This window comes from Luteimonas mephitis DSM 12574 (assembly GCF_000422305.1).
Taxonomy (GTDB): domain Bacteria; phylum Pseudomonadota; class Gammaproteobacteria; order Xanthomonadales; family Xanthomonadaceae; genus Luteimonas; species Luteimonas mephitis.
In genome coordinates this window covers 683724-741394 of sequence record NZ_KE383816.1, presented here as the reverse complement: position 1 = coordinate 741394, position 57671 = coordinate 683724, and the positions used below count along the sequence as shown (strand labels likewise).

At 69.7% G+C, this 57671-nt stretch carries 42 protein-coding genes and 2 pseudogenes (2 of these 44 cut by a window edge); 22 read left to right on the top strand and 22 right to left on the bottom strand.

Annotation, left to right across the window (positions count from 1 at the left end; all coding sequences use genetic code 11):
- From H570_RS0113365 to H570_RS0113335, 7 genes are all read right to left on the bottom strand, one after another.
- A protein-coding gene (locus tag H570_RS0113365) for a M28 family metallopeptidase (RefSeq protein ID WP_027081181.1) crosses the window boundary here: on the bottom strand, window positions 1-992 show its 5' portion. The gene continues 418 nt to the left of window position 1, outside the view; only the first 992 of its 1410 coding nucleotides appear in the window; it begins with the start codon at window positions 990-992; its stop codon lies beyond the left edge, outside the window.
- Window positions 993-1366: 374 nt separating this feature from the next.
- On the bottom strand, window positions 1367-2824 hold the full coding sequence (locus tag H570_RS0113360) for an efflux transporter outer membrane subunit (protein WP_027081180.1): 1458 nt from the start codon (window positions 2822-2824) through the stop codon (window positions 1367-1369).
- Window positions 2818-3546 (bottom strand): SDR family oxidoreductase, encoded by a 729-nt coding sequence (locus H570_RS0113355; RefSeq protein ID WP_027081179.1) that lies wholly within the window; start codon window positions 3544-3546, stop codon window positions 2818-2820. Before H570_RS0113355 ends, H570_RS0113360 begins: the two co-directional genes overlap by 7 nt.
- 99 nt (window positions 3547-3645) lie before the next feature.
- Window positions 3646-6819 (bottom strand): efflux RND transporter permease subunit, encoded by a 3174-nt coding sequence (locus H570_RS0113350; protein WP_027081178.1) that lies wholly within the window; start codon window positions 6817-6819, stop codon window positions 3646-3648.
- Between the two features lie 239 nt (window positions 6820-7058).
- Entirely contained in the window at window positions 7059-8192 is a 1134-nt protein-coding gene (locus tag H570_RS0113345) for an efflux RND transporter periplasmic adaptor subunit (protein ID WP_245559613.1), read from the bottom strand.
- Between the two features lie 110 nt (window positions 8193-8302).
- Complete coding sequence (locus H570_RS17605; protein ID WP_051176392.1) at window positions 8303-9256, bottom strand: SDR family NAD(P)-dependent oxidoreductase; 954 nt, start codon at window positions 9254-9256, stop codon at window positions 8303-8305.
- Window positions 9253-9510 (bottom strand): hypothetical protein, encoded by a 258-nt coding sequence (locus H570_RS0113335; RefSeq protein WP_027081176.1) that lies wholly within the window; start codon window positions 9508-9510, stop codon window positions 9253-9255. The genes H570_RS17605 and H570_RS0113335 overlap by 4 nt, the downstream gene beginning before the upstream one ends.
- Window positions 9511-9706: 196 nt before the next feature.
- Here H570_RS0113335 and H570_RS0113330 point away from each other — a divergent pair, with 196 nt between their 5' ends.
- Window positions 9707-10765, top strand: coding sequence for a LysR family transcriptional regulator (locus H570_RS0113330; RefSeq protein WP_027081175.1), 1059 nt, complete (start codon window positions 9707-9709; stop codon window positions 10763-10765).
- A gap of 67 nt (window positions 10766-10832) precedes the next feature.
- Here the strand turns inward: H570_RS0113330 and H570_RS0113325 are convergent, their stop codons facing one another.
- Window positions 10833-11798: a LysR family transcriptional regulator gene (locus H570_RS0113325; RefSeq protein ID WP_027081174.1), complete on the bottom strand. Its 966-nt coding sequence runs from the start codon at window positions 11796-11798 to the stop codon at window positions 10833-10835.
- Between the two features lie 109 nt (window positions 11799-11907).
- On the opposite strand from H570_RS0113325, the gene aceB reads away from it, so the two are divergent.
- Together aceB and aceA are read left to right on the top strand one after the other, a co-directional pair.
- Window positions 11908-13515: a malate synthase A gene (gene aceB / locus H570_RS0113320; RefSeq protein WP_027081173.1), complete on the top strand. Its 1608-nt coding sequence runs from the start codon at window positions 11908-11910 to the stop codon at window positions 13513-13515.
- Between the two features lie 113 nt (window positions 13516-13628).
- Window positions 13629-14924 (top strand): isocitrate lyase, encoded by a 1296-nt coding sequence (gene aceA / locus H570_RS0113315; protein WP_027081172.1) that lies wholly within the window; start codon window positions 13629-13631, stop codon window positions 14922-14924.
- Between the two features lie 10 nt (window positions 14925-14934).
- Here the strand turns inward: aceA and H570_RS0113310 are convergent, their stop codons facing one another.
- Both H570_RS0113310 and ubiK read right to left on the bottom strand, forming a co-directional pair.
- Window positions 14935-16449 carry a YifB family Mg chelatase-like AAA ATPase gene (locus tag H570_RS0113310; RefSeq protein WP_027081171.1) on the bottom strand — a complete coding sequence of 505 codons (1515 nt, stop codon included), beginning with the start codon at window positions 16447-16449 and terminating at the stop codon, window positions 14935-14937.
- 9 nt (window positions 16450-16458) lie between these two features.
- Window positions 16459-16731 carry a ubiquinone biosynthesis accessory factor UbiK gene (ubiK, locus tag H570_RS0113305; protein WP_027081170.1) on the bottom strand — a complete coding sequence of 91 codons (273 nt, stop codon included), beginning with the start codon at window positions 16729-16731 and terminating at the stop codon, window positions 16459-16461.
- Window positions 16732-16934: 203 nt separating this feature from the next.
- On the opposite strand from ubiK, the gene glnK reads away from it, so the two are divergent.
- Window positions 16935-17273 carry a P-II family nitrogen regulator gene (gene glnK / locus H570_RS0113300; RefSeq protein ID WP_036136116.1) on the top strand — a complete coding sequence of 113 codons (339 nt, stop codon included), beginning with the start codon at window positions 16935-16937 and terminating at the stop codon, window positions 17271-17273.
- Between the two features lie 22 nt (window positions 17274-17295).
- Here glnK and H570_RS0113295 read toward each other — a convergent pair whose 3' ends face one another.
- Together H570_RS0113295 and speE are read right to left on the bottom strand one after the other, a co-directional pair.
- Window positions 17296-17955 carry an RIO1 family regulatory kinase/ATPase domain-containing protein gene (locus H570_RS0113295; protein ID WP_027081168.1) on the bottom strand — a complete coding sequence of 220 codons (660 nt, stop codon included), beginning with the start codon at window positions 17953-17955 and terminating at the stop codon, window positions 17296-17298.
- Between the two features lie 480 nt (window positions 17956-18435).
- The gene (speE, locus tag H570_RS0113290; RefSeq protein WP_027081167.1) at window positions 18436-19299 is read right to left on the bottom strand and encodes a polyamine aminopropyltransferase; all 864 of its coding nucleotides are present in this window, start codon (window positions 19297-19299) and stop codon (window positions 18436-18438) included.
- Window positions 19300-19413: 114 nt separating this feature from the next.
- On the opposite strand from speE, the gene speA reads away from it, so the two are divergent.
- A complete protein-coding gene (speA, locus tag H570_RS0113285) occupies window positions 19414-21309 on the top strand; it encodes an arginine decarboxylase (RefSeq protein WP_027081166.1) in 1896 nt (631 codons plus the stop codon).
- Between the two features lie 213 nt (window positions 21310-21522).
- Here speA and H570_RS0113280 read toward each other — a convergent pair whose 3' ends face one another.
- From H570_RS0113280 to radC, 5 genes are all read right to left on the bottom strand, one after another.
- Complete coding sequence (locus H570_RS0113280) at window positions 21523-22275, bottom strand: SDR family NAD(P)-dependent oxidoreductase (protein ID WP_027081165.1); 753 nt, start codon at window positions 22273-22275, stop codon at window positions 21523-21525.
- Window positions 22276-22343: 68 nt separating this feature from the next.
- Window positions 22344-22754: a hypothetical protein gene (locus H570_RS18350; protein ID WP_051176391.1), complete on the bottom strand. Its 411-nt coding sequence runs from the start codon at window positions 22752-22754 to the stop codon at window positions 22344-22346.
- A gap of 256 nt (window positions 22755-23010) precedes the next feature.
- Window positions 23011-23751 carry an SPOR domain-containing protein gene (locus tag H570_RS0113270; protein WP_027081164.1) on the bottom strand — a complete coding sequence of 247 codons (741 nt, stop codon included), beginning with the start codon at window positions 23749-23751 and terminating at the stop codon, window positions 23011-23013.
- Between the two features lie 266 nt (window positions 23752-24017).
- A complete protein-coding gene (gene argS, locus H570_RS0113265; protein ID WP_027081163.1) occupies window positions 24018-25706 on the bottom strand; it encodes an arginine--tRNA ligase in 1689 nt (562 codons plus the stop codon).
- 185 nt (window positions 25707-25891) lie between these two features.
- Window positions 25892-26566: a RadC family protein gene (gene radC / locus H570_RS0113260; protein ID WP_027081162.1), complete on the bottom strand. Its 675-nt coding sequence runs from the start codon at window positions 26564-26566 to the stop codon at window positions 25892-25894.
- Between the two features lie 192 nt (window positions 26567-26758).
- Between radC and coaBC the strand changes: the two are divergent.
- From coaBC to uvrD, 7 genes and pseudogenes are all read left to right on the top strand, one after another.
- Window positions 26759-27978 (top strand): annotated as a pseudogene (gene coaBC / locus H570_RS17595) (bifunctional phosphopantothenoylcysteine decarboxylase/phosphopantothenate--cysteine ligase CoaBC).
- Between the two features lie 125 nt (window positions 27979-28103).
- Window positions 28104-28562, top strand: coding sequence for a dUTP diphosphatase (gene dut / locus H570_RS0113250; protein WP_027081161.1), 459 nt, complete (start codon window positions 28104-28106; stop codon window positions 28560-28562).
- Window positions 28563-28585: 23 nt separating this feature from the next.
- Window positions 28586-30901 (top strand): phosphomannomutase/phosphoglucomutase, encoded by a 2316-nt coding sequence (locus H570_RS0113245; protein WP_051176427.1) that lies wholly within the window; start codon window positions 28586-28588, stop codon window positions 30899-30901.
- A 270-nt stretch (window positions 30902-31171) separates the two neighbouring features.
- Entirely contained in the window at window positions 31172-33469 is a 2298-nt protein-coding gene (locus H570_RS0113240; RefSeq protein WP_156899988.1) for a S9 family peptidase, read from the top strand.
- A 10-nt stretch (window positions 33470-33479) separates the two neighbouring features.
- Window positions 33480-34169, top strand: coding sequence for a hypothetical protein (locus H570_RS0113235; protein WP_036136111.1), 690 nt, complete (start codon window positions 33480-33482; stop codon window positions 34167-34169).
- A 118-nt stretch (window positions 34170-34287) separates the two neighbouring features.
- A complete protein-coding gene (locus H570_RS0113230) occupies window positions 34288-34890 on the top strand; it encodes a TIGR00645 family protein (protein ID WP_027081157.1) in 603 nt (200 codons plus the stop codon).
- A 158-nt stretch (window positions 34891-35048) separates the two neighbouring features.
- Complete coding sequence (uvrD, locus tag H570_RS0113225; protein WP_027081156.1) at window positions 35049-37232, top strand: DNA helicase II; 2184 nt, start codon at window positions 35049-35051, stop codon at window positions 37230-37232.
- Between the two features lie 119 nt (window positions 37233-37351).
- On the opposite strand, the gene chaB is transcribed toward uvrD, so the two are convergent.
- A complete protein-coding gene (gene chaB, locus H570_RS0113220) occupies window positions 37352-37579 on the bottom strand; it encodes a putative cation transport regulator ChaB (protein ID WP_027081155.1) in 228 nt (75 codons plus the stop codon).
- 150 nt (window positions 37580-37729) lie between these two features.
- Window positions 37730-37975: a hypothetical protein gene (locus H570_RS0113215; protein WP_027081154.1), complete on the bottom strand. Its 246-nt coding sequence runs from the start codon at window positions 37973-37975 to the stop codon at window positions 37730-37732.
- A gap of 197 nt (window positions 37976-38172) precedes the next feature.
- Here H570_RS0113215 and ku point away from each other — a divergent pair, with 197 nt between their 5' ends.
- Together ku and ligD are read left to right on the top strand one after the other, a co-directional pair.
- Entirely contained in the window at window positions 38173-39111 is a 939-nt protein-coding gene (gene ku, locus H570_RS0113210; protein ID WP_027081153.1) for a non-homologous end joining protein Ku, read from the top strand.
- A 36-nt stretch (window positions 39112-39147) separates the two neighbouring features.
- On the top strand, window positions 39148-41643 hold the full coding sequence (gene ligD / locus H570_RS0113205) for a DNA ligase D (protein ID WP_027081152.1): 2496 nt from the start codon (window positions 39148-39150) through the stop codon (window positions 41641-41643).
- Between the two features lie 114 nt (window positions 41644-41757).
- Here ligD and H570_RS0113200 read toward each other — a convergent pair whose 3' ends face one another.
- Entirely contained in the window at window positions 41758-42069 is a 312-nt protein-coding gene (locus tag H570_RS0113200) for a DUF2782 domain-containing protein (protein ID WP_051176390.1), read from the bottom strand.
- Window positions 42070-42282: 213 nt separating this feature from the next.
- On the opposite strand from H570_RS0113200, the gene polA reads away from it, so the two are divergent.
- The 3 genes and pseudogenes from polA (at window position 42283) to H570_RS0113190 (ending at window position 46723) form a co-directional block, all read left to right on the top strand.
- Window positions 42283-45048, top strand: a complete 2766-nt coding sequence (polA, locus tag H570_RS0113195) for a DNA polymerase I (protein WP_027081150.1) — start codon at window positions 42283-42285, stop codon at window positions 45046-45048.
- A 452-nt stretch (window positions 45049-45500) separates the two neighbouring features.
- Window positions 45501-45742 (top strand): annotated as a pseudogene (locus H570_RS19455) (transposase); the annotation flags it as partial.
- A gap of 504 nt (window positions 45743-46246) precedes the next feature.
- Window positions 46247-46723, top strand: coding sequence for a DUF421 domain-containing protein (locus tag H570_RS0113190; protein WP_027081149.1), 477 nt, complete (start codon window positions 46247-46249; stop codon window positions 46721-46723).
- Between the two features lie 142 nt (window positions 46724-46865).
- Here the strand turns inward: H570_RS0113190 and hemF are convergent, their stop codons facing one another.
- The gene (gene hemF, locus H570_RS0113185; protein ID WP_027081148.1) at window positions 46866-47777 is read right to left on the bottom strand and encodes an oxygen-dependent coproporphyrinogen oxidase; all 912 of its coding nucleotides are present in this window, start codon (window positions 47775-47777) and stop codon (window positions 46866-46868) included.
- A gap of 560 nt (window positions 47778-48337) precedes the next feature.
- On the opposite strand from hemF, the gene H570_RS0113180 reads away from it, so the two are divergent.
- Complete coding sequence (locus H570_RS0113180; protein ID WP_027081147.1) at window positions 48338-48889, top strand: hypothetical protein; 552 nt, start codon at window positions 48338-48340, stop codon at window positions 48887-48889.
- 162 nt (window positions 48890-49051) lie between these two features.
- Here the strand turns inward: H570_RS0113180 and H570_RS0113175 are convergent, their stop codons facing one another.
- Window positions 49052-51406 (bottom strand): S9 family peptidase, encoded by a 2355-nt coding sequence (locus tag H570_RS0113175; RefSeq protein ID WP_051176425.1) that lies wholly within the window; start codon window positions 51404-51406, stop codon window positions 49052-49054.
- A 629-nt stretch (window positions 51407-52035) separates the two neighbouring features.
- Here H570_RS0113175 and H570_RS0113165 point away from each other — a divergent pair.
- From H570_RS0113165 to H570_RS0113150, 4 genes are all read left to right on the top strand, one after another.
- Complete coding sequence (locus tag H570_RS0113165) at window positions 52036-53475, top strand: cytochrome ubiquinol oxidase subunit I (RefSeq protein WP_036136342.1); 1440 nt, start codon at window positions 52036-52038, stop codon at window positions 53473-53475.
- Window positions 53472-54485 carry a cytochrome d ubiquinol oxidase subunit II gene (gene cydB / locus H570_RS0113160; RefSeq protein ID WP_027081144.1) on the top strand — a complete coding sequence of 338 codons (1014 nt, stop codon included), beginning with the start codon at window positions 53472-53474 and terminating at the stop codon, window positions 54483-54485. The genes H570_RS0113165 and cydB overlap by 4 nt, the downstream gene beginning before the upstream one ends.
- Before the next feature lie 167 nt (window positions 54486-54652).
- Entirely contained in the window at window positions 54653-54925 is a 273-nt protein-coding gene (locus H570_RS0113155; RefSeq protein WP_027081143.1) for a YcgL domain-containing protein, read from the top strand.
- Window positions 54918-57671, top strand: partial view of an ankyrin repeat domain-containing protein gene (locus H570_RS0113150; RefSeq protein ID WP_051176389.1) — the 5' portion only. Its footprint extends 522 nt past the window's final position; the window shows 2754 of its 3276 coding nt (coding positions 1-2754); the start codon lies at window positions 54918-54920; the stop codon falls past the right edge of the window. Before H570_RS0113155 ends, H570_RS0113150 begins: the two co-directional genes overlap by 8 nt.

The window sequence follows — 57671 nt, the reverse complement described above, 5'->3', positions numbered from 1 at the left end:
GAGTCTGTTTCGGTGCGCAGGTCCTGGTGCTGGCGATGGTAGTTCTCGTTGGTTTCCATCACCCGCACCGCGGGGTAGCCCAGGTCGTTGAACGGGCGGTGATGGCCGCCGCGGCCGAAGCGGTCGAGGCGGTAGACCATCATCACGTCGAGGTTGGGCACGTACAGGTCGGCCATGCGGTCGATGTAGCGCGCCAGGTTGCGCGACGGCGAGTCGACCTCGCCGCCGGTGAAGCGGCGCTGCCTGGCTTCGTCCGGCGTCTCGGTCACGCGCGTGCCTTCGGCGAACACGCGCGCGGTGGAATTGTCGACCACGCCGTTGAGGCCGGCGATGTTGCCGATCATGTCGTTGTTGAGCACCGCCTCGATGCGCCAGCCGTCGGCCTTTGCCTTCTCCGCGACGATCCTGCCGCCGAACAGGCCCTGCTCCTCGCCCGACAGCGCGGCGTAGACGATGCTGCCGGGGAACTTGTGCTTCGACAGGATGCGCGCGGCTTCCAGCGTGCCGGCCACGCCGGAGGCGTTGTCGTTGGCGCCCGGTGAGTCGGAGGTGGCGTCCATCACGTCCGACACGCGCGAGTCGATGTCGCCGCTCATGATCACGTAGCGGCCGGGATCGGCGGTGCCGCGCTGGATCGCGAGCACGCTCACCACCTCGGTCGGCTCGGGAATGCGCGCCTCGTCGGAGATCGTGCCGCTGACGTCGATCACTTCCAGGCAGCCGCCGCACTGCGCGGAGATGCGCTCGAACTCGGCGTGGATCCAGCGTCGCGCCGCGCCGATGCCGCGGGTGTCGGACTTCGTGTCCGACAGCGTGTGGCGGGTGCCGAACGACACCAGCTTGCGCACGTCGGCCTCGATGCGCGCGGCCGACGGCGCGGTGCCGATCTCGTACAGCAGGGCCTGCGTGGCCGGCGGCGCTGTCGGCGCTTCCGCGGCGAGCGCAGACGGTGCAATGCAGGCGGACAGGACGACGATGAGCAGGCAGCGCATGCGTGGGCTCCGGTTCTCGAGTGAAGGGGCAACCCTACGCCATCGGGAACACGCGCGCGCAGCAGCTGCACGTTGTCGAACCCCTCCCCTCCGGATGGAGGGGAGGGTTGGGGAGGGGTGGCACCGGCACCCGCGGGAGTCCCGCAAGGAATGTCGGATCTGCGCGCGTCCGGACCGTCTCCGTGTAGTTGCATCGGATCCGCCGCCACCCCCTCCCAACCGTCCGGCCAGAGCGCACAGCGCTCTGGCGCTGCGCCACGCGCGAACCAATGGCTCGCAAACGCGTGTGCTCGCCCCCCTGCCTTCGCAGGGGGCGGGGCCCGCCTCCTCGGGCGGATCAAGTTCCGCCGTGCCATCCGGAAGCCGGTGTGGCGTCAGCGCCGCCCGATCGCCTCGCGCACCGGCAGCGTGTCCGGCCAGCCGCCGGCCAGCGCGACGTACAGCGACACCGCGCCGATCGTGCTGCGGCTGCGCGCGGCGGCAAACGCATCCTGCGCCTGCAGCTGCGTGCGCTCGGCGTCGAGCACTTCGAACAGGTCGACCGCGCCGGCGTCGAAACGCACCCGCGCCAGCCGTGCGGCGGTGGCGCTGTCGATCGCGGCGCGTTCCAGGTGTGCGTCCTCGGCGCGCGCGCGGCCGTAGCGCACCAGCGCGTTCTCGGTTTCCTCCAGCGCCAGCAGTACGGTCTGCTCGTAGCGCGCCAGCTCGCCTTCCGCGTCGGCATCGGCGGCGGCGATGCGCGCGCGGACCCGGCCGATGTCGAGGAACGACCAGTCGATGCCCAGCGCGACGAAGCGGGTTTCGCTGCCGCGCTCGAACAGCGCACTGGCGTCGACCGCCTGGCTGCCGATCAGGCCGCCGAGGGTGAAGCGCGGGAACAGGTCGGCGGTGGCCACGCCGATGCGCGCGGTGGCCGCGTGCAGGCGCTGTTCGGCGGCGGCGATGTCGGGGCGCTGGCGCAGCAGCTCGCCCGGCGTGCCGGCATCGAGTTTCGCCGGCAGCGCGGGCAGCGGACGGGCGGGCTGCAGCTGCGCGACCAGTGCGTCGGGCGTCCTGCCGACCAGCACGCCGAGCCGGTGCATGTCGAATGCGAGCTGCGCTTCCAGCGCCGGGATGCGCGCCGATGTCGCTTCGAGCTGGGCGCGGGTGCGTGCGGTATCGAACTCGGTGCCGCGCCCCGCGTCGAAACGCGCGTCCACCAGGCGCAGCGTCTCGCGCTGGTTGTCGGCGTTCTCGCGCGCCACGCGCAGGCGCTCCTGCAGGCCGCGCAGGTCGAAATAGGTGCGCGCGACCTCGCCGACGATCGCCACCTGCGCCGCTGCCAGGTCGGCGGCGCTGGCCGCGGCGCCGGCGCGGCTGGCCTCCACGCTGCGGCGGATGCGGCCGAACAGGTCCAGCTCCCACGCCGCATCGATGCCGGCGCTGTAGCTTTCGCCGTCGCGGTCTTCGCGCGCCACGCCCGGGGCCTGGTCGGCACTGGCGCGGCGGTCGCTGCCTTCGGCGCTGGCGGTGATGGTGGGGAAGTAATCGAACTTCGAGCCGCGCAGCAGCGCGTTGGCGCGATCAAAATTGGCCAGCGCGATGCGCAGGTCGTGGTTGGACGCCAGCGCCTGTTCGACCAGCGCGGTCAGCTGCGGATCGCCGAAGGCCTGCCAGAACGCGGGGTCGACCGCGGTCGCGGCAGGCGCGGTTCCGGTCGCAGGCGCGTCCGTCGCGGTCGACTGGATGAAGGAATCGGGCACGGAAAGCTCCGGGCGCACGAAGTCGGGGCCGACGGTGCAGGCCGACAGTGCGACGGCCAGCAGCGACGGCAGCAGCAGCTTGCTCACCATGGCAGCACCTCGCCCTGGTGGGTGAAGCTGCCGGTCGGGCCGGTGTCGTCGAGCAGCGCCATGCGCACGCTGCCGCGCGCGCCGGTGGCGATGTCGAGTTCACCGTGCTCGTTCATGTCGGTCTTCACCGAGCCGGGGTCGACCGCGTTGACCTTGATCGGCGTGTCGCGCAATTCGTGCGCCAGTTGCACGGTCCAGGCGTTCACCGCGGTCTTGGACGCGTTGTAGGCCGGCATCTTGAAGTCGTAGAACGCGGAACCCGGATCGTTCTGCAGCGTCAGCGACGCCAGTTCGCTGGACAGGTTGACGATCCGTCCCGCCGCGGACTTGCGCAGCAGCGGCAGGAACGCCTGGGTGGTCGCGATCACGCCAAACAGGTTGGTGTCGAAGGTCTCGCGCCAGGCGTCGAGCGCCTGTGCGGACGGGGCCTTGTCGAAGTCGTCGCGGAAGATGCCGGCGTTGTTGACGAGGATGTCGAGCCGGCCGTGGCGCTGCTCGACCTCGCGCGCGGCGGCGGCGATGCCGGCCGCGTCGGTGACGTCGAGCGCAATTGCTTCCACCGGAAGCGCCTGCGCCTGCAGCGCGAGCGCGGCTTCCACCGCGCGGGACCGGTCGCGGCCGGCGAGCAGGGTGTGCACGCCCTGCGCGGCAAGCTGGCGCACGGTTTCCAGGCCGATGCCGCGGGTGGCGCCGGTGACGAGGGCGATTTTCTGGTTGTGCATGGGTTGCTCCGAATGTTCAGGTTGGGGGTGGAGGCGCGGTGCACCGCGGCTGGCGATGCACGCATCTCGTCGTTGAGGAGGGTGGGTGGCTGCCGGGCGCTACGCGTCGAGCACCTGCGGTGCATGCGCTGGCGCGGCGTCGTGCCGGGCGAGCGGCCGCTTCACCAGCTTGCGCAGCGCGACGTAGAACACGGGCGTGAGGAACAGGCCGAACACGGTCACGCCGATCATCCCGGCGAACACCGTGATGCCGGTGGCCGAGCGCACCTCGGCGCCCGCGCCGTGCGAGAGCACCAGCGGCACGGTGCCGGCGATGAACGCGATCGAGGTCATCACGATCGGGCGCAGGCGCAGGCGGCAGGCTTCCAGCGCGGCTTCCACGATTCCCTTGCCTTGCAGTTCAAGCTCGCGCGCGAACTCCACGATCAGGATCGCGTTCTTGCACGCCAGCCCCATCAGCACCACCAGCCCGACCTGCACGAACACGTTGTTGTCGCCGCCGGTCAGCCACACGCCGAGCAGTGCGGACAGCATGCACATCGGCACGATCAGGATTACCGCCAGCGGCAGCGTCCAGCTCTCGTACAGCGCGGCCAGCACCAGGAAGGCGAGCAGGATCGCCAACGGGAAGACCACCAGCGCCGCGTTGCCCTGGGTCGACTGCTGGTAGCTCAGGTCGGTCCACTCGATGGCCATGCCGTTGGGCAGCACCTTCGACGCCAGTCCCTGCAGCGTGTCCATCGCCTGCGCCGACGAAAGCATCCGCGGGTCGGCTTCGCCGGCGAGGTCCGCGGCCGGATAGCCGTTGTAGCGAAGCACCGGGTCGGGGCCGTACGTCTGGTGGATCTTCACCATCGAACCGATCGGCACCATCTCGCCGCGGTCGTTGCGGGTGCGCAGGTTTCCGATGTCCTGCACGTCGTCGCGGAAGCGTGCGTCGGCCTGCGCGATCACCTGCCAGGTGCGGCCGAACTCGTTGAAGTCGTTGACGTACGCCGAACCCAGGTAGGTCTGCAGGGTGTCGAACAGCTCGGTCAGCGGCACGCCCTGCGCCTTGGCCTTGACCCGGTCGACCTCTGCGTCGAGCTGCGGCACGTTGGCCTGGTAGCTGGTGATCGGGAAGCCCATGCCGGGCGTCTGCGCGATCGCGCCCTGCATGCCGGCCACCGCGTTCTGCAGCGCGCCGTAGCCGAGGTTGCCGCGGTCCTCGATGAACATCTGGTAGCCGTTGCCGTTGCCCAGGCCGAGGATTGGCGGCGGCATCATCGAGAACGCGAAGCCCTCCTGCAGCCCGGCGATTTTCTGGTTGATCTCGGCGTTGATCTCGGCCGCGCTGCGGTCGCGCTTGTTGGCCGGCTCAAGCGGCAGGAACACCACGCCGGTGTTGGGCGTGTTGGTGAACTGCAGCGCGTTCAGCCCCGGGAACGCGATCGAATGCGCCACGCCCTCGGTGTGCATCGCGATGTCGGCGACCTTCGAGAGCATGTCGTCGGTGCGTGCGATCGACGCACCTTCGGGCAGCTTCACGCCGGCGATCAGGTACAGCTTGTCCTGGGTCGGGATGAAGCCCGCCGGCACCGCCTTGAACATCAGCCCGGTGGAGGCCAGCAGCACCGCATAGACCACGAACACCGCGCCGCGGCGGCCGAGGGTGCGCGACACCACGCCCTGGTAGCCGTCGGAACTGCGCTTGAAGAACCGGTTGAACGGCCGGAACAGCCAACCGAACAGGCGGTCGATCAGCCGCGTCGGCGCATCCTTGGCCGCGTCGTGCGGCTTGAGCAGGCGCGCGGCCAGCGCCGGCGACAGGGTCAGCGAGTTGATCGCCGAGATCACCGTCGAGATCGCGATGGTCACCGCGAACTGCTTGTAGAACTGGCCGGTCACGCCCGACAGGAACGCCATCGGCACGAACACCGCGCACAGCACCAGCGCGATCGCGATGATCGGACCGGACACCTCGCGCATCGCCTGGTGGGCGGCGGCGAGCGGGGTAAGGCCTTCCTCGATGTTGCGCTCGACGTTCTCCACCACCACGATCGCGTCGTCGACCACGATTCCGATCGCCAGCACGAGGCCGAACAGGCTCAGCGTGTTGATCGAGAAGCCCAGCAGGTAGAGCGCCGCGAACGTGCCGACGATCGACACCGGCACCGCGATCAGCGGGATGATCGACGCGCGCCAGGTCTGCAGGAACAGGATCACCACCAGCACCACCAGCACCACCGCCTCGAGCAGGGTGGTCACCACGGCCTTGATCGAGTCGCGCACGAAGATCGTGGTGTCGTAGACCGCCTCGTACTTGATGCCGTCGGGGAAGCGCGAGGACATGTCGTCCATCGTCGCGATCACCGCGTCGCGGATCTCGAGCGCGTTGGCACCCGGCGCCTGGAAAATGCCGATGCCCACGGCGTTCTTGCCGTCGAGCTTGGAGCGCAGGGTGTAGTCGCCGGCGCCCAGTTCCAGCCGCGCGACGTCGGACAGGCGCACCACCTCGCCATCGCTGCCTGCCTTGAGCACGATGTTGCCGAACTCCTGCTCGGTGTGCAGGCGCCCTTGCGCGTTGATAAGGGTGAGGAAGTCGCTGCTGGGCATCGGCTCGGCGCCGAGCTGGCCGGCCGAGACCTGCACGTTCTGCTCGCGCATCGCGCGCACCACGTCGCCTGCCGTGAGGCCGCGCGAGGCGATCTTGTCCGGGTCGAGCCAGGCGCGCATCGCGTAGTCGCCGCCGCCGAACACCTGCGCGTCGCCGACGCCGGTGATGCGCGACAGCGCGTCCTTGACGTGCAGGCGCGCGTAGTTGCGCAGGTACAGGGTGTCGTACTTGCCGCTGGGCGAGGTCAGGTGCACCACCATCAGGAAGGTGGGCGACTGCTTCTGCGTGGTCACGCCCTGCCGGCGCACGTCCTCGGGCAATCGTGCCAGCGCCTGGCTGACGCGGTTCTGCACGCGCACGGTGGCGTCGTCGGCGTCCGTGCCGGGGCGGAAAGTCACCGTCATCTGCAGCACGCCATCGGAGCCGGCGACGGACTTGGTGTACATCATGTCCTCGACGCCGTTGATCGCTTCCTCCAGCGGCGTGGCCACGGTTTCGGCGATCACCTTCGGGTTGGCGCCCGGGTACACGGTGCGCACCACCACCGACGGCGGCACGACTTCGGGGTACTCGCCGATCGGCAGCAGCGGAATCGAGATCAGGCCGGCGGCGAAGATCACGATCGACAGCACCGCGGCGAAGATCGGCCGGTCGATGAAGAATCTGGAAAAGTCCATGGTCGGTTCCTTGCGCGCGCCGTCCGGCGCGCGGCGATGGGAATGGAGCGCCGTCCCCGCACGTGGCGAGGCAGGCATGAGTTGCATCAACGGCCTTGGCCGATCCTCCCCGGGGAGGGGGAGAGAGACGGGGAGGATCGGCGGCCAGTGCCGCGGCCGGCGTTGCCCGACGAGGGGGAGGGGGCGTCACCGGCGCAGGCGCGCCTTCGCGCCTGCGCGTCCGCGGCGTGAAGTCGCGACTACTTCATTGCGACCTGTTGCTCGGGTGCCGGCGCGTCGGCACCCATGGCGATGGTCTTCGGCGCCACCGGCATGCCCGGCATGAACACCTTCTGCACGCCGTGCACGATCACCTTGTCCTTCGCGCCGAGTCCGGATTCGACCACGCGCAGGCCATCGATCATCCGGCCCAGCTGCACGTCCTTGCGCACCGCCTTGTTGTCCGCGCCGAGCACGTAGACATACTTGCGGTCCTGGTCGGTGAGCACGGCCTTGTCGTCGATCAGCATCGCCTCGAACTCGCCGCTGCCCTGCACCTGCACGCGCGCGAACAGGCCGGGCGTCAGCACGCGGTCGGGGTTGGGCAGCACCGCGCGCGCGCGGATGGTGCCGGTGGCCGGGTCGACCTGGTTGTCGACGAAGTCGACCGTGCCCTCGTGCGGGAAGCCGGGCTCGTCGGCCAGGCCGACGCGCACCGGATTGCTCGAACGCGTGCGCTCGCCCTTGCGCGCCAGGTCGGCGTAGCGCAGATAGGTCTGCTCGTCGCTCTCGAAGTACACGTACATCGGATCCTGCGAGACCAGCGTGGTCAGCAGCGTCGCGTCGGCCTGGGCGAGGTTGCCCTCGGTGACCATGGCCCGGCCAATGCGGCCGCTGATCGGTGCGCGGACCTGGGTGAACTGCAGGTCGAGCGAGGCGGCTGCAACCGCGGCCTCGGCCGCGCGCACGCCTGCATCGCCCTGCGCGGTCGCGGCCTTGCGGGTCTCGAACTCCTCGCGCGAAATCGCCTTGGCTTCGATCAGGGTCTGCGCGCGCCTGTCCTGCGCCTGCGCCAGCTTGGCCTCGGCGCGGGCGCGCTGCAGCTGTGCGCTGGCCTGGTCGAGCGCGGCGCGGTAGGGGCGCGGGTCGATCACGAACAGCAGATCGCCCTTCTCCACTTCCTGGCCTTCCTTGAAGGCGACGCGCTGCACGTAGCCGCTCACGCGCGGGCGCAGTTCAACGCTTTCCACCGCGGTCACGCGGCCGTTGAAGGTGTCCCACTGGTGCACGGGCTTGCTCAGCACGGTGGCGACGCTGACTTCCGGTGGAGGCGGCATGCCGGCACCGGGTGCGGCCTCGCTGCTGCCGCAGGCGGAGACGGCGACGGCGATCATCGAGGCGAGCGCGAGCACCGCCAGCGAAGTGCGCACGGGTGCGCGATGGATGCGTTCGCTCGGGGCACCCGAACGGATCGCGACGGGGAACGAGGGGGAGGGGCGTGCGTTCATCGGGGGGAGGTTTCCTGGTTTGGATTCGGGTGGGGCGTGCCGAGCCGGTCGAGCAGCGTGCGCGCGTCCTGCAGACAGCGTGCTGGCAGCAGGCTGCGCTGGCGTTCCGGTTCTTGCGGTGGCACTGGCGGGGGACGGTCCTGCCGCGCCGTTGCATGCGTGGCTGGCGTGGGTGGTGAGCGATGCGACGCCGCGGGCGCCCGGAGGTCGAGGTCGTCGCTCCACGGATCGAAGCCCAGCGGCTGCGCGGCGGCGTAGTCGACCACCGCACGCGCCGGCTGGCGTTCGCGCGGATCGAGCATCTCCAGCGCGCGCCGCGCGATCGAATCCGCGCTCGGCCAGCGGCTGCAGGCATGGCGGGCGTTGGCGTCGGTGCGTGCCGGCGAGTCGACCGCCAGCAGTTGCACTTGCACCGGGAAGGCGCGCGCCTCGTCGTGCAGCACCCGCGCAAGCATCCGCAGTGCCGCGGCGCCGATCGAACGGTGGCCGTACCCGGCCCACGGCTGCTGCGCTCCCGGACCGCCGATCAGCACGTAGCCGGGCACGTGGCCGTCACCCTGTGCGGCCAGCAGCGGCAGCAGGTGGCGGGCCGCGAACAGGTGCGGCAGCAGGTCCTCGTCCAGGCGCTTGCGCAGGAACTCCGCCGGCTCGTCGAGCACGCGTCCGCGCCCGCAGTCGCCGCAGATCGCGGCGACCACGCCGGACAGCGGGCGGGCCAGAGCGCGCAGCCGCAGCGCCAGCGCCTCGGCCTCGCCATCGCTGCCGACCGACGCGGCGAGGACGGTGAGGTCGGCGGCGGGGTGGCGCTCGCGAAGCGTCGACAGCGCATCGCCGTCACGGGCGATGGCGACCACCGGCTGCCCGCGCTTCAGCGCGGCGTCCACCACCGCGCCACCGATGGCGCCCGTGGCGCCCAGCACGATCAGGCTGTGATGCGGAACAATGTTCATTGTCCCGCCCCCGGGATTTTGTCTCCCGAAAACGCCGTGTTCCTGCCGTCATCCGGGCCTGCGAGCAGGGTGTCAACCAGCGGCAGGAGCAGCATGGCCAGCGGCGTCGCCAGCAGTGCGGCAAGCCCCAGGGCTTGCCAGAACGAGGCATCAAACCATTGATTCAAAACAAAAGAAGCCAGCAACAGCGCGTCGATCAGGGCCAGGCTGATCAGGCTGGACTGCAGCAGGCGGCGGCGAATGGGGGCACGCATGACGGGGCTCGCTTGTCGGGATGCGGCACAAGATATGCCCCGGGCCGGCACTTGATTAGCGGGTGAATCGGGGAATAATTGTCCCTCGCTTGGGCCAATTCCCATCCCATCCCATTCTTGCCCTCCCCGCGGTTCAAGGAGGGAAGTCAGCAGGCACTCGCCCCGTCGAGCGCCGCATCCAGAACGGAGCATCGCCATGGCTCGTGATCTCAACGACACCCTCGTCTTCGTCAAGGTGGTGGAGCAGGGCAGTTTCATCGCCGCCGCCCGCACCCTGCGCCTGCCCAAGACCACGGTCAGCCGCAAGGTGCAGGAACTCGAAACGCGCCTGGGCGCGCAGCTGCTGCACCGGACCACGCGCAAGCTCGGCCTGACCGAAGCGGGCAACGTCTATTACGAGCACAGCCAGCGCATCGCGCGCGAACTCGACGAAGCCGAGAGCGCGGTCAGCCAGCTGCAGGGCGGCCCGCGCGGCTGGCTGCGCATCACCGCGCCGTACTCGCTGGGCATCGAGCGCATCGCCCCGCTGCTGGGCGAGTTCCACGCGCGCCATCCCGAGGTGCGCGTGGAGATGCTGTTGTCCAACGAGTCGCTGGACCTGATCGACAAGGAGCTCGATGTCGCGCTGCGCATCGGCGACCTGCCCGATTCCAACCTGATCGCGCGCAAGCTCACCGTGCTGCGCACCCAGGTCTACGCCAGCCCGGCGTACCTCGAACGCTTCGGCGAACCGCTGCATCCCGACGACCTGCAGCACCACCGCACCCTGGGCATGCAGAAGATGCATCGCAACAACCACTACTTCTGGCCGCTGAGCGACGGCGAGAACACGGTGGAGTACCCGATCGAGCCGATCATGGTCGCCAACGACCCGGCCGCGGTGCGCGGCGCGCTGCTGTGCGGCGAAGGCCTGATGCTGGCCAGCGACATCATGGTCAAGGCCTACGCCGAGCAGGGCTACATCCGCCGCGTGCTGGCCGGCTGGACCGGGCCGGAGTACGAGCTCAACGCGCTGTTCCCGCGTGGCCAGGTGACCTCGCCCAAGATCCGCGCCTTCGTCGATTTCCTGGTCGAGCGGCTGAGCTTCGATTCGGACTACATGCAGGTGCTGTGCCCCGACGCGCGTGCACGCTGCATGGCGGCCAAGCACGCCGCCGACAGCGCGAGCACGGTCAACGCCGAGCTGGCCCGCGCGGCGCAGCGCAGCGCAAAGGCCGAGGAAGCGCGCGACGACGAGGACGTCGAGCTGGCGTGATTCGCCGCAGGCCGGGGCCACGCCCCGGCGAGCGTGGAGGACGAGGCTACCCGCATGATCCGGCGCGCTACCGCGCCGAATGCCCGCTCGCGTCGTGCTCGCGGGTGAACAGGTCCGGCTTGATCAGGTCGACGAACGCGCGCGCCTGGGGTGACAGGTACTTGCCCTTGCGCATCACCACGCCGTAGCTGCGCATCGGGAACCAGCGCGCCAGCGAGCGCGCGGCGAGGCGCTCGCGGTCGGCGTCGGTCAGGCAGATCGCGGTGACGATGCTGATCCCCAGCCCCATCGCCACGTACTGCTTGATCACCTCCCAGCCGCCCACTTCCAGCGCCACCGTGTACGGCACCCGGTTGCGCTGGAACACCAGGTCGACCAGGCGATAGGTGGTCAGGCGCCGCGGCGGCAGGATCAGGCCGTAGGGCGAGAGGTCCTCCAGCGCCAGTTCGCGCCGCTTCGCCAGCGGATGGTCGGGCGGGGCGATCAGCATCGGGTCGAAGCGGTAGACCGGCGCGTAGTCGAGGTCGGCCGGCACGTCGAGCATCGAGCCCACGGCCAGGTCCACTTCATCGGAGCGCAGCAGGTCCAGACCGCCGGCGCCGGTGACGTTGTGCAGGATCAGGCGCACCTCGGGCTGCGCGGCGCGGAAGGCTTCGACGATCTTCGGCAGCAGGTACAGGATCGTGGAGCTGCCGGCGGCGACGTGCAGCTCGCCGGCGTCGAGGCCGCGCAGCTGCTCGCGGAACGCACCGCCGAGGCCATCGATGCCCTCCACCAGCGGCCGCGCCAGCTCGTACAGGGTCTCGCCCTCGCGGGTCGGCACCAGGCGCCGGCCGCTGCGCTCGAACAGGCGCACCCCCAGTTCGCGTTCCAGCGCCTGCAGCTGCTGGGTCACCGCCGGCTGGCTGACGAACAGCGCCTCGGCCGCGCGTGAAACCGAGCCCAGCCGGGCGGTCTGGCAGAAGGCGCGCAGCGGTTTGAGGCGGTCGCCCTTGTAGGCAAAACGCGGTGCCGGCGCGCGTGGTTCCGCCATTTCCACACCAAGTATCAGCAAAACTAATAGTTAGCATTGAAAAAACTGTGTTGTCAAATACAGTACCCAAGCGGATGGTCGGGTTCCCCACGATTCCCAGGAACCCGCCATGTCCGCAGTCCTCAGCCAATCCCAGCCCGACGCCGGCATCGAGGTCAGCGCCCGCGCCGAAGGCCAGGACGCGCTGCTGACCCCGCCCGCGCTGGCGTTCCTCGCCGACCTCCACGCCCGCTTCGACGCCCGCCGCCGCCGGCTGCTGGCCGCGCGCGTTGAACGCCAGGCGGTGTTCGACGGCGGCGGCCTGCCCGACTTCCGCGCCGACACCCGCGCCATCCGCGACGGTGACTGGCGCGTGGCGCCGATCCCGCGCGCCCTGCTCGACCGCCGCGTCGAGATCACCGGGCCGGTCGACCCGAAGATGGTGATCAACGCGCTCAACTCCGGCGCCAATTGCTACATGGCCGACTTCGAGGACTCGACCGCGCCGACCTGGCCCAACCTGGTCGAAGGCCAGCGCGCGCTGCGCGCGGCGGTCGCCGGCACGCTCGCGTTCAACGCCGGCAACGGCAAGGCCTACGCGCTCAAGCCGTTCGAGCAGCAGGCGGTGCTGATCGTGCGCCCGCGCGGCTGGCACCTGGACGAGAAGCACGTGCTGGTGGACGGCGAGCGCATGTCGGCGAGCCTGTTCGACCTCGGCCTGTTCGCGTTCCACAGCGCCGCCGCGCTGGCGCGCAAGCATCGCGGCCCGTACTTCTACCTGCCCAAGCTGCAGTCGATGGAAGAGGCCGCGCTCTGGGACGACGTGCTCGCCCACGTCGAGCGGCAACTCGGCCTGCCGCGCGGGCAGATGAAGGTGACGGTGCTGATCGAGACGCTGCCGGCGGCGTTCGAGATGGACGAGATCCTGCACGCGCTGCGCGGGCGCATCGCCGGCCTCAACTGCGGCCGCTGGGACTACATCTTTTCCTACATCAAGACCCTGCGCGCGCATCGCGACCGGGTGCTGCCCGAACGCGCGCAGGTGACGATGGCGCAGCCGTTCCTGAAGGCGTATTCGGAACTGCTGATCCGGACCTGCCACCGCCGCGGCGCACACGCGATGGGCGGCATGGCGGCGCAGATCCCGATCACGGGAGACAGCGCCGCCAACGACGCCGCGATGGCGAAGGTGCGCGCCGACAAGCTGCGCGAGGCACAGGCCGGCCACGACGGCACCTGGGTCGCGCATCCGGCGCTGATCCCGATCGCGCGCGAGGTGTTCGACGCGCACATGCCGGAGGCGCACCAGCACGACGTCGCCCGCGACGACGTGCAGGTGACGGCCACCGAACTGCTCGCGCCGCCGCGCGGCACGATCAGCCGCGCCGGATTCGACGGCAACGTCGAGGTCTGCGTGCGTTACCTGGCCGCCTGGCTCGACGGCAACGGCTGCGTGCCGATCCACCACCTGATGGAGGACGCGGCCACCGCCGAGATCGCGCGCACCCAGCTGTGGCAATGGCTGCACAGCGATGGCCTGCACCTGGACGACGGCACCGCCGTGGACTTCTCGCTGCTCGAGCGCGCGCTGCTCAACCTGCCGGCGCGGCTCGGCGACCTCGCCAGGCTTCCCGGCGGCAGCCGGGTCAGCGAGGCAATCGGCGTGCTCGACCGCCTGACCCATGCCGAGGCGCTGCAGGAGTTCCTGACGCTGCCTGCCTACGAGCGCCTGGCCTGACCCGTAGGAGCGCCCCATGGGCGCGATTGGCCTTGTCGGGACGGCCTTATCGCGCCCATGGGGCGCTCCTACAGAACCTGATCAACATCGCGACCACACCCGAGGAAACTGCCATGAAATCCACCCTGCAAACCGCCGAACAGCTCAACCTCGACTGGAGCAACAACCCGCGCTGGAACGGCATCACCCGCAGCTACTCCGCGCAGGACGTGGCGCGCCTGCGTGGCACCGTGCACATCGAGCATTCGCTGGCCAAGCTCGGTGCCGAGAAGCTGTGGAAGTCGCTGCACACCGAGGATTTCGTCAATGCGCTGGGCGCGCTCACCGGCAACCAGGCGATGCAGCAGGTGAAGGCCGGGCTGAAGGCGATCTACCTGTCCGGCTGGCAGGTGGCCGCCGACGCCAACCTCGCCGGGCAGATGTATCCCGACCAGTCGCTGTACCCGGCCGACTCGGTGCCGGCGGTGGTCAAGCGCATCAACAACACCCTGCTGCGCGCCGACCAGCTGCAGCATGCGGAGGGCAAGGACAATGGCATCGATTTCCTGCAGCCGATCGTCGCCGACGCCGAGGCCGGATTCGGCGGCGTGCTCAATGCGTTCGAGCTGATGAAGGCGATGATCGAGGCCGGCGCGGCCGGCGTGCACTTCGAGGACCAGCTGGCGAGCGTGAAGAAGTGCGGGCACATGGGCGGCAAGGTGCTGGTGCCCACCCGCGAGGCGGTCGAGAAGCTCACCGCCGCGCGCCTGGCGGCCGACGTGATGGGCGTGCCGACGCTGATCGTCGCCCGCACCGACGCCGAGGCCGCCGACCTGCTGACTTCGGACGTCGACGACAACGACAAGCCGTTCTGCACCGGCGAGCGCACGCCCGAAGGCTTCTTCAAGACCCGCAACGGCCTGGACCAGGCAATCAGCCGTGGCCTGGCGTACGCGCCCTACGCCGACCTGGTGTGGTGCGAGACCGGCAAGCCGGACCTGGCGTTCGCGAAGAAGTTCGCCGAGGCGATCCACGCGAAGTATCCGGGCAAGCTGCTGGCCTACAACTGCTCGCCGAGCTTCAACTGGAAGGCCAACCTCGACGACGCCACGATCGCGAAGTTCCAGAAGGAAATCGCGTCCTACGGCTACAAGTTCCAGTTCATCACCCTGGCCGGCTTCCACGCGCTCAATTACTCGATGTTCAACCTCGCCCACGGCTATGCGCGGCGGCAGATGAGCGCGTTCGTGGAGCTGCAGGAAGCCGAGTTCGCCGCCGCCGACAAGGGCTTCACCGCGGTCAAGCACCAGCGCGAAGTCGGCACCGGCTACTTCGACGCCGTCACCCAGGCCATCCAGGGCGCGCAGTCGTCGACGGTGGCGCTGAAGGGTTCGACCGAGGAAGCGCAGTTCGAGACGCGCGCGGCGTGAGGCGCGGCGCTCAGGCGGCCTGGCTGCGCGGCGTGCCTTCCATGCCGCGATAGCCCAGCGCCTCGGTCAGGTGCGCGGTGGCGATGCGTTCGCTGCCGGCCAGGTCGGCGATGGTGCGCGCCACGCGCAGGATCCGGTGCATGGCGCGCGCCGACAGCTGCAGCGCATCGACCGCGCGTTCCAGCAGCTGCTGGTCGCCGTCGCGCAGCCGGCACGCGGCCATGGTCTCGGCCTGGCCCAGGCGCGCATTGGGCTTGCCGGCGCGCTGCTCCTGCAGCGCGCGCGCGGCCTCGACCCGGGCGCGGATGTCGGCGCTGGATTCGCCTTCCGGCGCGTCGGGGCGCAGCTGCGCCGGCGGCAGGCGCGGCACCTCGACGTGCAGGTCGATGCGGTCCAGCAGCGGCCCGGAAATGCGCCCGCGGTAGCGGCGGATCGCGTCCGGGTTGCAGCGACAGCGCCCGGAGACGTCGCCGGCCCAGCCGCACGGGCAGGGGTTCATCGCCGCGACCAGCTGGAAGCGCGCCGGGAACTCGCTCTGCCGCGCCGCTCGCGAGATCGTCACCACGCCCGACTCCAGCGGCTCGCGCAGCACTTCCAGCGCGCGCCGGTCCCACTCGGGGAGTTCGTCCAGGAACAGGATGCCGTGGTGCGCGAGCGAGATTTCGCCCGGCCGCGGCTCCGCGCCGCCGCCCACCAGGGCCACCGCGCTGGCGGTGTGGTGCGGCGAGCGATACGGGCGCTCGCGCCAGCGCGCCGGATCCAGGCCGCGGCCGCTGACCGAGGCGATCGCGGCGGTTTCCAGCGCCTCGTCTTCGCCGGCCTCCGGCAGCAGGCCCGGCAGGCGCGAGGCCAGCAGGGTCTTGCCGCAGCCGGGAGGGCCGACGAGCAGCAGATGGTGGCCGCCCGCCGCGGCGATCTCCAGAGCGCGCCGCGCGTGCAGCTGGCCGCGCACGTCCTTCATGTCCGGGCCCTGGCTGCACACCGGCGCCGGTGCGATCGCCAGCGGCAGTTCGCGGGTGCCGCCGAGCATCGCGCAGACTTCCAGCAGGGTGCGCGCGGTGCGGACCTCGAGATCCTGCACCAGCGCCGCCTCGGCGCCGTTGGCCACCGGCACCACCAGCCGGCGACCGGCGCGCGCCGCGGCCAGCGCCGCGGGCAGCACGCCGTCCACCGCGCGCAGCTCGCCGGTCAGGGCGAGTTCGCCGAGAAACTCCCACTGCGCCAGCGCCTGCAGCGGCACCTGCCCGCTGGCGGCGAGGATGCCCAGCGCGATCGGCAGGTCGAAGCGGCCGCCGTCCTTGGGCAGGTCGGCCGGTGCCAGGTTGATGGTGATCGCGCGCTGCGGGAACTCGAACTGGGCGCAGCGGATCGCTGCGCGCACGCGGTCGCGCGATTCGCGCACCGCCGCTTCCGGCAGGCCGACCATGTTCATGCGCGGCAGTCCGCCGGCGAGGTAGACCTCGATCCGGACTTCCGGCGCATGGACTCCTGCGCGCGCACGTCCGTGCACGAGCGCAAGCGACACGGCGGCGGCCTAGTTGGCCTGCGGCGGGACGCGCGCGCCCGCCAGCTCGCCTTCGAGCTGCGCGACCTGGCCTTCCAGCGCGTCGAGCTTCTCGCGCGTGCGCAGCAGCACCGCGCGCTGCACGTCGAACTCCTCGCGCGTCACCAGATCCAGCCGCGCCAGGCCGGACTGCAGCACCGCCTTGAAGTTCTGCTGCAGCTCCTCGCGGCCCTCGCGCATGGACGGCGGCACCAGGCTGCTGAGGCGGCGGGCGAGGTCGTCGATGTGGGTCAGGTCGATCATGGGAATGGTTCCTCTTGGTGTCGGCCCAGCTTGTCGCGGGAACCGTGCCGGCGCCATCGGTGCGGGGCGCGACGTGGGGTAGGAAAAGCCTGACATAGCCACCGTCAACGCCGCCACCACGGTGTGCGCGGGCGCCGCGGAGATGCCCGGCGCGTGCCGCGCCCGCGCTATGCTGGCCGCATCCGCAGCGGGGAATGCAATCGATGAAGATGGTGATGGCGATCATCAAGCCGTTCAAGCTCGACGACGTGCGCGAGGCGCTGTCGGATGTCGGTATTGCCGGCATCACCGTCACCGAGGTCAAGGGCTTCGGGAGACAGAAGGGCCATACCGAGCTCTACCGCGGCGCCGAGTACGTGGTCGACTTCCTGCCCAAGATCAAGCTCGAGGTCGCCGTCACCGACGACCAGGCCGACGCCGTGGTCGAGGCGGTGATGAAGGCCGCCGGCACCGGCAAGATCGGCGACGGCAAGATCTTCGTCTGGGACCTGGAGCGGGTGGTGCGGATTCGCACCGGCGAACTGGACGGCGACGCGCTGTAGCGCGGCGCCCGGCCAGGCGCTGTCAGGTGCTGGCCGGCGAGCGGCGATACAGGCGCTTCCACGCGCCGCGGATCGCACGCACCCAGCGCGGTTCGGCCAGCACCTCGGCTTCGGCCGGCGAAGGCGGCGTGCCGGTCAGGCGCGACTGCAGCTTCACGACGTTGGCCAGGTCGCTGCGGCGCAGCTGGCGCCCGAACGTGCTGCGCGCGAGCCAGGCCGGCATCGGCAGCGCCGAGGCGAAGTCCACCACGCGCGGCATGCCGCCGCTGACCAGGATGTTCGAACCGTGCAGGTCGTTGTGGGCGATGCCGGCGGCGTGCAGCGCCGCGACCGCGCCCTTGAGGCGCCGGAACACTTCGTCCGACACCATCGCCACGTCGCGGCCGAGCACCTTGCCGTCGATGAATTCCATGCCCAGCACCAGGCCGCCGATCGTGCCGAGCAACGCGGGCGCGTAGCCCCAGCCGGACAGGCGCTCCAGGATCCTGGCCTCGCGCCGGACCAGCAGGCGCGCCAGCGGCGACAGCGGGGTGCGGCGGTAGCGCCGGTAGTCCTTGAACACGGCCTGCTGCGCGCCCAGCCGGGCGACGTAGACGTCGGGTTCCAGGAAGCGGGTACCGCGTTTGAGGATGCGCGCGCCGGCGCCGGGCTCGGACGCAGTGCACAGGGAGCAGGTCGTCATGGAGGGATCCGTGCAACGCCGTCGTCGGGGGGAGGGCGCGCTGCACGTCGCGGGCAGGAGTGAAGGGGCCCCGTCCGGACATACTGCACCAGACGGTTCAGTAATAATAACGCCATTCCGACATGTTTCCGACAGTCTTCGGGTCCCCGTGCGGAGACACAGCGTTCAGCTGGGCGCACCAATCGCGCCGGCGGCCGCACGCCGCCGCGGTCTCGGCGGGGGGGATCCGGCGCGAAGCGCGCGGCCGCGCAGAACCGGCCGGGCGGGTCCGGTGCATTTTTCGATCAGCGGGGGATCGCCGATCCGGGCGGCCGACGGGGGCCCGGAGCGGTTCCGGGATCCGCCAGCGCTGGTGGGCTTGTCCGGCGAGCCGTTCCCTGAAATTGCGGCGGCAAGCGCCGCCCAGGCACGCGTTGCGTACCGGGGTGGTCATGTCACCTGGCGACCGGGGCTAGCTCGCGCCCGGGCCGCGAACGCGGACTATTCGCCGAGGGCTTCGGCGACGAACGGCGGCAGCGTCGCCGCGCCCTTGTGGATGTCGGCGCTGTAGTACTTCGTCGCGAACGCCTTGCCGCGGGCGTCGGCCTCGCGGAAGCCGAAGCCGCCGTTCTCCGGGCCGGCATGCTTGCGCGCCAGCGTGCAACTCCACCAGCCGGTCGGGTAGCACGGCTGCGGGAACGGCAGGGTCTGGAACGCGCCGAACCCGGCCTTGCGCATCTCGCCGCGCATTTCCTGGATCAGTTCCAGCAGCACCAGCGGCGATTCGGACTGCTGCACCAGGATGCCGTCGTCGCGCAGCGCGCGGAAGCAGCTTTCGTAGAAGGCCCTGTTGAACAGGCCCTCGGCCGGGCCGACCGGGTCGGTGGAATCGACGATCACGATGTCGACGCTGCCCGGCGCGCAGTTGGCCATGTAGGCGATGCCGTCGTCGAACAGCAACTGCGCGCGCGGGTCGGCGTTGGACTCGCACAGCTCGGGGAAATACTTCTCCGACATGCGCGTGACCTGCTCGTCGATGTCGCACTGCACCGCGCGTTCCACGCCCGGGTGGCGCAGCACCTCGCGCAGGGTGCCGCAGTCGCCGCCGCCGATGATCACCACCTGCTTCGGGTCGGCGTGGGTGAACAGCGCCGGGTGCGACATCATCTCGTGGTACAGGAAGTTGTCGCGCGTGGTCAGCATCATCGCGCCGTCGATCAGCATCAGGTTGCCCCAGTCGGTCGACTCGTAGATCTCGATCTTCTGGAACGGCGACTGCACCTCGTCGAGCTTGTGGGTCACGCGGTAACCGATCGCCGAGCCGGCGGGCTCGAAGTTCTCGTACATCCAGGTGGGCTCGGCCATGGCGGATCGCTCGCTCGACATCGTGGGGGCGTGGATTGTAGCGAAGACCGATCACGGCCCTTCGGCCGGCGGACGCTAGAATGCGCGTCCCGCTGGATTTCCCGGATTGCTGCCATGACCGCGTGGTCACCCGACCAGGCCCGCAAGACCTATTCGATCCCGCACTGGGCCGCAGGCTACTTCGACGTCGGCAGCGGCGGCCGGGTCGTCGTGCGGCCGCGCGGCGCGGACGGCCCGACGATCGTCCTGCCCGAAGTGATCGACGCCGCCCTGGCGCAGGGCGCCAACCTGCCGCTGCTGGTGCGCTTCCCGGACGTGCTCGGCGACCGCCTGCGGATGCTGCAGGAGGCGTTTGCGCAGGCGAAGGCCGACTGGGACTACGCCGGCGGCTACACCGCGGTGTACCCGATCAAGGTCAACCAGCATCGCGGCGTGGCCGGCACGCTGGCCTCGCACGCCGGCGAGGGCTTCGGCCTGGAGGCCGGGAGCAAGCCTGAATTGATGGCGGTGCTGGCGCTGTCGCGCCCGGGCGGGCTGATCATCTGCAACGGCTACAAGGACCGCGAGTACATCCGACTGGCGCTGATCGGCCGCAAGCTGGGGATGAACACCTTCATCGTGGTCGAGAAACCGTCCGAGCTGCGGCTGGTGATGGAAGAAGCCGAGGCGCTGGGCGTGGAGCCGGTGCTGGGCGTGCGCATGCGGCTGGCCTCGCTGGGCGCGGGCAAGTGGCAGAACTCCGGCGGCGACAAGGCCAAGTTCGGGCTCAGCCCGCGCCAGCTGCTGGACCTGTGGAAGTCGCTGCGCGATGCCGGCATGGGCGGCGCGCTCAAGCTGCTGCATTTCCACATGGGCTCGCAGATCTCCAACGTGCGCGACATCGCCCGCGGCATGCGCGAGGCCACGCGCTATTTCGTCGAGCTGTCGCAGCTGGGCGCGGTGATCGACTACGTCGACGTCGGCGGCGGCCTCGGGATCGACTACGAGGGCACGCGCTCGCGCAGCTACAACTCGGTCAACTACGGCATCGCCCAGTACGCTTCCAACATCGTCCAGCCGCTGGCCGACGCCTGCGCCGCCAACGACCTGCCGGCGCCGCGCATCGTCACCGAATGCGGGCGCGCGATGACCGCGCACCACGCGGTGCTGGTGGCCAACGTCTCGGAAGTCGAGGCCGCGCCGGAAGGCCGCGTGCCCGACGAGCACGACGACGAGCCGATGGTGATCCGCCATCTGCGCGGAATCCACGCCGAGCTCGATGAACGGCCTGCCGTGGAGCTGTACCAGGAAGCGCAGCACTTCCACGCCGAGGGCCTGTCGCTGTACGCGCTCGGCCAGCTCGACCTGGTCCATCGCGCGCGCATCGACGACCTGTTCTACGCCATCGCCCACGCGGTGAATGCGCGCCTGACCTACCGCGAGAAAAGCCACCGGCCGCTGCTCGACGAGCTCAGCGAACGGCTGGTCGACAAGTACTTCGTCAACTTCAGCGTGTTCGAATCGATGCCGGACGTGTGGGCGATCGACCAGGTGTTCCCGATCGTGCCGATCGAGCGCCTCGACGAGGCGCCGACGCGCCGCGGCATCATCGCCGACCTGACCTGCGATTCGGACGGCAAGATCGACACCTATGTCGAGAACGAGGACCTCGACACCTCGCTGCCGCTGCACGAACTGCGCCACGGTGAGAGCTATCGCCTCGGTTTCTTCCTGGTCGGCGCCTACCAGGAGATCCTCGGCGACATCCACAACCTGTTCGGCGACACCGACGCGATCGAGGTCAAGGTCGACGGCGACGGCGACGGCTACACGATCGCCCAGCAGCGTCGCGGCGACACCACCGACGTGATGCTCGACTACGTCGGCTACCAGGTCGACGACCTGCGCCGCACGTATCGCGAGAAGGTCGCAGCCGCGAACCTGCCGGCCGACGAGGCGCAGCGCCTGGACGATGCGCTGGAAGCCGGGCTGACCGGTTACACCTACCTGGACGACACGCCGCTGGCGTAGCCGCCTTGCGCATGTAGGAGCGGCTTCAGCCGCGAGCTCCTGCTCCCTTTCGTGCGAAGGCAGGGGAGGGCTGGGGAGGGGTGCTTTCAGTAGAACCGCGAACCATGGCCACCCCCTCTCAACCTCCCCTGCCTTCGCAGGGAGAGGGGGCAAGAGCCAAAGCTCGCGGCTGAAGCCGCTCCTACAGGAGGTGGTGGATTCTTCGCGCCTGGCTTACGCGCCGCGGTGGATCTGCAGCCCCGCCAGCGACTGGCTCACCGGCATCACCTCGAAGCGGTTGATGTTCAGGTGCGGCGGCAGGTTGGCGATCCACCACACCGATTCGGCGATGTCGCCGGCGGTGATCGGCTGCGTGCCCGCATACAGCGCGTCGGAGGCCGACTGGTCGCCGCCGGTGCGCACTAGGGTGAACTCGGTTTCGGCCAAGCCCGGTTCGATCGAGGTCACGCGCACGCCGGTGCCGTGCAGGTCCGAGCGCAGGTTGAGCGAGAACTGGGTGACGAAGGCCTTGGTCGCGCCGTAGACGTTGCCGCCCGGATACGGGTACGAGCCGGCGATCGAGCTGATGTTGAAGATCGCGCCGCGGCGCGCGACCAGCGTCGGCAGCAGGGCGTGGGTCATCGTCGCCAGCGCGGTGACGTTGGTGTCGATCATCTGCCGCCACTGCGCCAGGTCCGCGCGCTGCGCCGGCGCGGTGCCCAGCGCGAGTCCGGCGTTGTTGACCAGCACGTCGATGTCGCGGAACGGCGCGGGGATCGCGTCGAGCGCGGCCTGCATCGCGTCGGCGTCGCGGATGTCGAACGCGGCCGGATGCACGACGTCGGCGCCGAAGCGTTCGACCACCCCTTGCAGGCGCTCGGCACGGCGGCCGGTGGCGACGATGCGCCAGCCGGCGCTCGCGAAACGTTCGACGATGGCGGCGCCGAAGCCGGCGGTGGCGCCGGTGACGAGGAGGGTCTTGGTCATGCGGCAATTCTAGGCGCGTTGCATGCCGGCGGCATCCGCGCCGCGCGCGGGGTGTCGGCGCGCGGGGGTCAGGACTTGCCGGGCGCCTTCTTCGCGGCGGTCTTCGCGGCCTTCTTCGCAGCGGGCTTCGGTGCGGTCTTCGCGGCCTTCTTCGCAGGCGCGGACTGCTCGGTCTTCGCGGCCGCGGGCTTGCGCTTGCGCCCGGTCGCCGCCTTGCCGCTGGTGCGCGCCTTGGTGGCGCGGTGCTTCTTCAGCATGTCCTCGGCCAGCACCACGTCCTCGGACAGGATGCCGGCGGCCTTGGCGATGGCGATGCGCGCCTCGGCCTTGTTGTCGTCCGGGCTGGCGAGCAGCAGCTCGCGGATCGCCTCGCGCAGCGCGGCCTCGGCGTTGTGCTTCAGGCGCAGGTTGTCGCCCTGCCTGAACAGCCCCATCAGGGCGTCGACGACGGGCTTGATCAGTGCGGCTTCAATTGGCATGGCGGCGCTCTCCCTATGGGCACGCATCATGCCGCAGCGGCTTCTCAGCGGTCGCGACCGGGTCCTGACGGCGGTCGCGGATCGCCCGGAAGGCGCCCTCGGGCGCTGGACAACGTCATCCTTGATCGCGACCCGCGTTCCTGCCAGGGCGGCTGCGCCCCGGCCTGCATTCCCGGCAAGCAAAGGCCTTGCGCGAACGCGGCAGGCGGCTTTGCCCCCGAATCCCGAATCCCGAATCCGAATCCCGAATCCCGGACTACTTCACCTTGATCGCCATCGCCGGCAGGCCGCCGTTGGCCAGCTTGCCCTTGGCCGCGGCCAGCTCGGTAGCGGTGCCGTAGGGGCCCATGCGCACGCGGTAGATGGTCTTGCCGTCGATCGACGCCGACTCGACGCGGGCATTCAGGCCGAGCAGGGCGATCCGGGCCTTGACCGCTTCGGCGTCGCCGGATGCACCGAAGGCGCCGGCCTGCAGGATGTAGGGCGCCTGCGTGTCCGTGTTCGTGGCCACCGGCGCCGCCGGGGCCGAAGGCGCGGGTGCTGCCGGCGTCGTCGCGATCGGTGCCGGCATGGCCGCGTCATCGGACGCGGCGGCGGCCGCCTGCTGTTGCTGCGCGAGCTGCTGCTTGCGCGCCGCCTCGGCGCGGGCGCTGGCGGCGAGCTCGGCGTCGGACATCGCCACTTCCTGGCCGGGCAGCACGGTGTAGAAGTCGTACTGCCGCTCCTGGTCGTCCGCGCCCTTCGCGCCGGGCTTCGGCGCGGCGGCGACCGGCGCCGGCAGGTCGGCATCGTCGTCGCTGGACGACGACGGCTGCGCGTCCGGGTTCGCGCGCGGCAGGATGAAGCCGTCGTTGCCGTCGGACTTCAGCAGCCGCGGCAGCGTCAGCACCGCCAACAGCGCGATCACGATGCCGAGGACCAGCCAGGCCCAGCCCGGCAGGCCGCCGCTGTTGCCCGAGTTGCGTCGCGCCTGCGACTTGCCGCGTCTTGCTGCCATAGAGCCTGTTCCGAGCCGTTATCTGGGTCGCGCTGGGGCCAAGTGCCCGCAGCGCAAGGAAGAGAGAGGGCGCGCATGTCGATGCGCAACCGAACGATGACACAGCGCTGCGGGCACTTGGCCCCAGCCCGAAGGGTTGCCCTGCCGTGGCCGCCATGCGGTCGCCCGCGGCTTGACCTGACGGCCAGTCAGGCACTGCGCCGCGCGCGACCGCATGGCGGCCACGGCAGGGCAACGCGGCCCGGATAACGGCTCGGAACAGGCTCTCACATTTTCTCCGGTGCGTGTACGCCGACGAGGTCCAGTCCGTTGGCCAGCACCTGGCGTACCGCCAGGGCCAGTGCCAGGCGCGCGTCGCGCACGCTGGCGTCATCGACCAGGAACTGGTGGTCGTTGTAGTACGTCTGGAACGCCTGCGCCAGTTCGAGCAGGTAGGTCGTCACCAGGTGCGGTTCGAGCTGTTCGCCCGCGGCGGCCACCACTTCCGGCCAGCGCGCCAGGTCGGTGAGCAGGCCGTGGCACGCGGCGTCACCCGGATCGAGCGGCTGCGCCAGGCCGTTGTCGAGGTCGAACGCCAGCCCGCGCTCCTCCACCTGCCGCAGCAGCCCGCAGATGCGCGCATGCGACAGCTGCACGTAGTAGACCGGGTTGTCGAGCGACTGCGAGCGCGCCAGGTCGATGTCGAACACCAGCTGCGAATCCGGCTTGCGGGCCAGCAGGAACCAGCGCGTCGCGTCGCGCCCGGCTTCGTCGATCAGGTCGCGCAGGGTCAGGTAGCTGCCGGCGCGCTTGGAGAGCTTCACTTCCTCGCCGCCGCGCATCACCGTGACCATCTGGTGCAGCACGTATTCCGGCCAGCCGTGCGGGATGCCCGCGTCGAGCGCCTGCAGGCCGGCCTTCACCCGCGCCAGCGAACCGTGGTGGTCGGCGCCAAGTTCGGTGATCGCGCGCTGGTAGCCGCGCTGCCACTTGGACAGGTGATAGGCGACGTCCGGCACGAAGTAGGTGTAGGTGCCGTCGGACTTGCGCATCACGCGGTCCTTGTCGTCGCCGAAATCGGTGGTGCGCAGCCACAGCGCGCCGCCGTCCTCGTAGGTGTGGCCGTGGGCAACGAGCTCGCGCACGGTTTCCTCGACCTTGCCGTCCGCATACAGCGACGACTCGAGGAAGTACACGTCGAACGACACGCCGAACGCGGCGAGGTCGCCGTTCTGCTCGTTGCGCAGCCAGGCCACGGCGAAGCGCCGGATCGCGTCAAGGTCGTCGGCATCGCCGTTGCCGGACACGACCTGGCCCTCGACCTCGACGCTGGCGCGGTCGAGGAAGGCGCGGGCGACGTCGGCGATGTAGTCGCCGCGGTAGCCGTCTTCCGGCCAGCCGGCGTCGTCGGGCGTCAGGCCCTTCGCCCGCGCCTGCACCGAGCGGGCGAGGTTCTCGATCTGCACGCCGGCGTCGTTGTAGTAGAACTCGCGCTTCACCGCCCAGCCGTTGGCGTCGAGCACGCGCGCGATGCAGTCGCCGATCACCGCGGCGCGGCCGTGGCCGACGTGCAGCGGGCCGGTCGGGTTGGCCGAGACGTATTCGACGCCCGCGGTGCGGCCGTCGCCGCTGTCGTTGCGCCCGTAGGTCGCGCCCTGCGCATGCACCGCGCGCAGCTGGCGCTGCCAGGCGTCGGCGGCGAGGCGGAAGTTGAGGAAGCCCGGACCGGCGATCTCGACCGCTGCGATGTCGCCGCTGGCCGGCAGCGCGTCGACCAGCGCCTGCGCCAGCGCGCGCGGATTGCTGCGGGCCGGCCTGGCCAGCAGCATCGCGGCGTTGGTCGAGAAGTCGCCGTGGCTGCGGTCCTTCGGGCGCTCGACCACGAAGTCGGGCACGGCGAGGTCGGCGGGCAGGGTTCCGGCGGCGCGGAGGGCATCGATGCCCTGTGCAATCAGGGCGCGGAGCTGGGATTTCACGGGGACGGGGTGTCGCGGATCAACGGCCCCGCATTGTACGTGAGCGCGGCACCAGCCCGCGTGGCGCCGCCGGGCCCATGCAACGGACCCGTGGTGCGAACCCGGTAGAAACAGAGGGTGGCACATCCTTGTGCCGCACGTTTCCGTGCTCCATCCATGAACCAGTCGGTTGCGCCGCGCGCCGTTCAGACCCAGCCGCGCGCCGCCAGCGAGACCGGCGCGCCGTCGCCGATCACGAAGTGGTCCAGCAGCCGCACGTCCACCAGCGCCAGCGACTGCTTGAGCCGGGCGGTGACGGCGCGATCGGCGGCGCTGGGTTCGGCGCTACCGCTGGGATGGTTGTGGCCGACGATGATCGCCGCGGCGTTGTGCGCCAGCGCCCGGCGCACGACCTCGCGCGGATGTACCTCGGCGCCGTCGACGGTGCCGCGGAACAGCTCCTCGAACGCCAGCGCGCGATGCCGGGTATCGAGGAACAGCGCCGCGAAGATCTCGCTGGGATGGCCGCGCAGGCGCTGGGCGAAGTAGCGGCCGGCGGCGGCCGGGTCGGTCAGCGCGTCGCCGCGCTCCAACCCGGCAGCGAGGAAGCGGTTGCACAGTTCCAGCGCCGCCGACAGCTGGCAGGCGCGCGCCGGGCCCAGGCCGGGCAGCTTCGCCAGTTCCGGTGGGCTGCATTCGAGCAGCCGGCGCAGCGGGCCGTGTTCGGCCAGCAGCTGGCGGGCGGTGGCCACCGCATCCAGCCCCCGCAGGCCGGAGCCGAGGAAGATCGCCAGCAGTTCGGCGTCCGACAGCACCACCGCGCCGCGCTTGAGCAGCTTCTCGCGGGGGCGTTCGCCGGCGGGCCAGTCGCGGATGTGCATGGAAGGTCCAGTGGGAAGGAGGTTCGCCGACGGCTGCCCACCCGGGGCGATGCAGAAGGAATGGCCACATGCCTTTCAAAAGCAGCCGCCGGCGATGGGGACATTGGAGCGCGTCGCGCGGCCCGGCGCAGTCGGGCCGCGTGGGCGGTTCGGGTAAGCTGGCGCCCTGTCTGCAGGTAGGGATTTCCTGACATGGCCGAGGCCAGCGACAAGCTCCAGGGACGCCGCATCCTGCTGTGCGTGTGCGGCGGCATCGCCGCCTACAAGGCGGCCGAGCTGGTGCGGCGCCTGCGCGACGCCGGCGCCACGGTGCAGGTGGCGATGACCGACGGCGCGCAGCATTTCGTCGGCACCGCGACCTTCCAGGCCGTGTCCGGCCTGCCGGTGCGCACCAGCCTGTGGGACGCCGCGGCCGAGGCCGCGATGGGCCACATCGAACTCGCGCGCTGGGCCGACCGCATCGTCATCGCGCCGGCCACGGCCGACACCCTGGCGAAGCTGGCACACGGCTTCGCCGACGACCTGGTCACCACGTTGTGCCTGGCCACCACCGCGCCGGTTTCGGTCGCCCCGGCGATGAACCACCGCATGTGGCTGCATCCGGCCACCCAGGCCAACATCGCGACCCTGCGCGAACGCGGGGTGCAGGTGATCGGCCCCGACGACGGCCCGCTGGCCGAGGGCGAGTCCGGCCCCGGCCGCCTGCGCGAACCCGACGCGATCGTGGCCGAACTGATCCAGGCGCTGCGCTGATGGCCGCCGCCGATGCGCTCGCGGGGCTGCGCATCGTGGTCAGCGCCGGGCCGACGTACGAGGACCTCGATCCGGTCCGCTTCATCGGCAACCGCAGCAGCGGCAAGATGGGATTCGCGATCGCCGCCGCCGCCGCGCGCCGCGGCGCGCAGGTGCTGCTGGTGGCCGGTCCGGTGGCGCTGGCCACGCCCGCAGGCGTGCAGCGCGTCGACGTGCGTTCGGCGGCGCAGATGCACGACGCCGTGCTTGCCGGGCTTCCGGCCGACGTCTACGTCGGCGCCGCCGCGGTCGCCGACTTCACCCCGCGCCAGGTGGCCGCCGGCAAGATCAAGAAGCGCGACGGTGAAGACGGGCTGACGCTTGAACTGGTGCGCACGCGCGACATCCTCGCCGACGTCGCCGGCCACGCGCGGCGGCCGCGGCTGGTGGTCGGCTTCGCGGCCGAGACCGACAGCGTCGACAGCAATGCGCGCGCCAAGCTGGTGAAGAAGAAGGTGGACCTGATCGCCGCCAACCGGGTCGGGGTGGAAGGCAGCGGCTTCGAGAGCGACGACAACGCGCTGGTCGTGTACTGGAACGGTGGCGAGCAGGCGCTCGGCCCGGCGCCGAAGACCGAGCTGGCCGATCGCCTGCTGGACCTGGTCGCCGAACGGCTGTAGGAGCGCCCCACGGGCGCGATGGCGTTCCCGGCGCGACGCGATTGCGCCCATGGGGCGCTCCTGCGGGCGTCGACGCGACTTGCGTTACGCTCGCGGGCCACGATCCACCGCGCAACAGGCCTTCCATGCACCACACCCTGCAACTGAAGATCCTCGATCCACGCATGGGCCGCGACTGGCCGCTGCCGGACTACGCCACGCAGGCCAGCGCCGGGCTCGACCTGCGCGCCGCGCTCGACGCCGCGCTGGTGCTGCAGCCCGGCGACGCCGCGCTGGTGCCGTCGGGACTGGCGATCCACATCGACGATCCGGGCCTGTGCGCGGTGGTGCTGCCGCGCTCCGGGCTGGGCCACAAGCACGGCATCGTGCTGGGCAACGGCACCGGCCTGATCGATGCGGATTACCAGGGGCCGCTGATGATCAGCGTCTTCAACCGCGGCCGCCAGGCCTACACGATCGAACCCGGCGACCGCATCGCGCAGCTGGTTGTGACGCCGATCGTGCGGGCAACGCTGCAAGTAGTGGATACTTTCGAGCACAGCGCGCGTGGGGCGGGTGGCTTCGGCCATACCGGCGTGCGTTGAAAATGGCAGTCGGGGGGCAGGCCATGCATGACGAACACGAACCGGGAAAGCTGCACGTGGCACTGGCCCACGCGCGGCCGTACCTGCCGATCATTGCCGCGATCCTTGCGCTGCTGGCGCTGTGGCTGGCCTGGAGCGGCTGGCGCCAGATCCAGGACGACAGCCGGCGCGCGGCGCTGGAGCAAGGCCGGGACATGGCCGCGCAATCCACCCAGCGGGTGCTCCAGGGCGATCTCGACAAGCTCGCGCAGCGGCTGGCGTCGACCGAAGTGCTGTCGGCACTCAAGGCCGGCGACCTGGCCGCCGCCGGGACCGCGCTCGGCGAGGGCTGGAATGGCATCGAGGATGCGGCAGTGCTGCAGCCCGACCTGCAGGACGCGTATGCCGGCCTGCCGAAAACCGGCTTCGGCCGCATCGCGGCCGCCGAGGCGGCGATCACCGAAGGCAAGCCGGTGCTGTGGGCGGTCCGCCACGGCGGCAAGCCGGCGATCGCGCTGGCGGCGCCGGCGCAAGTGGACGGCAAGGTGGTCGGCATCGCCGTCGTCCGCATGCCGCTGGCGCGCGCCACGCTCGGGCTGCAGAACGCCAGCCTGTCCGATGACAGCTACCTGGCCCTGCGCCAGGGCAGCTTCACCCTGTTCGAGCGCGGCGATGCGGCCCTGTCGCAGGGCGCCGAACGTCGCGCGATCCCGATCATCGGCACCAGCCTGCGCATCGCCGCGGCGGTGCCGACGGCGGTGATCAGCCCGTTCGGGCTGGGCGTGCTCGGGTCCTTCATCGCCGCCCTGGTGCTGGCGCTGCTGGCCTACGTATGTTGGCGCCTGCCCAGCCGGATCGGCGGCCTGCAGCACGCCGATGACGGCAGCGCGCCGACCCTGTCGCAGGTGCTGGTCGACGGTCCGCCGGAAGACCAGGTGCAGGCGCCCGTTGCCGTGCGCGACGCTCCCCGGCCCGCGCCGGTGCGCATCGACCGCGGCATCTTCCGCGCCTACGACATCCGCGGCGTGGTCGGGCAGACGCTCGACAAGGGCGTGGCGGAGCTGATCGGGCAGTCGATCGGTTCGCTGATGCAGGAGAAGGGCCTGGAGGACATCGTCGTCGGCCGCGATGGCCGGCTGTCCGGGCCGGACCTGGTCGAGGGCCTCGCGCGCGGCCTGCGCAAGGCCGGCCGCAACGTCATCGACATCGGCATGGCGCCGACGCCGGTGGTGTACTTCGGTGCCTACCACCTCAATACCGGCTGCTGCATCTCGGTGACCGGCAGCCACAATCCGCCCGACTACAACGGCTTCAAGGTCGTGGTCGGCGGCGAAACCCTGCATGGCGACGCCATCGCCGACCTGCACGCGCGCATCGCCGACAACCGCCTGCACGAGGCGCTGTCGCCGGGCGGCCACAGCGAGCGCGACATCTCCGAGGACTACGTGCGGCGGATCGCCGAGGACGTGCAGGTCGCGCGCCCGCTCAAGGTCGTCGTCGACGCCGGCAACGGCGTGGCCGGAGAGGTGGGCCCGCGCGTGCTGGAGGCGATCGGCGCGGAAGTCATTCCGCTGTTCTGCGAGATCGACGGCAGCTTCCCCAACCACCATCCCGATCCCAGCGAGCAGCAGAACCTCAAGGACCTGATTGACACGGTCGCGCGCTTCGACGCCGACTTGGGCATCGCCTTCGACGGCGACGGCGACCGCCTCGGCGTGGTGACGCGCGACGGCCAGAACATCTTCGCCGACCGCCTGCTGATGCTGTTCGCAGCCGACGTGCTGGAGCGCAACCCGGGCGCGGTGATCCTGTTCGACGTCAAGTGCACCGGGCGCCTGCCCGGCCACATCCTGCGCCACGGCGGCAGCCCGCTGATGTGGAAGACCGGGCATTCGCTGATCAAGGCCAAGATGCGCGAAACCGAAGCCGAGCTGGCCGGCGAGATGAGCGGCCACTTCTTCTTCGGCGAGCGCTGGTACGGCTTCGACGACGGCATCTACGCCGCCGCGCGGCTGCTGGAGATCCTCGCCACCGATCCGCAGGCGCCCGGCGAGGTGCTCAATGCGCTGCCCAACGGTGTGTCGACGCCGGAGATCAAGGTCGACGCGCCCAACGGCGATCCGCACCATTTCGTCGAGCGCTTCGTCGCCCAGTCGCACTTCGACGGCGCACGGCTGTCGACCATCGACGGCCTGCGCGTCGACTGGCCCGACGGCTGGGGCCTGGTGCGCGCCTCCAACACCACGCCGGTGCTGGTGCTGCGTTTCGACGGTGATTCGGCCGAGGCGCTCGAACGCATCCAGCAGGCCTTCCGCGAGCAGCTGCTGGCGCTGGATCCGGAGCTGCGGCTGCCGTTCTGACGCCGCGCACGGCTCCACTTTGGAGGCGGCCTCACTGGCGCGCCGCTGCGCTCGACCGGCGTGTAGTGCCGCGGGGGCGTGGTCGCGCCGTCCTTCGTGCGCGCGCGGCGTCCATGCCGGGCAAGGACCGTCACCATCGACCGCAAGCCCGGTCGCGCCGGGGTAGCATTGCCCGCAAAGGCGCGCCATACGCGGGATGCGCCACAGTCGATACGGGGACGGGATTGCATGCATTCGATGGCCGGAAGCGGCGCGCGCGGCGCGCGGACGATGGTGGCGGTGGCCTGGACGGCCGTCGGGCTGATGGCGGCGACCGCCGCGTTCGCGCAGGCGCCGGTGGTGGATGCCGCCGATTACGCGCGCGCGGAAAAGTTCCTGCCGCACAACACCGCGCCGCTGGTGGACCACGTGCCGTCGCAACTCGCTTGGCTCGATGACGGCCAGTTCGTCTATCGCGATCATGACGCCGAAGGCGACCGCTTCCTGCGCGTCGATGCGGCCAGCGGCGGCGTGGTGCCGGCGTTCGACCACGTCAAGCTCGCGCGCGCGCTGTCCAAGGCCACCGGCAAGCCGGTCAAGGCAGAACAACTGCCGCTGCAGCGCTGGTCGATCGACGACGGCGGTCGCATCACTGCGTCGGTCTCCGGCAAGGATTGGCGCTGCGACCTGTCGGGCAAGGGTGAATGCGTCGCGAAGGCAGGCAAGGAACCGGGCGTGCGTTCGCCGGACGGCAAGCGCGAGGCCTTCGTCCGCGACTGGAACCTGTGGGTCCGCGATGTGGCCAGCGGCGCGGAGACGCAGCTGACCACCGACGGCGCCACCGACTACGGCTATGCCACCGACAACGCCGGCTGGAAGCACACCGACAACGCAATCGTGGTGTGGTCGCCCGACTCGCTGAAGCTCGCGACGTTCCGCCAGGACCAGCGCAGGACCAGCGAGATGGTGCTGGTGCACACCAACGTCGGCGCGCCGAAGGTGGAGCGCTGGAAGTATCCGTTCGTCGGCGACGAGCACGTCACCATGATCGAGCGGGTGGTCATCGACGTGCCCGCGCGCAAGGTCGTGCGCCTGCAGATGCCGCCGGACCAGCATCGCTCCACGCTGTGCGACGACGTCAGTTGCAACGGAGGCTGGGAGGACGTGCAGTGGGCACCGGACGGCCGCACGCTGGCGTTCGCCTCCACGTCGCGCAACCACCGGCAGGCCTGGCTGCGCATCGCCGACGCGGAAAACGGTGCGGTACGCACCGTGTTCGACGAGAAGGTGAAGACGTACTTCGAGAGCGGCAATGGCGCGGTCAACTGGCGCTACCTGCCGGCGTCGAACGAAATCCTGTGGTTCAGCGAGCGCAACAACTGGGGCAACCTGTACCTGTACGACGCCGGCAGCGGCAAGCTCAAGCATGCAGTCACGACCGGCGAGGGCAACGTCACCGAGGTGCTGCGCGTGGATCCGGAAACGCGCACCGCGTGGTTCCGCGGCGTCGGCCGCGAGGCCGGTCGCAATCCGTACTACCAGCACTTCTACAAGGTCTCGCTCGACGGCGGCGCGCCGGCGCTGCTCACGCCCGAGGACGCCGATCACAAGGTCGAACTCTCGCCGGGCGGCACGTACTTCGTCGACACGTACTCGACCACCGACACCGCACCGGTCACGGTGCTGCGCAGCGCCGCCGACGGCGCGCTGGTGCGCGAAGTCGCGCGCGGCGACATCTCGCGCCTGCAGGCGGCCGGCTGGGTGGCGCCGGAGCCGTTCACGGTCAAGGCGCGCGACGGCAAGACCGATCTCTACGGACTGATGTTCAAGCCGACGGACTTCGACCCGGCGAAGAAGTATCCGATCGTCAACTACATCTATCCCGGCCCGCAGACGGGCTCGGTGCGCAGCCGCAGCTTCCTTGCCTCGCACGGCGACAACCAGGCGCTGGCCGAACTTGGCTTCGTCGTCGTCGCCATCGACGGCATGGGCACGCCGTGGCGCTCGAAGGCCTTCCACGACGCATATTTCGGCAACATCGGCGACAACACGCTGCCCGACCAGGTTACGGGGATGCGGCAGCTGGCCAGGCGTTTCCCGTGGATCGACCTCGACCGCGCCGGCATTTGGGGCCATTCGGGAGGCGGCAACGCCACCGCCGGCGCGATGTTCCGCTACCCGGATTTCTTCAAGGTCGGCATCGCCGAAAGCGGCAACCACGACAACCGCAGCTACGAGGACGACTGGGCCGAGAAGTGGCAGGGTCTTCCGGTCATCGCGAAGGACGGCAGCAGCAACTACGACGACCAGGCCAACCAGAACCATGCCGGCAAGCTCGCGGGCCACCTGCTGCTGATCCACGGCATGCTCGACGACAACGTGCCGCCCGCCAACACCCTGCTGGTGGTGCAGGCGCTGGTCGAAGCCAACAAGGACTTCGACCTGCTGCTGCTGCCAGAAGCGCGCCACGGCTACGGCAGCGGTGAGGTGGGCATGTACGTCACCCGCAAGCGCTGGGACTACTTCGTGCGCCACCTGCTGGGTGCGCAGCCGCCGGCGGGGTACCGAATCTCACCGGCTAGGGAGTAGCTGGCCCTCGATGGAGCGTCCTCGTCCCATCGTCATTCTGGCGATATCGATTGCGATGTTGGCAGTCCTTGCGTTCATTGGCCACATTATCGGCTCCAAGAAACAGCAAGATCAGGAATATCTGGACAGCGCCGCGGAGCTGGACAAGATTGCCAGTTTCCGATTCGAGAATGACAGAGGGCTTTCGCCTTGCGACGCCCATGAAAGGAAATTTTTCTGGGCGGCGCAAAGCAAGCTCATCGCGATAGGTGAGTCAAACGCGGATCTCTGGGTGCTGGTCGAAGCTGCTTTCTCCGAGCCCGAGCTTGTGGTCTTTGGTGCTGACTACATAAGAACTTATCGAATTTTTGGGCAGATCGATTTCCGGTCCCCGGAAAGCAGCTTGTTGTCGGCAACCCAACAAAGAATCTCAGCTGTGTCGCTTACGAGATTCGAGCAATTCGAGATTGTTAATCCGATTGTTCGTCATACCCGCTACGCGATGACAGCCAGAGAGTATGGATACGACGGCGTTAACCTGTATTTCGGGAGTGGAGAAGACAGTTGCGCTTTCGCATGGACGCCGCGGGGGGCGGGGCCAGGCGGCCTGATCGCGGAGATGGTCGCAGAGGCTTCAAATACAGCACCATCGACGGAGAAACTACTCGAGCTGGCACGGTCTATAGATCGTTTGGACAGTGCGCGCCAAGCTGGCCAATAGGCTTCGGGGCCGGCGAGAACCCTGCTGAACCCTTAGCGTCAGGGAATGCCATTGGTTTGCCGGTGTGCGTCGATGGCGATGGTAACCTTCGCCCCCTTTCCCCGATCCCAAGCCCCGCATGTCCCAGGTCCGCTCGACCCGCCTCAGCCCCCTGTCCGCCCTGATCTTCAGCTCGCGCTGGCTGCAGCTGCCGCTGTACCTGGGCCTGATCGTCGCCCAGGCGATCTATGTCTGGCAGTTCGGTGTCGAACTGGTGCACCTGGTCGACCAGGTGTTCTTCGACGGCCACGCGCAGCCCGGCGCCGTCGGCGCCGAACAGACCGCGGAAGTGGCGATCATGCTGATCGTGCTCGGCCTGATCGACGTGGTGATGATCTCCAACCTGCTGGTGATGGTGATCGTCGGCGGCTACGAAACCTTCGTCTCGCGGCTGGGCCTGCAGGGCCATCCCGACCAGCCTGAGTGGCTCTCCCACGTCAACGCCAGCGTGCTGAAGGTGAAGCTGGCGATGGCGATCATCGGCATCAGCTCGATCCACCTGCTCAAGACCTTCATCGAGATCGGCACGCTCGGCACGCCGGGCAGCCGCTTCACCGAGGCCGGGGTGATGTGGCAGACGATCATCCACTGCGTGTTCATCCTCTCGGCGATCGGCATCGCCTGGACCGACAAGCTGATGACCGGCACGTCGAGCAAGCGCGAACAGATCGCGGCGCACTGACGCGGCGCGGCTGGCGGGCTTCTCGTAGGAGCGGCTTCAGCCGCGAGCTTGTCCCGATGGCGAAACGACGGCCGCAAAGCTCGCGGCTGAAGCCGCTCCTACAGGTTGCGCGGGTGGCGTCGCCGGGACTGCGACGCACCCTCGCGTAGAATGCCGCGATGGATGTTTCCCACCTGCTCGACGGGCTCAACGACGCCCAGCGCGAGGCCATTTCCGCGCCGCCGGGCCACTATCTCGTGCTTGCCGGCGCCGGGTCCGGCAAGACGCGCGTGCTCACCCATCGCATCGCCTGGTTGAACGAAGTGTTCGGCGTGCCGGTGCACGGCATTTTCGCCGTCACCTTCACCAACAAGGCCGCCGGCGAGATGCGCCATCGCGCCGATGCGCTGCTGCGCAACGGTTCGCGCGGGCTGTGGATCGGCACCTTCCACGGCCTCGCGCACCGGCTGCTGCGCCTGCACTGGCAAGATGCGAGGCTGCCCGAAGGCTTCCAGATCCTCGACAGCGACGACCAGCTGCGCCTGGTCAAGCGCGTGGTGCGACAGCTGGAACTCGACGAGGCGCGCTTCCCGCCCAGGCAGATCGCGTGGTGGATCAACGGGCAGAAGGACGAGGGCCGGCGCCCGCAGCACATCCAAGCGGATCGCGACGAATGGTCCGACGTGATGCTGAAAAGTTACGCGCTGTACCAGGAGCGCTGCGACCGCGCCGGGCTGGTCGATTTCGCCGAGATCCTGCTGCGCGCGCACGAGCTGCTGCGCGACACTCCGGCGCTGCTGGCGCACTACCGCCAGCGCTTCGGCCAGCTGCTGGTGGACGAGTTCCAGGACACCAACGCCATCCAGTACGGCTTCGTGCGCCTGCTCGCCGGAGATACGGGCCAGGTGTTCGTGGTCGGCGACGACGACCAGGCGATCTATGGCTGGCGTGGGGCGAAAGTCGAGAACGTGCAGCGCTTCCTGCACGACTTCCCGGGCGCGCAGACAATCCGGCTGGAGCAGAACTACCGCTCGAGCGCCAACATCCTCAATGCCGCCAATGCGGTGATCGCGCACAACCCGGCGCGCATGGGCAAGCAGCTGTGGACCGACAGCGGCGAGGGCGAGCCGGTCGACCTATACGCGGCCTACAACGAGATCGACGAGGCGCGCTTCGTGGTCGAGCGCATCGGCCAGTGGGTGCGCGACGGGGGCAGCCACGGCGACTGCGCGATCCTGTATCGCAGCAACGCGCAGTCGCGCGCGTTCGAAGAGACGCTGCTGGCCGAGCAGATCCCGTACCGGGTCTACGGTGGCGTGCGCTTCTTCGAGCGCGCCGAGATCAAGGACACGCTGGCCTACCTGCGGCTGGTCAGCAATCGCAGCGACGATGCGGCGTTCGAGCGCGCGGTCAACACGCCCACGCGCGGGATCGGCGAGCGCACGCTCGACGAGGTGCGCCAGCGCGCGCGCGCCGACAGCGTGTCGCTGTGGGAGGCGTCGATCCGCGTGTCGCACGGGAACGGACTGGCCGCACGCGCGCGCAACGCGCTGGCCGGCTTCCACGGGCTGGTCGACGCGCTCGACGGCGAGGTCTCCGAGCTGCCGCTCAAGGACAAGATCGACCACGTACTGGTGCGCTCCGGCCTGCGCGAGCACTACACCAACGAATCCAAGGGCGCCGCCGATTCACGCGTCGACAACCTCGACGAACTGGTGTCTGTGGCGTCGCGCTTCGTCCGCGGCGACGAGGACGAGAGCGCGGGCCTGAGCGAGCTGGTCGCGTTCCTCGCCTACGCCGCGCTGGAGGCCGGCGAAGGCCAGGCGCAGGCGGGCGAGGACGGCGTGCAGCTGATGACCCTGCACAGTGCCAAGGGACTGGAGTTCCCGCTGGTGTTCCTGGGCGGCATGGAGGAAGGCCTGTTCCCGAATGCGCGTTCGGTGGAAGAGAGCGGGCGGCTGGAGGAGGAACGCCGGCTGGCCTACGTCGGCATTACCCGTGCGCGGCAGAAGCTGGTGCTCAGCTACGCCGAATCACGGCGCCTGCACGGCCAGGACATGTACGGCATCCCGTCGCGCTTCCTGCGCGAGATCCCGGCACCGCTGCTCAACGAGGTGCGGCCGAAGGTGCAGGTGTCGCGGCCGATGTATGCCAATGCGCCGCGACGCGACTTCGGCCACGCGGTGGTCGACGAGAACCCGGGCATCCGGCTCGGCCAGAACGTCACCCACGCCAAGTTCGGCAGCGGCATCATCACCGACATCGAAGGCGCCGGCGCGCACGCGCGCGTGCAGGTGAACTTCGACGACGCCGGCAGCAAGTGGCTGGTGCTGGCGTACGCGAACCTGCAGCCCGCGCGCTGAGGCGCGCAGAGGGATACGGGATTGCGGAATGGGGATCAGGAATTCGGCTGGAAGCCGAGACACGACGCGGGAGCCGCTTCTCCAATCCCGAATCCCGAATCCCCAATCCCGGCCTCCAGCTATTTTGCGTGCCAGTCGCCGTCGTCGCCTTTCTCGTACTTCTCCTTCACCGCTGACCACGCCACCTTGTGCGCGGTTTCCTCGCGCGAGGCGTCGCCGCGGCGGTCATCCGGATCCTTGTATTCGTTCCAGGCGTTGTTGAACGCTTCCTTGTAGATCTCCTGCGCATGCTTCGGCACGTGGTCGCGCACCGATCCGGGCAGTTCGCTGATGCGGTCGTATGGCATGGCGGCCTCCTGCTTCAATCGCTTCGATGCTGCGGCGAAGATGCCGCCGGCGGGGTTAAGTCGAAGGCAAGCCCGCGTGATGGCGCAGGGCAAGCCGGCTTCCGCGCGCCGGGGAAATGGCGGCCGCGGCCGTTCCCGCAGGCAGGCCACCTAGTTGCGGATCACCAGGTCCGGGGCTTCATCCAGCGTGCCATCGGCCTGCAGCACCACGAAGCGCTTGCCGTCGCGGGCGAACAGCACCGGGACCGGATCGCGGAACATCGGCCTGCGCACGAAGCGCAGCGTCCAGCCGAAGTGTTCCAGTGTCTCCAGCGCATTCAGTTGTGCGGGGCTCAGTCCCGCACGCAGCGTCTCGTCGTCCAGATCCCCGGATTGGCGTCGTTCGCGGCCGTACATGTCGTGTCCTGTCGGTGGTCGCAGCGCGGATTCTCGTGCATGGGCTTTGCATGCGATGTGAACTGCAGCGCTTCACCGGGATCTCACCGCGGCCGCCGTAGGGTCTGGGGCCCGTCGCAAGCGAGAGTCGCCAGTGGCCAAATTCCACGCTATCGCAAGGGCCGCAGGGCGGCGATCGTCGCGGCAGGATCGCTGACGTGGCACGCCCGATCTGGACCGGTACCCTGTCGTTCGGCCTGCTCAACGTGCCGGTGTCGTTGATGTCCGGCGAGCGCAAGGTCGACCTGAGCTTCCGGATGCTCGATTCGCGCGACCGGAAGCCGATCCGCTATGAACGCGTCAATGCCGAGACCGGAGAGGAAGTGCCGTGGAAGGACGTCGTCAAGGCGTTCGAGTACGACAAGGGCAGCTATGTCGTGATCGAGGAGCAGGACATCAAGTCGGCCGCTCCGGAGAGTCATGAAACCGTCGAAGTCGAGACCTTCGTCGATGCCGGCATGATCCCGCCGCAGTTCTTCGAGAAGCCCTATGTGCTGGTGCCGGCGAAGAAGGCCGAAAAGGGCTACGTGCTGCTGCGCGAGACGCTGAAGGCGACGAAACAGGTTGGCATCGCGCGGGTGGTGATCCGAACCCGCGAGTACCTTGCCGCAGTGATGCCGCAGGACGATGCGTTGCTGCTGATGCTGCTGCGCTATCCCCAGGAACTGGTCGACCCGGCCGATTACAAGCTGCCGGAAGGCAAGCCTTCGACTTATCGCATCACCGCGAAGGAAATGGACATGGCCAAACAACTGATCGGCTCCATGTCGGGGAAGTGGGTGCCGGACGACTACCATGATGAATTCCGCGCGCGCCTGGAAGCGGTGATCAAGAAGAAGATGAAATCGAAGGGTGCGCTCGCCAAGGCCGAGGACAACGAGCCGGAGGCCGCAGAGGACACCGCCACCAACGTGGTCGACTTCATGTCGCTGCTGCAGAAGTCCATCGCCAGCAACAAGCGCACGCCGGCGAAAAAGGGCGCGGCGAAGAAGACCGCCCGGAAGACCGCGAAGAAGAAGGCGCCGGTGAAGAAGGCCCCGGTTAAGAAGAAGACTGCCACCGCGGCCGGGAAATCCGCGAAGCGCAGGACCGGCTAGGGCGGTCGACGCCGTGCCGGCCATGGGTCACCGGTCATGAGCCTGCGCGACTACGCGCGCAAGCGTCGCTTCGACCAGACCCCGGAACCGGCTGCCAATGCCGGCCGCACCCCGGGTCATCGCCCGGTCTTCGTGGTGCAACTGCACGATGCGCGATCGCGCCATTACGATTTCCGCCTTGAAATGGACGGCGTGTTGAAGAGCTGGGCCGTGCCGAAGGGCCCCTCGCTGCGGGTGGGCGAGAAGCGGCTCGCGGTGGAAGTCGAGGACCATCCGCTTGACTACGCCACCTTCGAGGGCGACATCCCCGCGGGCAACTACGGCGCCGGCCACGTCGATGTATTCGACCACGGCCACTGGGCCTGCGACGGCGATCCGCTCGAGGCACTCGCGGCCGGCAAGCTCGATTTCACCCTCAGCGGCGGCAGGTTGCAGGGCGGCTGGAAACTGGTGCGCACGAACATGCGCGGCAAGCAGAGGCAGTGGTTGCTGATAAAGCGCGACGACGCGCACGCCGCCGACCGCGAGGCCGATGACCTGGTCGCAACCCCGGCCCAGTCGACGAAGGCGGGAAAGCGCGGGACGGCGGGCGCGAAGAATGCCGCAGTCGCCAGGAAGGCCGCAAAGAAGGACGCGGTCTGGCGCAAGCGTGCGCTGGCGCTCGATGGCGCACGCGACGGCCACATGCCGGTGGGCTTCGCCCCCGAGCTCACCTTGCTGCGCGCCACGCCTCCTGCCGGCGACGACTGGCTGCACGAGATCAAGTGGGACGGCTACCGGCTGATGACCGACGTCGTCGACGGCGTTGCGAAACTGCGTTCGCGCGGCGGCCTGGATTGGGACGAAACCTTTCCGGACGTGGCCAAGGCGGTCGCGGCGCTGCCTGTTGCCGACGCCTGCCTCGACGGCGAACTGGTGGTGCTGGCCGAGGATGGCCGCAGCGATTTCTCCGAACTGCAGCGCGTGATCGACGGAACCTCGAAAGCGCCGCTGCGATACCTGGTGTTCGACCTGCCCGGGCTCGCCGGCGTCGACCTGCGCAAGGCGCCGTTGCAGGCACGCAAGGCGCTGCTCAAGCAGTTGCTCGGCCGCAGCACCGGCGTGCTGGCGTTCAGCGACCACGTCGTCGGCCACGGTGCGGACGTGTTTGCACAGACCGGGCAGCAGCGCATCGAAGGCGTGGTCAGCAAGCGCATCGACAGCGGTTACCGGTCCGGTCGCAGCGGCGACTGGATCAAGGCCAAGCACGAGGAAAGCGACGAGTTCATCATCGTTGGCTATACCGCGCCGAAGGGTTCGCGCAGCGGATTCGGGTCGTTGCTGCTGGCGACGCGCGAGCGCGCCGGGCTGCGTTACGTCGGCCGGGTCGGCACCGGGTTCGATGCCGCGGCCCTGCGCACGATCCACCAGCGCCTGCAGGCGATCGAACGCAAGACCGCGACGGTCGAACTGCCGGGCCACGTGTCGTTCCCGACACGCGGCGTGCACTGGGTGGCGCCGAAACTGGTGGCCGAGGTCGCGTTCCGCGGATGGGCCAAGGAAGGGTTGCTGCGCCAATCCAGCTTCAAGCGCCTGCGAGCCGACAAGCGGCCGCGCGACGTCGGGCCGCAGGTCGCGGGATCGAAAAGCCAGGCCGGGAAAACGCCGATGACACGCAAGCCAGCGAAGGACAATGCGCGGATCACCCACCCCGAACGCGTCGTGTTCGAGGGTGCGGACTACACCAAGGGCGATGTCGCCGACTACTACCGCGGCGTAGCGCGGTGGCTGCTGCCGGAGCTGGTCGACCGGCCGCTTTCGCTGCTGCGCTGTCCCGACGGCAGCCAGGGCGAATGCTTCTTCCAGAAGCACCATGCCGGCAGCCTCGGCGACCACGTGCATGCCATCGCGCTGAAGCAGAAGAGCGGCAGCGAGCAGTACCTGTACGTGGATTCGATCGAGGGCGTGATCGACCTGGTGCAGATGAACACGCTGGAGTTCCACCCGTGGGGTGCGCGCATCGACGATCCGGAGCAGCCCGACCGGCTGGTGTTCGACCTCGATCCCGGCGAAGGCGTGCGCTGGCCGGCGGTGGTCGCCGCTGCGCGCGACTTGCGCGGCAAGCTGGAGCAGGCCGGTCTGCAAAGCTTCGTGCGCCTGTCCGGCGGCAAGGGACTGCACGTCGTCGTGCCGATCGCGCGCGGACCGTCGTGGGATGTCGTGCACGGGTTCTGCGAGGCGTTTTCGAGCGCGATGGCCGCACACGCGCCGGAGCGCTACGTGGCCACGATGTCGAAGGCGAAGCGCCCGGGGAAGATCTTCATCGACTGGTTGCGCAACACGCGCGGCGCCACCAGCGTGGCGTCATGGTCGCTGCGCGCGCGCAGGGGCGCGCCGGTGGCGGTGCCATTGCGATGGGAAGAGCTGGGCAGCATCAAGCGCCCGGATGCGTTCGACCTGGCCAGCGCGAAGCAGCGCGCCGCGCGGCTGCGCAAGGATCCGTGGGCCGGGTTCGACGGGCTCGGGCAGGCGCTGCCGGATATCACGGAATGAATCGCCCGGGGGCCCGTCGTCCGCGAGTGCTGCGTGGGCCGGTGCGCGACTGGCCGCGCCAGCGCACACCGGCGCGGAGCCGCGGCGCTCGACCCGTTCCGCGGAGCGCTTCCGCTAGTTCCAGTCGAACAGCTTGAAATACGTCTGCGGCGGGTTGTCGCCTGCCTTGTCCGGCAGGCCGTCGCCGTTGCGGTCGTAGAGGTAATAGACCGGGCCGCGCGACGGCTCGACCTTCACCACCCGCAGCTGGCCGGCGACGCGGTACTCGGTGACGACGTCGCCGTTGGCTTCGGTGCGCGTGGTCGGCACGGCATCGGGCGGAATGTCGGTGGCAGGGTCGCTGGCGGGCATCGTCGCGCAGGCAGCCAGGGCCAGGAGGGCGGATGAGAGTGCGATGCGCAGCGGAACGGAGCGGATCGGGGCCATGGCGCGACTCCTCGGGGGACTGCGGGGAAGTATGCACCGTGGCGGGAAGGCACACGATGAGCGCGATCAAGCCCACTGCCGGTGCGTTGTGCCAGTGGCGTGCATGCCAGGCTGGCGAATCCGCAGGCCTCGATGGAGCAGGCCTGCCGTCAAGGCGCGCCGGCCGGTGCATCGCCAAGGCACGCCTGCCGGGGCACGCCGTAGAATCGGCGCATGACACGACTGGTCCTGATCGACGGCTCTTCCTACCTGTACCGCGCCTTCCACGCGCTGCCGCCCCTGAGCAACGCGGCCGGCGAGCCGACCGGAGCGCTGTTCGGCGTGGTCAACATGCTGCGCGCGCACCTGAAGGAGCAGCCCGAGTACATCGCCTTCGTGGTCGATGCGCCGGGCAAGACCTTCCGCGACGCCATGTACCCCGAGTACAAGGCCAATCGTGCGCCGATGCCCGACGACCTGCGCGCGCAGGTCGAACCGATGATGGAAATCGTCGAGGCGCTGGGCATCCCGATCCTGCGCGTGCCGGGCGTGGAGGCGGACGACGTGATCGGCACGCTGGCACTGCAGGGCGCCGATGCCGGGATCGACGTCACCATCTCCACCGGCGACAAGGATTTCGCCCAGCTGGTGCGTCCGCGCGTGGCGCTGGTCAACACCATGAGCGGCAGCCGCATGGATTCGGACGACGCGGTGATGGCCAAGTTCGGCGTGCGCGCCGACCAGATCGTCGACCTGCTGGCGCTCATGGGCGATGCGATCGACAACGTGCCCGGAGTGGACAAGTGCGGGCCGAAGACCGCGGCCAAGTGGCTGGCCGAGCATGACAGCCTCGACGGCGTGATCGCGGCCGCGCCCGGCATCAAGGGCAAGATCGGCGACAACCTGCGGGGCGCGCTCGATCGCCTGCCGCTGAACCGCGACCTGGTGACGATCAAGACCGACGTCGCGCTCGATGGCGGCCCGGCGACGCTGTCGCTGCGCGAACGCGACGCCGAAGCGCTGCGTGGGCTGTTCACCCGCTACGGCATGAACCAGGCGCTGCGCGAGCTTGACGGCGATGCAGCTGCGCCCGCGCCGGCGCCCTCGGCGCGGGCGGGCAAGCCGGGACGCGGCCCCTCGTTCGTCACCGCGCCGCAGCCGGAGGCGGCGCCTGATCCGGCCCTGTCGGCGCCGGGCGAGTACGACGTGGTGCTGGAGCAGGCGCAGCTCGATGCCTGGATCGAACGCCTGCGCGCGGCCGACGAGTTCGCCTTCGACACCGAAACCGATTCGCTCGACGCGATGCGCGCCAATCTGGTCGGCATGAGTTTCTGCATCGAACCCGGCGCCGCCTGCTACATCCCGCTGGCGCACGACTATCCCGGCATGCCGGCGCAGCTCGATCGCGCGCAGGTGCTGGCCGCGCTCGCGCCGCTGCTCGCGGACGCATCCAGGAAAAAGCTCGGCCAGCACGGCAAGTACGACCTGCACGTGCTGCGCCGGCATGGCGTGGAAGTGGCCGGCTACGCCGACGACACCCTGCTCGAGAGCTTCGTGCTCGATTCCGGGCGCACCCGCCACGACATGGACTCGCTGGCCACGCGCTACCTCGGCTACACCACCACCAAGTACGCGGACGTGGCGGGCAAGGGCAGCAAGCAGATCCTGTTTTCGCAGGTCGCGATCGACGATGCCGCGCGTTACGCCGGCGAGGACGCCGACGTGACGATGCGCCTGCACCGCGTGCTGGCGCCGAAGCTGGCGGCTGAACCTGCGCTGGAGTCGGTGTACCGCGACATCGAGATGCCGCTGGTGCCGGTGCTGGCGCGGGTCGAAGCCAACGGCGTGATGGTCGATGCCGACGAACTGCGCCGCCAGAGCGCCGATTTGTCCAGGCGCATGCTGGCCGCGCAGCAGCGCGCCACCGAGCTGGCCGGGCGCACGTTCAACCTCGATTCGCCCAAGCAGCTGCAGGGGCTGCTGTTCGACGAACTGAAACTGCCCGCCGTGCTGAAAACGCCCAAGGGCCAGCCGTCGACGAACGAGGAAGCGCTGGAGGCGATCGCCGACCAGCACGAGCTGCCGCGGGTGATCCTCGACTACCGCGGCCTGGCCAAGCTGCGCAGCACCTACACCGACAAGCTGCCGGAGATGATCAATCCGGACACCGGCCGCGTGCACACCAGCTACCACCAGGCCGGCGCCGCGACCGGGCGACTGGCGTCCAGCGATCCGAACCTGCAGAACATCCCGATCCGCAGCGACGACGGTCGCCGCATCCGCAAGGCCTTCGTCGCCCCGCCCGGGCGCAAGCTGCTGGCCTGCGACTACTCGCAGATCGAGCTGCGGATCATGGCCCACCTGTCGGAAGATCCCGGGCTGCTGTCGGCGTTCGCCTCCGGCGCCGACATCCACCGCGCCACCGCGGCGGAAGTGTTCGGCCGCAAGCTCGACGAGGTGACTCCCAACGAGCGCCGCGCCGCCAAGGCGATCAACTTCGGCCTGATGTACGGCATGAGTGCATTCGGCCTGGCCCGCAATCTGGGCATCGGCCGCGGCGAGGCGCAGGACTACATCGCGCTTTATTTCTCGCGCTACCCGGGTGTTCGCGACTTCATGGAGCGCACCCGCAATGAAGCGCGCGAGCGCGGCTACGTCGAAACCGTGTTCGGCCGCCGCCTGTACCTCGAGTACATCCAGAAGGGCACCCAGGGCCAGCGCGCCGGGGCCGAGCGCGCCGCGATCAACGCGCCGATGCAGGGCACCGCGGCCGACATCATCAAGCGCGCGATGGTGGCCATCGACGCCTGGCTGGCGCCGCACGCCGAGCGGGCGAAGATGATCCTGCAGGTGCACGACGAGCTGGTCTTCGAGGCAGACGAGGACTTCATCGACGCCCTGCTGGCGCAGGCGCCGCGGCTGATGTCGGCAGCGGCGGAACTGCGTGTTCCACTGGTGGTCGACAGCGGCGTCGGAAACAATTGGGACGAGGCCCATTGAGCCCTGAAAACCGCAGGAAATTCGATGAATGCGGTGGTTTCCTGAACCGGGTAAACGCCGGCTGAATCCAACAAAAACTTAACCCCGTGCTTCACGAACTATCCATGCGGCGGGTGGTCATATAGCCCGTGACAGATGCAACGTCTGTCACTGATCTCTCCCTCCCCTGGAGTGATCCCGGGAACGAAGGCCACTCCCCAGGTCCCGTTCCCACGAGCCCCGCCGGCCCCCCCTGCCTGCGGGGCTTTTTTTGCGTTTTCGTTTTCATGGGTTGGCGGTCTCCAAGCTCAAGTGCATCACTGGAGCGGGAGACTAGCGATGGGACAGCAGTACGCGCATTTGAGCACCGAAGAGAGCGGCACGATCATGGCGATGCGGGCTGGCGGCAGCAGTGGCCGTGAGATCGCGCGAGTGCTGGGTGGCCAACAGCACCATTACCCGCGATCTATGCCGCAATGCACCGCCAGCTCAGCAAACTGACTGGCCTGGCGATCTGCTTTGCCGATCCGCACAGCCCGTGGCTGCGTGGGGTCTGCGAGAACACCAAAGGATTGCTGCGCCAGTACTCCCCGAGGGCACGGACCTCTCCGTGCACTCCCAACGCCCACTTGACGCCATTGCCTCGGAGATGAACACCCGACCGCGCAAGACGCTGGGGCGGCGCTCACCGGCTGAAGTGTTCTTCGAGCATTAGATCAAGACGTGCGATGGGCCTGCACCGGCTGATGCACTTGGGGCTTGAATCCGGCGTCTTCGTCCGATCCGGGAAGGCAATTAACTGATCGCACGCTTTGTCGCGAACTGACGGGGCCCGGTACGGCCGACAGGCCTCCGCCGAATGTCCCCCGGCATCCGCCTGCGGCGGACGCCTCCTCCCTGATTTGGCCGCGGGGCCTGCCGGCCGCGCCGGGCTGCGGATCGCGGGCTTGCCGAGATTCTGGTCCCTGCACTTCGATGAGGTTGCGGCGCAAGTCGGCACGCCGCGTGCGAGTGCCGTTGGCGCGAAATCAGGGAAGGGGTGCCGGCCAAAGGCCGGCGCCGGCGGACAATCACACCAAGGGCGCCCGCACCCGGCACCACTCGTTCGCAGACGCGCTTTTCCCTCGTCGCAAGAAGGGCGCGACATGCCAATTCCCGGGGCGTGACGCGCCCTTCCGGCCGCCGCGAGTACGTTGCGGCATCTACCGGAGGGAATGCCATGTCGGACCTGCTCGAACTTTCGATTCCGTGGTGGGAGATCGTGCTGCGCGGCACGGTCGTGTACTTCGTGCTGCTGTTGCTGCTGCGCCTGTCGGGCAAGCGCACCGTCGGCCAGTTCACACCGTTCGACCTGCTGGTGCTGGTGCTGCTGGGCGACGCCATGCAGGGCTCGATGATCGCCGGCGACGGGTCGCTGCCCGGCGGCGTCATCCTCGTCGTCACGCTGCTGGCCTGGAACAAGATCGTTGGCTGGCTCACCTCGCGTAGCCGCACGCTGGAGCGGGTGGTGGAGGGCAGGCCGGTCGTGATCGCTCGCAACGGCCACGTCTACGGCGAGGCGCTCGAACGCTGCAACCTCAGCATCGACGACCTGCAGGAAGCGATGCGCAATGCCGACTGCGGCTCGATCTCCCTCATCCGCATGGCGATGCTGGAGAAGGACGGCAAGATCAGCGTGGTGACGAAGTCGGCGTGAGCGGTGGCGTGCGCTTGTCGAAGCGCGACTGCCGGGCCACGCGAATGACCAGCTCTTGTGGGGGAGGCTTCAGCCGCGAGCTTTTACGCATGACTGCAGTGCGACCGCTTTTTCCCGGGCGCCGTAACGCACGGAAGCGACATCAGTCGGAAAGCTCGCCCAGCCAGTCCCGCGGACGCAGATAGTCCTGCAGGCGGGCTTCCGGGCTGTCGGCATCCGGCGCGAACCCGTACTCCCAGCGCACCAGCGGCGGCAGGCTCATCAGGATCGACTCGCTGCGCCCGCCCGACTGGATGCCGAACAGGGTGCCACGATCCCAGAGCAGGTTGAATTCGACGTAGCGGCCGCGCCGGTACAGCTGGAACGCGCGCTCTTGCTCCCCGTACGCGTCGTCGCGGCGGCGCGCGACGATCGGCAGGTAGGCATCGAGGAAACAGTCGCCGACCGCGCGCAGGTAGTCGAAGTCGCGTTCGAAATCCGTATGCAGGTCGTCGAAGAACAGCCCACCCACGCCGCGCGTCTCGCCGCGGTGCTTCAGGAAGAAGTACTCGTCGCACCAGCGCTTGTGCGCGGCATAGCGGTCGTCGCCGAACGGCGCGCACAGGTCGCGCGCGGTGCGGTGCCAGTGCAGCACGTCGGCGTCGACCGGATAGAAGGGCGTGAGGTCGAAGCCGCCGCCGAACCACCAGGCCACCGTTTCGCCATCGCGCACCGCGCGGAAGTGGCGCACGTTGGCGTGGGTGGTCGGTACGTGCGGGTTGCGCGGATGGAACACCAGCGACACGCCCACCGCGCGCCACGAGGCGCCGGCCAGCTCCGGCCGCGCCGCGGTGGCCGAGGGCGGCAGCTTCGTGCCGGAGACGTCGGAGAAGCCGATTCCGGCCTGCTCGAACACGTGGCCCTCGCGCAGGATGCGCGTGCGGCCGCCGCCGCCCTCTTCACGAGCCCAGCTGTCATCGGCGAAGCGGGCGCTGCCGTCGGCGGTTTCTATGGCGGCGCAGATGCGGTCCTGCAGGCCGGTGAGGTAGTCTCGGACGCGGTCGATGTCTCCCATGCGGCGCATTGTAGGCGGGCGCAGCGTGGTGCCGGTTGATCCGGGTCAGGCGCCCGCCGGGAAGGAGGCGCCGCAGGTCGGGGCCACGCCCCCGGCGCGCTTTTCGCTTTGCCGCTGCGGGCCATCGTAGGGCGGGTCTTGACTCGCCTGCTGTTCGGTGGAGGTCAAAGACAAAAGCTTTCGCGCCGTGACGGCGCGAGCCACCTTTCTTTGCTTGTGCAAAGAAACCTGGCGCAAAGAAACACACCCCGCCTGCGCGCCCGGTGCGTTGCACCGGGTCCGCGGAGCCGGCGGGATTTTCCGAGCGTGCATCCTGCCCGCGCGGAAAACGCCGCACATCCTTGTGCGGCGCCCCTGCGGGGTCTCGTCCGCCGGCTCAGCCGCTATGGAGGGGCCCCGACGTCAAGATCAAGGTCAAAGGCAAAGGCAGCCGCGCATTCTTGGGTCACGATGCGGCCTGCGAGGACGTTGAGGCAGCGAGCCGTAACGGCAAATCGACGCGTCGTTTACATGTGGTCCGCCAGATTCGACGGAGGACGCAGCTGCAACGGGAGATCGCCATGTCCTTTCGCCGATTCGCGCCGATGGTGCTGGCTCTCGTGGTCGCGTTTGGCCAGGCCCAGGCGTCGTGCAGCGGCTCCGGCGGCGAACTTGAGCGTGAGCCCGTCGGGCCGATGTTCTACGGCATCGAGGTGAGCGACGCGGTGGTCGCCCAGCTTGCCGAGTCCGCGCCGGTCGCGGCCTCGACGCTGCTGGCTTTCCGCGCTCAACCGAAGATGGATCCCGTGGACATGCGCCAGAACGTCAGCTACTTCTCCGCGAAACCGAATGCGCGCTCCGTGCGGGCGCTGCTCGGCGGCGACGAGGACGGCATGCGGCTCGCCGACCCGCTCGTCGATGGCGAGCGGCTGCGTGCGATCTTCCGCACGATCGACGATGCAAGCGCGCAAGACGGGCGGATGACGCTTTCCATTGAAGCCATCGGCGACAACACGGCGGAGCGGACCACGCTTGTCGAGCTCGAGAAGGTGGAAGGTGCCGAGGTTTCCGTAGACATCGCGGATCGGCCGGCGCCCGTCTATCGGGTGGCCGGCATCAGCTTCGTGGATTGAGCTGCGGACGCGGGTGAGCTGTCCCACGGCTTCGCCGTCGCCGTAGGATGGGTGGAGCGCAGCGAAACCCGTCACCGGTCGAACGCTGCGAACCCGTCACCGGTGCGCCCCGGGAACGATGGGTTTCGCCGTCGGTTCCACCCATCCTGCGGTCGCATCGCCCTACTTCAGGGTGTGCTCGAACAGCTCGTGGATACGCCGGTACTCGTCATACCAAGCGTCCGGGTGGACGAAGCCGTGGCGCTCCATCGGGTACGGTGCGATTTCCCACTTGTCCTTGCGCAGTTCGATCAGCCGCTGCGTCATCATCACCGAGTCCTTGAAGAACACGTTGTCGTCGATCATGCCGTGCGCGATCAGCAGGCTGTCCTGCAGGCCGTCGGCGTACCCGATCGGCGACGAGCGCTTGTAGGCCTCGGGGTCGATGTCGGGCGTGTTGAGGATGTTGGATGTGTACTCGTGGTTGTACTGCGACCAGTCGCTGACCGGGCGCAGCGCGGCGCCGGCCTTGAACACGCCGGGCTGCTTGAACAGCGCCATGAACGCCATGAAGCCGCCGTAGCTGCCGCCGTAGATGCCGGCGCGGTCGCGGTCGCCCTGCCTGTTGGCGACGATCCAGTCGAGGCCGTCGAGGTAGTCCTCCAGTTCCGGCGTGCCCATGTTGCGGTAGATCGCGGTGCGCCAGCCGCGGCCGTAGCCTTCGCTGGCGCGGTAGTCGAGGTCGAGCACGAGATAGCCCTGCTGCACCAGCAGGTTGTGGAACATCTGCTCGCGGAAGTAGTTCGGGTAGCGCGCACTGACGTTCTGCAGGTAGCCGGCGCCGTGCACGAACATCACGACCGGGTACTCGCGGCCGGGCTCGAGCTGCTTCGGCCCGTAGTACTTGCCCCAGATGGTGCCGGCGCCGTGCTTCGACGGCACCTGCACGTACTCGGGCTCGATCCAGTCGATCGCCTTGAACCCGGGCTTGCGGGTGTCGGTGAGTTCGCGCAGGCCGCTGCCGTCGGCGTTGGCAACGGCGAGCTGGATCGGCACGTAGCTGGTCGAATGCGCGACCAGCAGGCGGTCGCCGCGCGGCGAGAGCTGGAAACCTTCGACGCCGTCGAGCGCAGTGACCTCGCGTACCTCGCCGCCCGTTGCCGGCACCGCGCAGACCTCGTAGTCGCCCGGCCAGTTGCGGTTGCAGGTGAAGTAGAACGTGCGCCCGTCCGGCGACAGCGCCGGCTGCGAGACTTCCCACTTGCCCGACGTCAGCGCGCTCGCCTTGCCGCCGTCGCCGGCCAGGTACAGGTGCGAGTAGCCGCTCTGCTCCGACAGCAGCCACAGCGTGCGGTTGTCGGGCATCCAGCCGAAGTCGTTGTAGTTCCAGTTGATCCAGGCGTCGTCATGCAGGCGGTGGCGCGACTGCAGCTCCGCGCTCGCCAGGTCGACGGTGGCGATCCAGCGGTCCTTGTTGTCGACCGCGCGCACCAGCAGCGCGACGTTGCGGCCATCGCTGCTCCAGTGGATCGCCGGCCCGCTGCCGTCGCCGTCGGTTTCGATGCGCACGTCGCGGTTGCCTTTCAGCGCGTCCTTGCCGGCGGCCTTGCGCAGCGCCGCGAGCGGATCGTCGGCGATGCCGGGCAGCGTGTCGTACTTCAGCTCGCGCACGCCGGCGTTGGCGACGTCGACCAGCCACACCTTCTGTGGCAGCGGCGCGTCGTGGCCGACGCGGGTGCGCACTTCCTCGAACTCCTCGTAGCCCGAGTCGGTGACGTACTTCGGCATCTTGCCGGCCTGGCCGCCGTCGGCGTCCTTGGCCTGCGTCACCGCGACGAGCCAGCGGCCGTCGGGCGAGAGCGCGCTGTCGACGATCTCGACGTCCTTGCCCAGGTAGGCCGGCGCCGGTGCGCGCGTGGGATCGGCGCGGCGCCACTGCTCGTCCTGCTCGCGCACCGCGTCGCGGCGCGCGCGGTCGTCGCGCAGCGTGCGCAGCATGTCGAACTGGCGGTCGCGCAGGTCGTCGGCCTTCGGCTTCTTGTCGGGACTGTCCTCGGCCTTGAGCAGCGAGGCCTGCGCGGCGCCGCCGGCAGCGGTCCAGCGGAACCAGTCGTTGCCGGCGCGCCACACCAGCGCGCCTTCGCTGCTCCACTGCGGGCGCGATTCGGCCGCGTCGGTGCGGGTGAGCTGCTGCAGCGCGCCGGTCGACAGGTCACGCACGAAGATGTCGCCGTTGCGCACGAACGCCATGCGCGCGCGCTGCGGATCGAGCACCTGTCGCGCGCCGTCGATGCCGGCCAGCGCGGCACCGTCCAGGCGCGTCGCCGCGCCCGCATCCACGGCCTGCGAAAAGGTGTCGCGGATGTTGCCGCCGTCGCGCTTGAGCGTGTAGTAGGCGTGCTTGCCGTCCCACGACCACCATGCGTTCTCGACGCCGGCGCCAATCCAGTCGGGATCGGCCATGACCTGCGCCAGCGTTAGCGGCTGCGGCGATTGCGCGTGGACGTTGCCGGCGAATGCGGCGGTGAACGGGAGCAGGGCAAGGCAGGGCAGTAGACGGCGCATCGTGGGCGGTTTCCGCGGGAAAAATCCCGCGAAGGGTAGCAGGCGGCGCCGGTTGTGCATGGGCCGCTGGTCATTGGTGCGCCGACAAAGTCGCATTTGCGGGGCTATTTTCCGGCCTCTATCCATCTGTTCGAGATGCGAACGGTTTGTGCGCGGACTTCGGAGGCAGCGGCGTCCCGACCGGCGCATGCTCCCCGGCTCGGTCAGGCATCGCTGCCTGACCGAGCCGCCGCAGGTCATCCATGGCCTGCTGTCCGCATACCCCGGTCGAGATGCCGCGCCGGCGATTCATTGGCGCGGCGCTTTCGCAGCCGAAGCGACGAAGGCGAGACCAAGGTGAGCCGTGTCCTGGCGGCCGGGCGTCGCGACAAGCGCGCCATGGATGGCGTGCGCCCGAACCAGGACAGGATGCCCTGACCGAGGGAATCGCGGCTTCCGGCCACCAGGACATGGCAACGGGCCCGAGCCTGCACGAGCTTCATCCTTCCGCTGACTGCGGAAGGACAGCCTGCGTTTTGCGAACTTCACGCACGCAGGCGCACAATGTTGCGCGGCGGCGAGCCCCCTGCGCCGCGGAGTCTTGCCACGTGGATCCCGACCTGCTGACACCGCTGTTCCTTTCGCGCGTCCAGTTCGGCTTCGTCATCTCGTTCCACATCCTGTTCCCCGCCTTCACCATCGGCCTGGCGCACTGGCTGGCCTTCCTCGAATGGCGCTGGCTGCGCACCCGCGAGTCGCTGTGGCGCGACCTGTACTTCTTCTGGCTGAAGATCTTTGCGGTGTCCTTCGGCATGGGCGTGGTGTCGGGCATCGTGATGAGCTTCCAGTTCGGCACCAACTGGGCGGTGCTCAGCGAGCGCGCCGGCAACATCCTCGGGCCGCTGCTGAGCTACGAGGTGCTGACCGCGTTCTTCCTCGAGGCCACTTTCCTGGGCGTGATGCTGTTCGGCTGGAAGCGCGTCTCGCACGGGGTGCATTTCCTCGCCACCTGCATGGTCGCGCTGGGCACGCTGCTCTCCACGTTCTGGATCATCTCGGCCAACAGCTGGATGCAGACGCCGCAGGGCTACGCGATCGTCGACGGCATGTTCGAACCGACCAGCTGGTGGGCGGTGATCTTCAATCCGTCGTTCCCGTACCGGCTCGCGCACATGGTGCTGGCGGCGTTCATCACCACCTGCTTCGTGATCGGTGGCGTGAGCGCGTGGTATCTGGTGCGCGGCGACCATTTCGCGGCCGGCAGGCGCGGCCTGAAGCTGGCGGTGGCGTTCGCGGCGATCGCGGTGCCGCTGCAGATTTTCGTCGGCGACCTGCACGGCCTGAACGTGGGCGAGCACCAGCCGGTGAAGCTGGCAGCGATGGAAGGGCACTGGCACGAGGGCGCGCCGGGCGAAGGCGTGCCGCTGGTGCTGTTCGCGCTGCCCGACCAGGCCGGCGAGCGCAACCGCTACGAGGTCGCGGTGCCGCGGCTGGGCAGCGTGATCCTGACCCACAGCTGGGACGGCACGATCCAGCCGCTGAGCGCGGTGCCCGCCGACGAACGCCCGCCGGTGGCGCCGGTGTTCTGGTCGTTCCGGGTGATGGTGGGCCTGGGCGTGCTGATGCTGCTGCTGGTGCTCGCCTCGCTGTGGGCGTGGTGGCGTGGCTGGATGTTCGACCAATCCGGGCGCGCGCGCTGGCTGTGGCAGGGTTGGCGGCTGCTCAGTCCGGCCGGCTTCGTGGCCCTGCTGGCCGGCTGGTACGTGGTCGAGATCGGCCGCCAGCCGTACGTGGTCTATGGCCTGCTGCGCACCAGCGAAGCGGTCAGCCCCAACATCACCGCCGCGGCGGTGATGTCCTCGCTGATCACCTACGCCTGTGCCTACGCGGTGATCTTCGGCGCAGGCATCTGGTACCTGCTGAAGATGATCCGCCGCGGCCCGCATCCGGACGAGACGCCGCCGGAGCACGACGGCGGCGAGAAGACCCCGGCGCGGCCGCTGTCGGTGGGCGACGACCAGGCCGACGGCGCGGCGCCTGCGTCGCAGGGAGGTGCGCCATGACGCTCGAGTTCGTGCTGCCGGTCATCTGGTTCGGCGTGATCGGCTTCGGCGTGCTGATGTACGTGCTGCTCGACGGCTTCGTGCTCGGACTGGGGATCTTGGCCCCGTTCGCCGAGGACGAGGCCCAGCTCGACCACATGATGAACACGGCGGCGCCGATCTGGGACGGCAACGAGACCTGGCTGGTGCTCGGCGGTGCCGGCCTGCTGGCCGCCTTCCCCAAGGCCTACGCGCTGGTGCTGTCGGCGCTGTACCTGCCGGTGCTGCTGATGCTGATCGCGCTGATCTTCCGCGGCGTGGCGTTCGAGTTCCGCTTCAAGGCCACGCGCGCGAAGCGGTTCTGGGGCGCGGCGTTCGCGCTGGGCTCGATCCTGGCCGCGTTCGCGCAGGGCCTGATTCTCGGTGCGCTGGTCGAGGGCATGCCGTTGACCGAAGGCAAGTACCTGGGCGGCGCGTTCGCCTGGTTCAGCCCCTTCTCGATGCTGACCGGCGTGGCGGTGGTGTTCGGCTACGCGCTGCTGGGCTCGTGCTGGCTGATCCTGAAGACGGAAGGGCCGACGCAGCGCACCGCGCGCACGCTGACCCGGCCGCTGGTGCTGGTGGTGGTCGCGTTCATGGGCCTGGTCAGTGCGTGGCTGCCGTTCCTGGATTCGCACATCATGGCGCGCTGGTTCGAGAGCGGGAATTTCTGGTGGCTGGCGCCGGTGCCCCTGCTGGCGCTGGCCAACGCATTCGCGCTGTGGCGCGCGGCGATGCGCGAGGGCCGCGACGCATCGCCGTTCGTGCTGACGCTGTGCTTCTTCGTGCTCGGCTTCGCCGGGCTGGTGCTGGGCATCTGGCCCAACATCGTGCCGCCGTCGCTGTCGATCTGGGATGCCGCCTCGCCGCCGTCGTCGCAGGTGTTCCTGCTGGTCGGCATCGCGGTCCTGCTGCCGGCGATCCTGGGCTACACGTACTGGTCGTACTCGGTATTCCGCGGCAAGGTCGCGGCGGATTCGGGATATCACTGAATAGCCGGGATTCGGGATTGGGGATTCGGGATTGGGAAAATCCCGGGGCGCGGTGCCTTATGCTTCACGGGAATGCGGAAACCGTGCTTTCGCCGTTCCGGTGTTCAACAGCCGAACGGCTGGTCATCCCCAATCCGAATCCCGAATCCCGAATCCCCGCCCAACCCATGCACGCCTACGTCTACAAGAGCCTGCGCAAGGCCGACACCTATGTCTACCTGGCCGCACGCGATGATTTCGAACGCATCCCCGGGCAGCTGCGCGAGCAGCTGGGCCCGCTGGAGTTCGTGCTCGACGTGGCGCTGACGCCGCAGCGCAAGCTGGCGCGGGAGGACGCGGCGGCCGTGCGCGAAAGCTTGGTCGTGCGCGGGTTCCACCTGCAGCTGCCACCGAAGCTGGATCTCGACCCGATGACCCAGGACTGGGGCACCGATGCCTGAGTCCTGGCTGCAGCGGCGACGCTGGATGGTCGCGCTGGCGATCGGCATCGTGCTGGCGGCGGTCGGCGGCTTCGGCAGCGTGCTCGCGGCGCTGGCCGGCTGGCTGGCGCAGCCGGCGCTCGCGCTCGCGCTGCGTTGGCGCGGTGGCGCGCAGGCGCCCGGCCGGGCGGTGCTGCGAGGCGACGCACTGGCGCTGGCCGGCCTGTGGGGCGGCGCACTGGTGGTCGCGGCGCTGCTGGTCGCCTGGCCGCTGTCGGCGCTGCTCGAAAGCGGCGCGCTGGGCGCGGCGCTGGCGCTGAGCACGGTGGCCGGCATCTGCGTGATCGGGCTGTGGCGGACCTGGCCGCTGTGGCGGGCAGTCGAACGCGAGGGCGGCGCGCTGCCCGGGCACTGGCAGGCGCTGGGCGATGCCGACACCAGCGGCTGGCGCGGCGTGGCCGCGGCCGCGTGCGTGGCCGCGCTGCTGGCGATGGTGCTGCTGCAGGCGTGGCCGGGGCTGCTGTCGCCGGCGATGCACTGGATGCTGGCCGCGCTGTCGGTGGCGTCGTGGCCGCTGCTGCACGCGGCCCTGCAGCGGATGCCGGCGCCCGAGCAACTGCCGGCGTCGATGCCGATCGTGGAGATGGCCGGCACGGATCCGGCGCAGCCGCTCGAATTCGAAGGCGACCTGCAGGCGATGCTCTACGACGCCGCGCGTCGCGGCCGCGTCGACCGCGCGCTGGAACTGCTCGACGCCGGCGCCGATCCACGCGCGCTGCCGGCGCCCGACGAGCGCGACCAGCGTGCCCTGCCGGTGCTGGCCGCGGTGCTGCCGGACCTGCGCCTGCTGCGCGCGCTGATCGCCAGCGGCGTGGACGTCAATGCCGCGCACCACGGCATGACCCCGCTGCTGGCCGCCACCCGCGACAGCTGGCACGGCCGCCCGGAAGCGGTGATGACGCTGCTGGCCAACGGTGCCGATCCGCGCGCCGCCGATGCCGAAGGCAATACCCCGCTGCACCACGCCGCGCGCAGCTCCGACCCGGGCGTGGCCGCGCTGCTGCGCGATGCGGCGGCGGAGATGACCGCGCTCAACCACGATGGCCTGACTCCGCTGGGCGTCGCCTGCGCCGCCGGCAACTGGCGGCTGGCGCGCTTCCTGCTCGAACGCGGCGCCTATCCCGAACCCGCCGACGCCACGCCCGCGCTGCTGGCCGCGGCCGGCGGCGACGAAGACGATCCGGCCGGCGTCGCCCTGCTGCTCAAGCACAAGGCCAGGGCCGACGCGCGCGATCGCGACGGCCGCAGTGCGCTGCACCAGGCCGCGTTCGCGGGCCACGCCGAAATCGTGGTCGCGCTGGCCGATGCCGGCGCGGACGTGAACGCCCGCGACGCCGCCGGCCGCACGCCGCTGCTGGAGGCTGCACGCGGCGGCCACCTGGCCACGCTTGAAGCGCTGGTCGGCGCGCGCGCCGACGCCGGCGCCGTCGACGGCGAAGGCCGCGATGCGCTGCTGCTGGCCAGCCGCGCCGAACTGGTCTCGTCGGCGCTGGTGCGGCGGCTGCTCGAACTCGGCGCCGATCCCGGTCGCGGCGACGCCGACGGCAAGCGCGCGATCGACCACGCCGCCGCCGCCGGGCGCTGGTCGCTGGTCGCGGTGCTCGATCCGGATTACCCGCTGCCGTCGACGGTCGCCGCGGACGCCGGCGACACCCCGCCGCCGGACCGCGCGCCGCTGGCGCTGCTGCGCGACGCGCTGCGCGAAGACCGCTTCGACGGCCATGAGCGGCTGCTGTCGCTGCTCTCGCCGCGGGAACTGGGCAGCCTGCTGCTCGACGACGAAGCGCCGCTCTCGCCGGCGCGGATCGAGTGGCTGCTGGACCACGGCGCCGACCCGGAAGTGCGCGCGGGCGAAGGCGACACGCCGGTCTTCACCCTGCTCGCGCGCGGCCACGAAGCGTTGCCCGCGCTGCAGCTGCTGCTGCGCCGCGGCGCGTCCCCGGCCGGCGCGGGCGGGCTGGCGCGCTTCCTGGATGCCTGCGCCGGCGGCGACCAGGCCGGGCGCGCGCTGGAGCAGTGCGCGCTGGACCTGCTCGAAGCCGGCGCCGATCCGTTCGCATCGTCGCCGGCCGGCGATCCGCCGCTGGCCCTGGCGGTGCGGCTGGGCTGGATGCGACTGCTGGAACGGCTGGTCGACTGCGGCGTCGACCTGAACGCGCGCGACGCCCACGGCATGACCGCGCTGCACCTGTGCGCGGCGCTGTCGCGCGAGGCGGCGCTGAAGCTGCTGGTCAGCCGCGGCGCCTCGCCGGCGGTGCGCGCCGCCGACGGCCAGACGCCGCTGGGCGTGGCGCTGTCCGGCGGCCGTCGCGACCTCGCCGACTGGTTCGACTGGCGCGGCTGGCCGTTGCCCGGGCGCGCGCTGCGCGACACCGACCTGCCGGCGGCCGCGATCGTCGGCGACACCGACGCGGTGCGTCGCCTGCTCGGCCTTGGCCTGCCGGTGGATGCGGTCGACGTGCAGGGCTGCACCGCGCTGCTGCGCGCGGCCGGCGGCGGCCATCGCGACACGGTCGAATGGCTGCTCGAACACGGCGCCGACCCGCAGTGCGCCGCGCACACCGGCGCCACGCCGCTGTCGGCGGCGGTGAGCATGCATCAGGGCGAGATCGTCGAGCGACTGCTCGCCGCTGGCGCCACGCTCGAACAGCGGCTGCCCGGCGACGTCACCGTGCTGATGCTGGCCGCCGCGCTCGGCCTGCCCGAT

What these genes read in the sequence shown, in the direction of transcription:
- H570_RS0113360 (WP_027081180.1), bottom strand. Translation starts at nt 2,824, where the DNA reads ATGGTGAGCAAGCTGCTGCTGCCGTCGCTGCTGGCCGTCGCACTGTCG.
- H570_RS0113355 (WP_027081179.1), bottom strand. Translation starts at nt 3,546, where the DNA reads ATGCACAACCAGAAAATCGCCCTCGTCACCGGCGCCACCCGCGGCATC.
- H570_RS0113350 (WP_027081178.1), bottom strand. Translation starts at nt 6,819, where the DNA reads ATGGACTTTTCCAGATTCTTCATCGACCGGCCGATCTTCGCCGCGGTG.
- H570_RS0113345 (WP_245559613.1), bottom strand. Translation starts at nt 8,192, where the DNA reads ATGATCGCCGTCGCCGTCTCCGCCTGCGGCAGCAGCGAGGCCGCACCC.
- H570_RS17605 (WP_051176392.1), bottom strand. Translation starts at nt 9,256, where the DNA reads ATGAACATTGTTCCGCATCACAGCCTGATCGTGCTGGGCGCCACGGGC.
- H570_RS0113335 (WP_027081176.1), bottom strand. Translation starts at nt 9,510, where the DNA reads ATGCGTGCCCCCATTCGCCGCCGCCTGCTGCAGTCCAGCCTGATCAGC.
- H570_RS0113330 (WP_027081175.1), top strand. Translation starts at nt 9,707, where the DNA reads ATGGCTCGTGATCTCAACGACACCCTCGTCTTCGTCAAGGTGGTGGAG.
- H570_RS0113325 (WP_027081174.1), bottom strand. Translation starts at nt 11,798, where the DNA reads ATGGCGGAACCACGCGCGCCGGCACCGCGTTTTGCCTACAAGGGCGAC.
- aceB (WP_027081173.1), top strand. Translation starts at nt 11,908, where the DNA reads ATGTCCGCAGTCCTCAGCCAATCCCAGCCCGACGCCGGCATCGAGGTC.
- aceA (WP_027081172.1), top strand. Translation starts at nt 13,629, where the DNA reads ATGAAATCCACCCTGCAAACCGCCGAACAGCTCAACCTCGACTGGAGC.
- ubiK (WP_027081170.1), bottom strand. Translation starts at nt 16,731, where the DNA reads ATGATCGACCTGACCCACATCGACGACCTCGCCCGCCGCCTCAGCAGC.
- glnK (WP_036136116.1), top strand. Translation starts at nt 16,935, where the DNA reads ATGAAGATGGTGATGGCGATCATCAAGCCGTTCAAGCTCGACGACGTG.
- H570_RS0113295 (WP_027081168.1), bottom strand. Translation starts at nt 17,955, where the DNA reads ATGACGACCTGCTCCCTGTGCACTGCGTCCGAGCCCGGCGCCGGCGCG.
- speE (WP_027081167.1), bottom strand. Translation starts at nt 19,299, where the DNA reads ATGGCCGAGCCCACCTGGATGTACGAGAACTTCGAGCCCGCCGGCTCG.
- speA (WP_027081166.1), top strand. Translation starts at nt 19,414, where the DNA reads ATGACCGCGTGGTCACCCGACCAGGCCCGCAAGACCTATTCGATCCCG.
- H570_RS0113280 (WP_027081165.1), bottom strand. Translation starts at nt 22,275, where the DNA reads ATGACCAAGACCCTCCTCGTCACCGGCGCCACCGCCGGCTTCGGCGCC.
- H570_RS18350 (WP_051176391.1), bottom strand. Translation starts at nt 22,754, where the DNA reads ATGCCAATTGAAGCCGCACTGATCAAGCCCGTCGTCGACGCCCTGATG.
- H570_RS0113270 (WP_027081164.1), bottom strand. Translation starts at nt 23,751, where the DNA reads ATGGCAGCAAGACGCGGCAAGTCGCAGGCGCGACGCAACTCGGGCAAC.
- radC (WP_027081162.1), bottom strand. Translation starts at nt 26,566, where the DNA reads ATGCACATCCGCGACTGGCCCGCCGGCGAACGCCCCCGCGAGAAGCTG.
- dut (WP_027081161.1), top strand. Translation starts at nt 28,104, where the DNA reads ATGCACCACACCCTGCAACTGAAGATCCTCGATCCACGCATGGGCCGC.
- H570_RS0113245 (WP_051176427.1), top strand. Translation starts at nt 28,586, where the DNA reads ATGCATGACGAACACGAACCGGGAAAGCTGCACGTGGCACTGGCCCAC.
- H570_RS0113240 (WP_156899988.1), top strand. Translation starts at nt 31,172, where the DNA reads ATGGTGGCGGTGGCCTGGACGGCCGTCGGGCTGATGGCGGCGACCGCC.
- H570_RS0113235 (WP_036136111.1), top strand. Translation starts at nt 33,480, where the DNA reads ATGGAGCGTCCTCGTCCCATCGTCATTCTGGCGATATCGATTGCGATG.
- H570_RS0113230 (WP_027081157.1), top strand. Translation starts at nt 34,288, where the DNA reads ATGTCCCAGGTCCGCTCGACCCGCCTCAGCCCCCTGTCCGCCCTGATC.
- uvrD (WP_027081156.1), top strand. Translation starts at nt 35,049, where the DNA reads ATGGATGTTTCCCACCTGCTCGACGGGCTCAACGACGCCCAGCGCGAG.
- chaB (WP_027081155.1), bottom strand. Translation starts at nt 37,579, where the DNA reads ATGCCATACGACCGCATCAGCGAACTGCCCGGATCGGTGCGCGACCAC.
- H570_RS0113215 (WP_027081154.1), bottom strand. Translation starts at nt 37,975, where the DNA reads ATGTACGGCCGCGAACGACGCCAATCCGGGGATCTGGACGACGAGACG.
- ligD (WP_027081152.1), top strand. Translation starts at nt 39,148, where the DNA reads ATGAGCCTGCGCGACTACGCGCGCAAGCGTCGCTTCGACCAGACCCCG.
- H570_RS0113200 (WP_051176390.1), bottom strand. Translation starts at nt 42,069, where the DNA reads ATGGCCCCGATCCGCTCCGTTCCGCTGCGCATCGCACTCTCATCCGCC.
- polA (WP_027081150.1), top strand. Translation starts at nt 42,283, where the DNA reads ATGACACGACTGGTCCTGATCGACGGCTCTTCCTACCTGTACCGCGCC.
- H570_RS0113190 (WP_027081149.1), top strand. Translation starts at nt 46,247, where the DNA reads ATGTCGGACCTGCTCGAACTTTCGATTCCGTGGTGGGAGATCGTGCTG.
- hemF (WP_027081148.1), bottom strand. Translation starts at nt 47,777, where the DNA reads ATGGGAGACATCGACCGCGTCCGAGACTACCTCACCGGCCTGCAGGAC.
- H570_RS0113180 (WP_027081147.1), top strand. Translation starts at nt 48,338, where the DNA reads ATGTCCTTTCGCCGATTCGCGCCGATGGTGCTGGCTCTCGTGGTCGCG.
- cydB (WP_027081144.1), top strand. Translation starts at nt 53,472, where the DNA reads ATGACGCTCGAGTTCGTGCTGCCGGTCATCTGGTTCGGCGTGATCGGC.
- H570_RS0113155 (WP_027081143.1), top strand. Translation starts at nt 54,653, where the DNA reads ATGCACGCCTACGTCTACAAGAGCCTGCGCAAGGCCGACACCTATGTC.